This window comes from Streptomyces sp. SBT349, from assembly GCF_001083795.1.
In the GTDB taxonomy this organism is placed as follows: Bacteria; Actinomycetota; Actinomycetes; order Streptomycetales; family Streptomycetaceae; genus Streptomyces.
In genome coordinates this window covers 1-50,481 of sequence record NZ_LAVK01000010.1, presented here as the reverse complement: position 1 = coordinate 50,481, position 50,481 = coordinate 1, and the positions used below count along the sequence as shown (strand labels likewise).

General features: G+C 71.9%; 46 protein-coding genes. 26 read left to right on the top strand and 20 right to left on the bottom strand.

Annotation, left to right across the window (positions count from 1 at the left end):
• Positions 1-79: 79 nt before the first annotated feature.
• Together ADY01_RS02630 and ADY01_RS02625 are read left to right on the top strand one after the other, a co-directional pair.
• Positions 80-976, top strand: coding sequence for a dihydrodipicolinate synthase family protein (locus ADY01_RS02630; RefSeq protein ID WP_049564806.1), 897 nt, complete (start codon positions 80-82; stop codon positions 974-976).
• 125 nt (positions 977-1,101) lie between these two features.
• Positions 1,102-1,956: an alpha/beta fold hydrolase gene (locus ADY01_RS02625; RefSeq protein WP_049564803.1), complete on the top strand. Its 855-nt coding sequence runs from the start codon at positions 1,102-1,104 to the stop codon at positions 1,954-1,956.
• A gap of 54 nt (positions 1,957-2,010) precedes the next feature.
• Here the strand turns inward: ADY01_RS02625 and ADY01_RS02620 are convergent, their stop codons facing one another.
• Positions 2,011-2,382, bottom strand: coding sequence for a RidA family protein (locus tag ADY01_RS02620; RefSeq protein ID WP_049564801.1), 372 nt, complete (start codon positions 2,380-2,382; stop codon positions 2,011-2,013).
• A gap of 687 nt (positions 2,383-3,069) precedes the next feature.
• Between ADY01_RS02620 and ADY01_RS02615 the strand changes: the two genes are divergently transcribed.
• The 3 genes from ADY01_RS02615 to ADY01_RS02605 are packed head-to-tail and all read left to right on the top strand — an operon-like array spanning position 3,070 to position 7,258.
• Positions 3,070-4,119 (top strand): LacI family DNA-binding transcriptional regulator, encoded by a 1,050-nt coding sequence (locus tag ADY01_RS02615; protein ID WP_049564799.1) that lies wholly within the window; start codon positions 3,070-3,072, stop codon positions 4,117-4,119.
• Positions 4,116-6,299 carry a glycosyl hydrolase family 28-related protein gene (locus ADY01_RS02610; RefSeq protein ID WP_049564796.1) on the top strand — a complete coding sequence of 728 codons (2,184 nt, stop codon included), beginning with the start codon at positions 4,116-4,118 and terminating at the stop codon, positions 6,297-6,299. Before ADY01_RS02615 ends, ADY01_RS02610 begins: the two co-directional genes overlap by 4 nt.
• A gap of 14 nt (positions 6,300-6,313) precedes the next feature.
• On the top strand, positions 6,314-7,258 hold the full coding sequence (locus ADY01_RS02605) for a glycoside hydrolase family 26 protein (RefSeq protein WP_049564793.1): 945 nt from the start codon (positions 6,314-6,316) through the stop codon (positions 7,256-7,258).
• 60 nt (positions 7,259-7,318) lie between these two features.
• Here the strand turns inward: ADY01_RS02605 and ADY01_RS02600 are convergent, their stop codons facing one another.
• The 5 genes from ADY01_RS02600 to ADY01_RS02580 all read right to left on the bottom strand — a co-directional run bounded on the left by ADY01_RS02600 (position 7,319) and on the right by ADY01_RS02580 (position 14,287).
• Positions 7,319-8,605 (bottom strand): TRAP transporter large permease subunit, encoded by a 1,287-nt coding sequence (locus ADY01_RS02600; RefSeq protein WP_049564791.1) that lies wholly within the window; start codon positions 8,603-8,605, stop codon positions 7,319-7,321.
• 8 nt (positions 8,606-8,613) lie between these two features.
• On the bottom strand, positions 8,614-9,357 hold the full coding sequence (locus ADY01_RS02595) for a hypothetical protein (RefSeq protein ID WP_234320027.1): 744 nt from the start codon (positions 9,355-9,357) through the stop codon (positions 8,614-8,616).
• Entirely contained in the window at positions 9,354-11,501 is a 2,148-nt protein-coding gene (locus ADY01_RS02590) for a hydantoinase/oxoprolinase family protein (RefSeq protein WP_049564789.1), read from the bottom strand. The genes ADY01_RS02595 and ADY01_RS02590 overlap by 4 nt, the downstream gene beginning before the upstream one ends.
• A gap of 62 nt (positions 11,502-11,563) precedes the next feature.
• On the bottom strand, positions 11,564-13,213 hold the full coding sequence (locus tag ADY01_RS02585; protein WP_049564834.1) for an FAD-dependent oxidoreductase: 1,650 nt from the start codon (positions 13,211-13,213) through the stop codon (positions 11,564-11,566).
• 60 nt (positions 13,214-13,273) lie between these two features.
• Positions 13,274-14,287, bottom strand: coding sequence for a LacI family DNA-binding transcriptional regulator (locus tag ADY01_RS02580; protein ID WP_049564831.1), 1,014 nt, complete (start codon positions 14,285-14,287; stop codon positions 13,274-13,276).
• A 374-nt stretch (positions 14,288-14,661) separates the two neighbouring features.
• On the opposite strand from ADY01_RS02580, the gene ADY01_RS02575 reads away from it, so the two are divergent.
• The gene (locus ADY01_RS02575; protein WP_063784090.1) at positions 14,662-15,099 is read left to right on the top strand and encodes a DUF5980 family protein; all 438 of its coding nucleotides are present in this window, start codon (positions 14,662-14,664) and stop codon (positions 15,097-15,099) included.
• Positions 15,100-15,109: 10 nt separating this feature from the next.
• On the opposite strand, the gene ssuE is transcribed toward ADY01_RS02575, so the two are convergent.
• From ssuE to ADY01_RS02530, 9 genes are all read right to left on the bottom strand, one after another.
• Positions 15,110-15,676, bottom strand: coding sequence for an NADPH-dependent FMN reductase (gene ssuE / locus ADY01_RS02570; RefSeq protein WP_049564785.1), 567 nt, complete (start codon positions 15,674-15,676; stop codon positions 15,110-15,112).
• Positions 15,677-15,991: 315 nt separating this feature from the next.
• On the bottom strand, positions 15,992-16,780 hold the full coding sequence (locus tag ADY01_RS02565) for an IclR family transcriptional regulator (protein ID WP_049564782.1): 789 nt from the start codon (positions 16,778-16,780) through the stop codon (positions 15,992-15,994).
• 93 nt (positions 16,781-16,873) lie between these two features.
• A complete protein-coding gene (locus ADY01_RS02560) occupies positions 16,874-18,235 on the bottom strand; it encodes a helix-turn-helix domain-containing protein (protein WP_078899931.1) in 1,362 nt (453 codons plus the stop codon).
• A 97-nt stretch (positions 18,236-18,332) separates the two neighbouring features.
• On the bottom strand, positions 18,333-18,974 hold the full coding sequence (phzG, locus tag ADY01_RS02555; protein ID WP_049564778.1) for a phenazine biosynthesis FMN-dependent oxidase PhzG: 642 nt from the start codon (positions 18,972-18,974) through the stop codon (positions 18,333-18,335).
• Positions 18,975-19,040: 66 nt separating this feature from the next.
• Complete coding sequence (locus tag ADY01_RS02550) at positions 19,041-19,763, bottom strand: maleylpyruvate isomerase family mycothiol-dependent enzyme (RefSeq protein WP_049564776.1); 723 nt, start codon at positions 19,761-19,763, stop codon at positions 19,041-19,043.
• Between the two features lie 4 nt (positions 19,764-19,767).
• Complete coding sequence (locus ADY01_RS02545; protein ID WP_234320025.1) at positions 19,768-21,996, bottom strand: FAD/NAD(P)-binding protein; 2,229 nt, start codon at positions 21,994-21,996, stop codon at positions 19,768-19,770.
• A gap of 48 nt (positions 21,997-22,044) precedes the next feature.
• Positions 22,045-24,060: an aminotransferase class V-fold PLP-dependent enzyme gene (locus ADY01_RS36490; RefSeq protein WP_107081613.1), complete on the bottom strand. Its 2,016-nt coding sequence runs from the start codon at positions 24,058-24,060 to the stop codon at positions 22,045-22,047.
• Positions 24,057-24,707: a thymidylate kinase gene (locus ADY01_RS02535; RefSeq protein ID WP_049564771.1), complete on the bottom strand. Its 651-nt coding sequence runs from the start codon at positions 24,705-24,707 to the stop codon at positions 24,057-24,059. The genes ADY01_RS36490 and ADY01_RS02535 overlap by 4 nt, the downstream gene beginning before the upstream one ends.
• Positions 24,708-24,759: 52 nt before the next feature.
• Positions 24,760-25,620 (bottom strand): isocitrate lyase/phosphoenolpyruvate mutase family protein, encoded by an 861-nt coding sequence (locus ADY01_RS02530; RefSeq protein ID WP_049564768.1) that lies wholly within the window; start codon positions 25,618-25,620, stop codon positions 24,760-24,762.
• Positions 25,621-25,780: 160 nt separating this feature from the next.
• Between ADY01_RS02530 and ADY01_RS02525 the strand changes: the two genes are divergently transcribed.
• Genes ADY01_RS02525 through pgk form a run of 4 tightly spaced genes read left to right on the top strand, consistent with a single transcriptional unit; the run spans position 25,781 to position 31,311 of the window.
• Positions 25,781-26,731, top strand: coding sequence for a hydroxyacid dehydrogenase (locus ADY01_RS02525; RefSeq protein ID WP_049564766.1), 951 nt, complete (start codon positions 25,781-25,783; stop codon positions 26,729-26,731).
• Positions 26,732-26,733: 2 nt separating this feature from the next.
• Positions 26,734-27,816, top strand: coding sequence for a zinc-dependent alcohol dehydrogenase (locus tag ADY01_RS02520; protein WP_049564826.1), 1,083 nt, complete (start codon positions 26,734-26,736; stop codon positions 27,814-27,816).
• Entirely contained in the window at positions 27,813-28,910 is a 1,098-nt protein-coding gene (gene argC, locus ADY01_RS02515; protein WP_049564764.1) for an N-acetyl-gamma-glutamyl-phosphate reductase, read from the top strand. The genes ADY01_RS02520 and argC overlap by 4 nt, the downstream gene beginning before the upstream one ends.
• A 1-nt stretch (position 28,911) precedes the next feature.
• A complete protein-coding gene (pgk, locus tag ADY01_RS36485) occupies positions 28,912-31,311 on the top strand; it encodes a phosphoglycerate kinase (RefSeq protein WP_078899929.1) in 2,400 nt (799 codons plus the stop codon).
• 26 nt (positions 31,312-31,337) lie between these two features.
• Here the strand turns inward: pgk and ADY01_RS02505 are convergent, their stop codons facing one another.
• Positions 31,338-31,946: a DUF402 domain-containing protein gene (locus ADY01_RS02505; RefSeq protein ID WP_049564762.1), complete on the bottom strand. Its 609-nt coding sequence runs from the start codon at positions 31,944-31,946 to the stop codon at positions 31,338-31,340.
• A gap of 178 nt (positions 31,947-32,124) precedes the next feature.
• Here ADY01_RS02505 and ADY01_RS02500 point away from each other — a divergent pair, with 178 nt between their 5' ends.
• Both ADY01_RS02500 and ADY01_RS02495 read left to right on the top strand, forming a co-directional pair.
• Positions 32,125-32,910, top strand: a complete 786-nt coding sequence (locus tag ADY01_RS02500; RefSeq protein ID WP_159000906.1) for a hypothetical protein — start codon at positions 32,125-32,127, stop codon at positions 32,908-32,910.
• Between the two features lie 48 nt (positions 32,911-32,958).
• The gene (locus ADY01_RS02495; RefSeq protein WP_107081612.1) at positions 32,959-33,876 is read left to right on the top strand and encodes an ArsR/SmtB family transcription factor; all 918 of its coding nucleotides are present in this window, start codon (positions 32,959-32,961) and stop codon (positions 33,874-33,876) included.
• Positions 33,877-33,911: 35 nt separating this feature from the next.
• On the opposite strand, the gene ADY01_RS02490 is transcribed toward ADY01_RS02495, so the two are convergent.
• Together ADY01_RS02490 and ADY01_RS02485 are read right to left on the bottom strand one after the other, a co-directional pair.
• Positions 33,912-35,147, bottom strand: coding sequence for an MFS transporter (locus ADY01_RS02490; RefSeq protein WP_267888408.1), 1,236 nt, complete (start codon positions 35,145-35,147; stop codon positions 33,912-33,914).
• Positions 35,140-36,117 (bottom strand): diiron oxygenase, encoded by a 978-nt coding sequence (locus tag ADY01_RS02485; RefSeq protein ID WP_049564755.1) that lies wholly within the window; start codon positions 36,115-36,117, stop codon positions 35,140-35,142. Before ADY01_RS02485 ends, ADY01_RS02490 begins: the two co-directional genes overlap by 8 nt.
• Before the next feature lie 277 nt (positions 36,118-36,394).
• On the opposite strand from ADY01_RS02485, the gene ADY01_RS02480 reads away from it, so the two are divergent.
• Genes ADY01_RS02480 through ADY01_RS02460 form a run of 5 tightly spaced genes read left to right on the top strand, consistent with a single transcriptional unit; the run spans position 36,395 to position 40,332 of the window.
• Positions 36,395-36,856: an NUDIX hydrolase gene (locus ADY01_RS02480; protein WP_049564753.1), complete on the top strand. Its 462-nt coding sequence runs from the start codon at positions 36,395-36,397 to the stop codon at positions 36,854-36,856.
• 18 nt (positions 36,857-36,874) lie between these two features.
• On the top strand, positions 36,875-37,672 hold the full coding sequence (locus tag ADY01_RS02475; protein ID WP_159000904.1) for an inositol monophosphatase family protein: 798 nt from the start codon (positions 36,875-36,877) through the stop codon (positions 37,670-37,672).
• Positions 37,673-37,692: 20 nt separating this feature from the next.
• On the top strand, positions 37,693-38,766 hold the full coding sequence (locus ADY01_RS02470; RefSeq protein ID WP_234320019.1) for a DegT/DnrJ/EryC1/StrS family aminotransferase: 1,074 nt from the start codon (positions 37,693-37,695) through the stop codon (positions 38,764-38,766).
• Entirely contained in the window at positions 38,763-39,785 is a 1,023-nt protein-coding gene (locus ADY01_RS02465) for a Gfo/Idh/MocA family protein (protein ID WP_049564747.1), read from the top strand. The genes ADY01_RS02470 and ADY01_RS02465 overlap by 4 nt, the downstream gene beginning before the upstream one ends.
• Positions 39,786-39,789: 4 nt before the next feature.
• Positions 39,790-40,332 carry a DOMON-like domain-containing protein gene (locus tag ADY01_RS02460; protein ID WP_078899928.1) on the top strand — a complete coding sequence of 181 codons (543 nt, stop codon included), beginning with the start codon at positions 39,790-39,792 and terminating at the stop codon, positions 40,330-40,332.
• A gap of 46 nt (positions 40,333-40,378) precedes the next feature.
• Here ADY01_RS02460 and ADY01_RS02455 read toward each other — a convergent pair whose 3' ends face one another.
• Complete coding sequence (locus tag ADY01_RS02455) at positions 40,379-41,653, bottom strand: MDR family MFS transporter (protein WP_078899927.1); 1,275 nt, start codon at positions 41,651-41,653, stop codon at positions 40,379-40,381.
• Positions 41,635-41,862 (bottom strand): S-adenosylmethionine:tRNA ribosyltransferase-isomerase, encoded by a 228-nt coding sequence (locus ADY01_RS37865; protein ID WP_107081611.1) that lies wholly within the window; start codon positions 41,860-41,862, stop codon positions 41,635-41,637. Before ADY01_RS37865 ends, ADY01_RS02455 begins: the two co-directional genes overlap by 19 nt.
• Positions 41,863-42,207: 345 nt before the next feature.
• On the opposite strand from ADY01_RS37865, the gene ADY01_RS02450 reads away from it, so the two are divergent.
• From ADY01_RS02450 to ADY01_RS02410, 9 genes are all read left to right on the top strand, one after another.
• Entirely contained in the window at positions 42,208-42,684 is a 477-nt protein-coding gene (locus ADY01_RS02450) for a hypothetical protein (protein WP_049564745.1), read from the top strand.
• Positions 42,681-43,154 carry a GNAT family N-acetyltransferase gene (locus ADY01_RS02445; RefSeq protein WP_049564816.1) on the top strand — a complete coding sequence of 158 codons (474 nt, stop codon included), beginning with the start codon at positions 42,681-42,683 and terminating at the stop codon, positions 43,152-43,154. Before ADY01_RS02450 ends, ADY01_RS02445 begins: the two co-directional genes overlap by 4 nt.
• Positions 43,155-43,171: 17 nt before the next feature.
• Complete coding sequence (locus tag ADY01_RS02440; protein ID WP_049564743.1) at positions 43,172-44,815, top strand: amino acid adenylation domain-containing protein; 1,644 nt, start codon at positions 43,172-43,174, stop codon at positions 44,813-44,815.
• Positions 44,808-45,719 (top strand): alpha/beta hydrolase fold domain-containing protein, encoded by a 912-nt coding sequence (locus tag ADY01_RS02435; protein WP_234320016.1) that lies wholly within the window; start codon positions 44,808-44,810, stop codon positions 45,717-45,719. The genes ADY01_RS02440 and ADY01_RS02435 overlap by 8 nt, the downstream gene beginning before the upstream one ends.
• A 2-nt stretch (positions 45,720-45,721) precedes the next feature.
• Entirely contained in the window at positions 45,722-47,368 is a 1,647-nt protein-coding gene (locus tag ADY01_RS02430) for an AMP-binding protein (protein ID WP_049564742.1), read from the top strand.
• A complete protein-coding gene (locus ADY01_RS02425) occupies positions 47,359-48,087 on the top strand; it encodes a rhodanese-like domain-containing protein (protein ID WP_107081610.1) in 729 nt (242 codons plus the stop codon). Before ADY01_RS02430 ends, ADY01_RS02425 begins: the two co-directional genes overlap by 10 nt.
• Positions 48,088-48,163: 76 nt before the next feature.
• Complete coding sequence (locus tag ADY01_RS02420; protein WP_078899925.1) at positions 48,164-49,417, top strand: NAD(P)/FAD-dependent oxidoreductase; 1,254 nt, start codon at positions 48,164-48,166, stop codon at positions 49,415-49,417.
• A 63-nt stretch (positions 49,418-49,480) separates the two neighbouring features.
• Positions 49,481-50,035 carry a DUF3291 domain-containing protein gene (locus tag ADY01_RS02415; RefSeq protein ID WP_049564740.1) on the top strand — a complete coding sequence of 185 codons (555 nt, stop codon included), beginning with the start codon at positions 49,481-49,483 and terminating at the stop codon, positions 50,033-50,035.
• A gap of 45 nt (positions 50,036-50,080) precedes the next feature.
• The coding region (locus tag ADY01_RS02410; protein WP_049564738.1) for a cupin domain-containing protein at positions 50,081-50,481 on the top strand (401 nt) is incomplete at its 3' end.

Sequence of the window (50,481 nt, the reverse complement as noted above, 5' to 3'; positions counted from 1 at the left end):
CTCCCCGGCCGCCCCGGCCTCGGCATCGACGTCGACGAGCAGGTCGTCCGCGACCTCGCCGGAAAGGACTGATTCCCCCATGCCCCTCGTCCACGGCCTCGCGCCGATCCTGGCGACCCCCTTCACCTCGGACGGATCCCTCGACCTCCCCTCGTTGCGCCGCGTGGTGGAGTTCAACCTCATCAGCGGCGTCGACGGGCTGGCGGTCTCCGGCATGGCGAGCGAGACCTTCGCACTCACCGCCGAGGAGCGCGCACGCGTGCTGCGCGAGGTCGTCGACGTCGCGGCGGGCGCGGTCCCGGTGGTGGCCGGGGTCAACGCGACCTCTACGGTCACCGCCGTGGAACAGGCCCGCGCCGCGGCGGCGGACGGCGCCGCCGCGCTCATGGTGCTGCCGCCGTACATGGTCAAGCCCACCCCCGCGCAGATCCACGACTTCTACGCGGACGTCGCGGCCGCCACGGACTGCGAGGTGATGGTCCAGGACGCCCCCGGAGTCACCGGCGTGACCATGACCCCCGCGACGCTGGCCGGGCTCGGCGAGCTGCCGGGCGTCACCTCGGTCAAGGTCGAGGCGCCGCCGACACCGGCCAAGGTGACCGCCGTGGTCGGCACGTCCACCGGCGAGGACTTCGCGGTCCTGGGCGGCCTGAACGCCCAGTTCTGCCTCGACGAGTACGCCCGCGGCGCCATCGGCACCATGCCCGCCTGCGAGTTCCCCGACCTGCTGCGCCCGGTGCTCGACGACTGGGCCGCCGGACGTCGCGCGCGGGCCCGGGAGGGTTTCGCCCGGCTGCTGCCCCTGGTACTGCACGGACTCCAGCAGGGCTGGGCCTGGGCGATACACAAGGAGGTGCTCCTCGCCCGGAAGCTCATCGCCGACGCCACCGTCCGCTCCCCCGCACGCCCGCTCGACGCCCCCACCCGAGCCGCCCTGCACGAGGTGCTCGCGCCCCTGGGGATCACGGCCGGTTGACAGCCGTCCGCGGCATGCCAAAAGAGTGGATATCCCCTAAAATCGACACCGGAATGTCAGCTCCTCGCGTGCGGCCGGGATCAGCCCGAAAGCAGCAATGCGCCCAGCGGAAGATCGGCGAAACCGTGAGCACCAGGAAACACGACAGCATTGCGACAGACGACGGAGTCGACATTCATTACGTGGAGGCGGGAGAGGGAGAAATCATTGTTCTCGTGCCGGGGTTCTCCCAGTCCGCCGCCCAATTCAAGAAGCAGGTCGACGGGCTGAGCACCTCTTATCGCGTGCTGGCAGTGGACCATCGCGGGCACGGCGAGTCCGGAAAGCCGGATCACGGCTATCGCATCTCACGGCTCGCCGCCGACCTACGGGCTCTCCTGCTCGCGCTCGACATCGGCGACGTCACGCTGCTGGGCCACTCACTCGGCTGCACGGTGATCTGGAGCTACTGGGATCTGTACGGGAGTGACCGGATCAAGCGGCTGATCCTGGCCGATCAGGGCCCGATCGGCGTCAAGGAGCTGGCGCCGAACGCGCGGGCGGAGCAACGAGGGGCGATGTTCACCTTCGAGGAGGCTCTGGGCATCGCGGCCGGGCTCAGGAGTGATCAGGCGTTGGAGACCTCGCGCGCCGTGGTCGACATGCTGCACACCCCGGAACTGAGCGACGAGGACGCGGAATGGATTCTTCATCAGAATCTGTTGCTGCCGCGCGAGCACGCCGCCACCCTGCATCTCGATTACTGCGGCAACGACTGGCGGGACGTGCTGCCCCGGATCACCGTGCCCACACTGGTCATCGGTGGGGCGGCCAGCGTGATCTCCCCCGATGTCGCGGAAGGCATTGCCGAGCAGATACCGGACTCCGTGGTGCGCATCTTCTCAGCAGCCGAGAAGGGCAGCCACTTGATGTTCTGGGAGAATGCCGAGCTGTTCAATTCAGTGGTTTCCAGCTTCATCGAGACCGGACGCGTCACGTGAGATCCACCGGCTGCGGCGGTCCTTTCTCCTCCGCGCGCTCGGGGGACAGGGCGCCTACCGTGCGGCGACGGCCTCGATCTCCAGCAGCCACGCCTCGTCGTAGATGCCCGTGATGATGACCGTCAGAGCCGGAGCGTGGTCGCCGAGTACCTCGCGCCGAATGGCGGAGTTCTCCTCCCGGTACGCCCGGTCCGACAGGAAGGTGGTCACCTTGACCAGATCGGACAGCCCCATGCCGTGGTGGGCCAGGGCCGCGGCCAGGTTGGCCCACACCTGACGGCACTGGGCGGCGAACCCCTCGGGGAGGCTGCCGTCCGGGGCCACCGGGATCTGCCCGGAGACGTGGACCACGCGTGCGGGAGAGGCGATCTCCCACGAGTGTCGGTAACCGCCGCCATCGGCGACTGTCGGGCCAGGAGTCATCATGCGCGGATCGTTGCAGCGCCGCGGATCCACAGCAAGCGGGATAGGCCCTGGTCGCCCCTCGCCCTGGTCGACCGACCGCGAGGGCCTTGCGCTTCCACGCCGACTCCGGGCTGCTTCCTCCCCAGGTGGCGCGGGCGACCGCGCCGCGTCGGCTCCGTGAGATCGCCATGTCCCTCACCGCCGTCGCGAGGGTCCTCGGGGACGCGGCGGCGGTGCGGAGGAGGGCCGCTTCGATCACGTCCTCGCTCACGGAGGTGCCGGGTCCGCCGATTGCCGCGCCGACGGGGCCGGTTCCGGCGGACGCGATCGAGCAGGTCCGCACCGCGACCGCGAGGGAACCGGGTATGCCCGTGCTCGGCGCCCTGCGCGACGAGGCGACGCCGGAGGCGGTCACGCTGACCGCGGCGAACCGTTATCGCCACGCGACCCGGACCGTGGTTCCGGCCGAGGCGACGGCCGCGCCCCGGGCTGCCGCGGTCGACGGTGACGAGCCGCGGGCCGCGGGCCGCGGGCCGCGGTCGCTGACGTCCGCCGCGGCACCCTGGTGCGGGTCGAGGCGACGCCGCACGGATTCCGGCCGCCGCGCACGGCCGCGAGAAAGTCCGTGCAGCACGATTGACACCCGCGGTCGCGCCGGTGAGCATTTTTCCCACCAGCCTAGTTATGCGCATAACCTCCGGAGCCGTGATGCCCCCAGCACGCGTCACCCAGGCCGACGTCGCGCGTATGGCGGGGGTCAGTCAGGCGACCGTCTCGCTCGTGCTCAACGCCGAGCCCGACCGTGTCGGGCCCGCCACCCGGCAGCGCGTCCTCGAAGCCATCGGCGAGAGCGGCTACGCGGCCAACCCGGTCGCGCAGAGCCTGGCCCGGGGCCGCAACTCGATGATCGGCGTCTTCACGTACGAGCCCGTCTTCCCGCACGGTGGCGGAGACTTCTACCGCCCCTTCCTCATCGGCATCGAGGCCGAGGCCGAGCGGCAGGGCAGTGACCTGCTGCTCTTCACCAGCGCGGAGGTGGTGGACGGCAAGCGGCGCCTGTCCGGCAGGTCGCGGGCCAGGCTGGTCATCACCGACGGCTGCCTGCTGCTCGGACGCACGGAGGACAAGGGCGAACTGGCTCATCTCCTGGAGGACGGGCCGCCGTTCGTGTTCGTCGGTCGCCGTCGGCTGCCGGGCGGCGACCTGCCGTACGTCGGCGCCGACTACATCCGCGCGACGGGTGACGTCGTCCGGCTCTTCCTCGAACACGGACACGAACGGATCGGCTTCCTCGGGGAAATGGACGCGCGGGAGTCGCTGCGCGACCGGCTCGATGGCTACCGCGTCGCGATGCGCGCCGCCGAGATGCCGACCTCGGAGTTCGATGCCGCCGGGCGCACCCCGGACGAGATCGTCGAACTCGTCGTCGGCAACCGGCTGACCGGGCTGCTGCTCGCCGAGAGCCACCGCGCGGAGGAGATCCGGAGCGCCGCCGCCGCGCGCGGGCTCGACGTGCCGCGCGATCTGTCCATGGCGGTGCTCGGCCAGCCGGAGATCCCGCTCGACACCCCTCTGGCCTGGACCGGCTTCCGCATCCCGCGCGAGGAGATGGGCGCGCAGGCGCTCGCTCTGCTGGTCGAGCTCATCGAGACACGCACGAAGCAGACCGAGCGGCACCGTCTGCTCCCCTGCCTCATCGAGGCAGGCGAGACCGTCACCGCGCCGCCCGCCCGTTCCGCACCCGGAGGAGACACGTGAGCCCGTACAAGAGCACGCGGCGCCGCTTCGTCGCGCTCGCGGCCGGAGTGACCGGGATACCCCTGCTGCCGGGGGCCGCGTCGGCGGCCGGTGGCCGGGACCCGGTCGACTACCGGTCCGTCCACACGTCGCGTCCGCCGGACCCACGGGCGGTGCTGCTCGGCGGCGCCGGCTTCGAGACGCACGCCGACGGTGTCGGCGACGACACGGCGGCCCTGCGGGCGGCGATCGACGAGGCCTCGCGGCGCGGCATCGCGAACAAGCTCGGCGACATCCTGGGCGGCGCCCGCGACTTCCCGCACGGCGACGGCGGTGGTGTGGTGCTGGTGCCCATGGGGACGTACCGCCTGACGGGTCCGGTCGACGTGCACGACTCGGTGCGCGTGATCGGATTCGGGGCGCGCCGGCCGCGGTTCGTGCTGGGCGAGGACACCGCCGGTTACGGGGCCGGAACGCCGCGGGACGTCTTCTCCTTCCGACGCCGCCCGGTAGGCGGCCCCCTCTCCTACGCGAACAACGACACCTTCGGCTCCGCGCTGGTGAACCTCGACATCGAGATCGGGCCCGGCAACCCGGACGCGATCGCGGTCCGGTTCGGCGGGGCGCAGCTGTGCCTGGTGCAGGACGTGGACATCGCGGTGGGAGACGGGCTCGCGGGCATCGACCACAACGCCAACCTCATCCAGCGGGTGCGGGTGACCGGCGGTCAGGTGGGCCTCCAGGCGTACGCCGCCTCGGCCGGGTGGCAGACGACGCTGCTCGACTGCCGGTTCGAGGGGCAGCGCAGGTCGGCCGTGGCGATGGCCAACGACGCGAAGCTGGTCGTCGTGCGGGCCGTCGTCGCGCGCACACCGCGGGCCTTCGAGTCGGCGCCGGACACCTACCAGCATCTGTACGTGCAGGACTCGCACTTCCACGAGGTGCGCGACGCGGCGGTCGTCCTCAACGACAGCGCGTCCGTGCCGGGTGCCGACCGGGAGCTGATCCGGCTGAGCAACCAGCTCACCCTGCTGAACTGCACCGCCTCCGCCACCCGGGACCTGCTCCTGCTCGCGCAGAGCGGAGCGCGCACCGCGGCCCCGGCGGCGTCCACCCGCGTGCGCGAGGTGACGTACGGGCTGCGCGTCGAGAACGCGCTCGGCCGGGGCGAGTCGCGGCGCGAGGGCGTCCACGCCGACCTGGTCGCGGGGCTCTCCACCGAGTTCGTACGCTCCATGCTGCGCACCGACGCGCCGGCGCCGGCGCCGGTGCGCGAGTGGGTCAGCGTCGCCGACGTGGCCGCCGCGATGGGCCGCAGCATCGGCGAGGGCGACGACGACCTGCCGGTCTTCCAGGCGGCGGTGGACCGTTACGACACGGTGTTCGTGCCGATCGGCCGGTACCTCCTGACCGGCTCCCTCACGCTGGGCCGGGACTCGAACCTGATCGGCCTGCACCCACGGCAGACCTGCGTGGTCGCCGCCGACGGGCACCCGCACTTCTGCGACCCCGACGCGCCGCGCGCCCTGGTCGAGACCCCGCGCGGCGGCCGGAACACCGTCACCGGGCTCGGCCTGGACACCGCCCGGCAGACGCCGGGCGCGGTGAACCTCCTGTGGCGATCCGGCCCCCGCTCGTATCTGGCGGATGTCACCACGCAGTTCGTGAAGTGGCACCCGGCGGGCGTCCCCACGGGCGACCCGGGCTACACCTACCGGGGCGCGCACAAGTACGGCGTCTGGGTACGCGGGGGCGGCGGCACCTTCGCCAACATCTGGTCCATGAACGGCTGGGCGGAGAACGGCTTGCTGGTGGAGGACACCGACGTGCCCGCCCGGCTGTACGAGGTGTCCGTCGAGCACCACGAGACCCGCGAGGTGGTCCTGCGCCGGGTCAGCGGCTGGGACTTCCTCGGCCTTCAGACGGAGGACCACATCCATGGCTGGCGCTCGCAGGCGGTGGAGATCGAGCGCGGCGACGACCTGCTCTTCGCCAACTCCGTCTTCTTCCGGGTCGCCACGGTCGAGGGGCCGCACCCCTACGCGGTCAGCGTGCGCGACAGCGGGCGGGTGACGCTGCGCGGCAACCGCGGCTACCGCGACAAGACGCCGGAGTTCACGCAGTGGGGCACGGCGGTCGTGGACCACGGCAGCGGGCGCACGGTGCCCGAGGTCGAGTTCACCCTGATCGAGGTCCGGTGAGTGGGGTGCGTCGAGTGAGCATCAGCAGGCGCGGCCTGGGGCTCGGCGCTGTGGCGGGTGCCGTGAGCGCGGCGCTCCCGCGACCGGCGCACGCCGCCCCCGCCGCCCCCGCCTCCCTGGTCCCGGCCACCGGGGCGCACCTCGGCGCCTACGCGTGGGCGGGCGGCGCCAAAGGGGTCTCGGAGCCCGAAGCGCTGGAGTCCGCGATCGGCCACCGGCTCGCCATCAACCACTGCTTCCAGCCGCTGGACGTCGCGTTCCCCCTCGCCCGTGTCACCCGGGACGTGGCCGAGGGCCGCATCCCCATGCTCTCCTGGGCCGCCGGGAATCAGGCGCGGCTGTGGGAGATCCGTGCGGGCCTCCACGACGGCTGGATCGACGGCCAGGCGGAGAAGCTGGCCGGCGTGGGCGCGCCGGTGCTCCTCCGGCTGAGCTGGGAGTTCGATCTCCGGTACAACAACCCGGGGCTCTTCGTGGACGTGTGGCGGCGGGTGCACGGGAGGTTCGCGCGGGCACCGCTGGTGGAGTTCGTGTGGTGCCCGACCTGGCGGGCCTTCCGGGAGACGGCGAAGGCCGTGCCGTTCTACCCCGGGGACACGTACGTGGACTGGGTGGGGGCCGACGGCTACGCCCGGCCGAAGGAGGACCCCGCCTACGACTACCGCGCCTTCGACCTCATGTTCGACGAGGCGCACGTCTTCGCGGCGGAGCGCGGAAAGCCGTTCATCGTGGGCGAGACCGGCGTGCACCGGGCGGACACCGACCCCGTTCAGGCCGAGTGGCTGGAACGGACGCGGTCGGTGGCCACGAGCACGTATCCGAGCCTGAAGGCGTTCGTCTACTTCCACCGCGACGGTGGCGGCCCCGACAACAACTGGCGCGTCACCGAGCCGCCCGGTGGCCCGGCACAGCGGGCGTTCGCCGCCTACGCCTCCGACCCGTACTTCAACCCGGCCTGAGCGACGGCGCGGCCCTCGCGACGGACACCGTCGCGAGGGCCGTCCCGTGGCGGCGTCCTCTCAGAGGTACTGCGCGGCGGTGACGCACAGCCCGCCGAGGCACACGCACCACACGTACGGCATCGTGCGGAGCATCACCTGCTGCGGGCTGACGCCGGAGTACTGCGCGGCCCACACGGTCTGCGTGCTGGTCGGGTCCGAGACGCCGAAGACCTGGTTGTACGAGGTGGTCATGCCGAGCACCGCCACGGCGGGGTAGATCCCGGCGGCGATGAGCACGCCGGCGATGCCCGCGCCCAGGCCGTAGACGTTCAGCGGACCGCGGTAGAGGCACAGCGGGGCGAGCAGGGTGAAGACCAGGACGAAGACGACCGGGTGGTGCGGGGTGACCTCCTTCACCAGGGGTTCCAGGGCGCCGACGGAGTCGGGCAGCTTGACCGCGGCGAGCAGGATGCCGATCGCCATGAAGAGCACGATGGGCGGGGCGGCGACCTCGAAGCTCGCGTACAGGGTGCGCAGCATGCGCTTGTTCATCTCGCGCGGCTTCGTCGTGGTGACCAGTGCGTAGAGGACGCCGGCGAGCAGCGAGGGGATGATCGCCAGCTCGAAGCCGAGGGCGAGGACCAGCGGCACGGCGGGGGCGAACAGCGCGTACCACGGGGCGTCGCCGAGGCGTTCCGCCCGTCGCGGCTTGCGCTTCGGCTCGGCGGCGGAGGCGAGGGACCAGGCGTGCTCGACGCCCTTGCGCCGGGTCTCGACGAGCACGTAGAGCACGGCCGCGGCCAGCGCGAAGGGGAACAGCTTCAGCATGAAGCTCCGCACCGTGTCGATCGGCAGATCGAGAGCGGTGGAGAAGAACTGCCAGGACGGCAGCTCGAACGGCACGCCCACCGCGATGCCCATGAGGATCGTCCCGGCCGCGGTCACCTTGGGCACGCCGACGGCGATCATCGCGGGGATGCCGATGATGCCCGCGAGCATCGCGGCCGGGGCCGAGCCGGTGACGGTGCCCACGAGTGCGGAGACGGCGAGCACGCCGAGCGCCACGATCGTCGGGCGGTCGCCGCCGTACTCCACGATCTTGCGGACCAGGGTCCCGGCGATGCCGGTCTCCTCCATCAGCTTGCCGAGCCAGGAGCCCATCAGCACGGCGAGCATGGTGGCCGCGAGCATCACCGAGCCTTCCTGGAGGACGGTGTCGACGACGCTGTCCGCGCCGGTCAACGGCGCGCCGGTGACCACGGCGACGGCGACGGCGATCAGGACCAGCGCGAAGGCCGTGGGCAGCTTGCGGGCGAGGATGAGCCCGACCCCGGCCAGCATGAGCAGGAGGATGACGAATCCCATGGCGGGCCTCAGTTCTCTCTCAGGGTCTCGGCACCGCGGGCGAGCGCGGCGGTGAGCAGCAGGGGCGTGCGGGGCAGGCCGAGAGCGGCCTGGGAGGCGGCGTGGGCGACCACCTCGTCGGCGCCGGCGATGTGGGCGTACAGCAGCCCGCCCAGCAGCCGGTGCCCGAGGCGCTTCCTCAACGCGGCGCGCAGCGCCTTGTCGTGGTGCAGCAGGTCGTGCGCCTCCTCGTGCACCAGGGCCGCCGCACGGGCCGTTCGGCGGGGGAACCACGCCTGCCAGCCGAGCAGTTCGACGAGCTCCTCGGCGAGGTCGAGGGTGTCGGTGAACAGCTCGACGGTGGGGGCCGGGCGGGAGAGGTAGCGGGCGAGGAGCAGGCGATCGGGACGCAGACCGCCGTCGCGTTCGACCACGCGCACCGCCGACGCGCCGCCGACGCCGACGCCGCCGACGCCGACGCCGCCGACGCCGACGCCGCCCTCGCCGCGCGCCGGCCCGAGGCCGTGGGCCGCGGCCAGCTCCGCCCCGAACTCCGAGGCGGTCGCGGCCCAGCGCCGCAGCACCTCGCGGTCCCGGGCTTCCTGCGTCGGCGTGTTGGCCAGCACCCGCACGCCGAACTCCACGTCGTCCAGCAGCGTCAGCCGCGCGCACTCCGCCCGCAGCGCGGCGAGCCGCTCCGGCGGCAGGCCCGTCAGGAGCCGGCGCCGGCGCCTGGCCGGGGCCGCGGCGGCGCCGGCCGTGTCGGCACTCATGCGCGTACCTCCACGACGGCCACGACGGGCTCGTCCGCGGCGCGCGAGCGCAACTCGCTGCGTGCCAGCGCGAGCAGCGGCTCCGCCTCCAGCACCCCCGACAGGTCCGCGATCCGCGAGCCCAGCAGCAGCCGCAGCGCGGGAGCCCGTACGCCGCCGTCCCCGTAGGCGGTGGCCTGCCGCACCAGCTCCGACAGCACCTCGGGCGCCTGCCCCACCGTCGTCGTGGCCACCCGCGCGTCCGCCGCGTGCAACCGCACCACGCCGTCCGCGTCGAGGACCCGGACCGGCCGCAGTGACCTCCGGAAGCGGCGGCGCCGCTCCGCGCCGTACACCGTGTGCGCGGGCGTCGCCGCCAGCACCTCCACCGCCGACTCCGGCGACTTCAGGCTCGCGGCGGCGGCCGTCAGGCGTTCCGCCTCGTCCGCCCGGTGGGTCCGGTCCTGGGTGCGCAGTTCGGTCGCGCCCGTGGCGATGGCGCGCACGGTGTTGGTCTGCGGATCGACGGTGACCTCGACCTCGACCTCGCCCGGCACCGCGCCCTGGGCGACGACGGCCGCCTCGGCGTCGTTGCGTACGCCGAGGATCTGCTCCTGCGTGGCGCCCGGGATGATCCGTTCGATCTGCTCGCGGACCAGCGCGAGCGCGACGCCGATCGGGCTGATCACCTCGGCGTTCGCGGCGATGCGGCCGGTGTGGCCGGACGCCGCGGCCACATGCGGGGTGACCGCCGCCGCGCCGCCACCGCCTCCGACGAGTACCACCGCGTCCTCGTCCAGCCGGTAGTCGCGGATCAGCGCGTCCACGGTGGCGCGCACCTCGCGCACCCCCGCGTCGAGCACCCGCGTCGCGGCGCCCGCCACGTCCGTGCCCAGCGCCTCGGCGAGCGGGCTCAGCGCGAGCCGGGCCGCCTCGGGGTCGCAGGCGGCGAAGTCGTCCTCCGGTATCCGGCCCAGGGCGTTCGCCGCGCAGGTCATCGTCACCGCGTAGCGGCCACCCGCGGCGTCGAGGACCACGTAGTCGTCCGGGTCGCCGTCCCGCGGGCTGACCGTGGCCAGCTTCGCGTCCGCGAGCTCCGCCGGCGTGGCGAAACAGGCGTACGGCAGCCCGGCGATGTGCGCGCTGCGCGGCCCCACCGCGTGCACCGTGCGCCCGGCGCCGCTCGCGACCCGGACCATGGAGCCGCCGCCGACGCCCACCGTGCGCACGTCGAGCGCGGACATGTACGACGCCTTGCCCAGGATCGTCGCGTGGCGCACGGCGACCTTGCCCCGCCGGATCACGCTGATGTCGGTCGAGGTGCCGCCGGTCTCCAGGAACACGCCCTCGCTGACCCGCTCCTGCATCAGCGCCCCGGCCACCCCGGCCGCCGGTCCGGAGAGCACGGTGAGCAACGGGCGCCGGCGCATCTCGTCCAGTGCCATCACGCCGCCGTCGCAGCGCATCACCATCAGCGGTGCGGTCACCCCGGCCGCCGCGATGCTGGCGTCCACGAGGTCCGCGGTGGCGAGCATCCTCGGCAGGATGGCGGCGTTCACGACCGCGGTGCGGGTGCGCTTGCGCAGCCCGTACAGCGAGGTGATCTCGTGCGCGGCGGTCATCGGCAGCCCGTACGCGGAGGCCGTCCGGAGCACCGCCTCCTCCCCCTCGGGCGCGTCGACGCTGAACGGCTCGCTGGCGACGAGCACGTCGGCGCCCTTGCCGCGGACGTCCTCGACCGCCGCGCGCACGGCCGCCGGGTCGTCCGGGTCGGCGATGTGCGCGTAGTGCAGCGGGAGCCGCTTGCCCGGGGTGAGTTCGAGGCGCGCGAGCCCCGCGAGGCGGCGGGTGGGGACGGCGCCGGGGCCGGTGCCGATGCCGAGCAGACCGACGGGGGCCACATCCCCCTCCAGCAGGGCGTTGGTGGCCTGGGTGGTGCCGTGCGCGAGGAAGGCGACGTCCTCGGCCGCGCGGCCGGTCTCTTCGAGCAGCCGGTCGAGTGCCTCGACGATGCCGTGCGCGACGCCGTCCTCGTGGTGGTGGCTGGTGGGCACCTTGGTCCGGCCGACGATCTCCAGGGTCGCCGAGTCGATGGCGACGGCGTCGGTGAAGGTTCCGCCGACGTCGATGCCGACGCGGATGCGGTGCGCTGCTGGTGCGGTCATGCGGTGACACCTCCTCGTGTCGTAGGGGGTGAGCGGGTCATTGATGGGGGGGTGCGAGCGGGTCAGTAGCCGCGCAGGTCGGGCCAGTGGCGCTGGACGCCCGATCGGTCCAGCCGGCGGGTGAACGCGTCGAGCCGCTCGTCCTGCGCCTGCACCTGGTGCGGCTCCACGCCCTCGTCCAGGCAGTGCGCGGCGAGCGCGCCGGCGACCTCCCCGGCGTTCCACTCCACGGGGTGGAGGCGGAAGCAGCCGTTGGTGATGTGGGTGGTGCCGAGGTTCTTCCCGGCGGGGAGGAGGTTGCGGACGCGCCGCGGGATGAGCGCGCCGAGCGGGATCTCGAAGGGGACGGAGCCGACGTCGATGTAGGTGTCACCGCCGGTGGAGGGGTGCAGGTCGATGCGGTACGCGCCGACGCCGACCGAGTCGCGGTGCCGGGTGCCGCCGTGGGGACCGAGAAGGTCGATGGCGACGTCGTGCTCGGTGACGGTGGTGACGGCCTTGATGCGCCGGGATTCGCGCACGTACGGCGCCTTGGCGAGGCCGTCGGCGGTGCCGGTGATGTCGGGGCGGGGCTTCAGACCGGGGAAGCCGGTCCCGCCGTCCGGGCGCGGGGCCTCGGTCTGCAGCCAGTACAGGACGGACAACGACAGCTGCCTGGCCTCGGCGACGGCCCGCGTGGCGGTCTCCTCGCCCGCGCCGATCAGCGGCTTGAGCCAGTAGTCGTTGAGCGGCCAGTTCACCAGGGTGATGTCGGAGCCGAAGGCGCCGGGCCGGTGGAGCCCGCGGGCGAGGATGCGGCGGAAGCCCCACAGTTCCTTGTCGCCGGCGTCGGCGCTCTGGTCGGCGTGCACATCGAGGGGGTCGTCGTCCGGGTTCGGTTCGAGGGTGCGCGGCACGGCTTCGAGCGTGCGCGGGTCGGGGGCGAGGAAGCCGAGCAGCGGGCCGGGCCAGAACGCGGGCCGGTAGGAGCGCCAGAAGTCGTAGTCCGCCGGCCGGTCGATGGTGTGCTCCTCGCCCTCGTGGTGGGAGAGGGCGAAGCACACGGTGATGCCCTGCTGGTTGAGGGGATCGGCCACCTCGGGCGCGTGCGGCTCGTCGTACTCGCCGCGGGCCTCGGCGCCCAGCGCGTGCTCCACGCCGGCGAGGTGAAGCAACGCGCCGGTCTCGGTGGCGTCGATCACGTATCCGGCGGCGACGGTGTGCCGTTCCCCGTCGCGAACGTCCTCCACGGTCACGGCGCGCACGACGTCCCCGTCCGGCTCGGCGGCGACCGGCCGGTGCCCGGTGAGGACCGTCAGCCGGCCCGCCGCCCGGTGCGGGGCGAGCATCGCCTCCAGTACGGCGAGCGCGACGCGCGGCTCGTGGCACAGCTTGCTGACCCGGCCGGCGCCCGGGTTGAGCTCCGGCAGGTTCAGGGCGTCGGCGCGCAGCGGGTACCACTGGCGGTAGTACGCGCGTATGCCTTCGCGCAGCGCGCGGTAGCCGGCCGTGGTGCCGAACCGCTCCACCCACGGGTGCTCGTCCGGTGGCACCGCCTGCGAGGTGAGTTGGCCGCCGATCCAGTCGGTCTCCTCGGTGAGCACGGCCGTGCGACCGGCCCGGCAGACGGCGAGGGCGGCGGCCACGCCGCCCAGCCCTCCCCCGACGATGAGGACATCGGTCTCGGACGGAAAAGACGGGATGGACGGAATGGACGGAATGGCGGGGTCCATGGGCATGCGGAGGACGACTCCTTGCGGTGGAGCGGGGGATGCGGTGCGGGCCGCGGGTCTTCAGGAGGTGGCGGGCGGCGGACCGGCCGTCTCGCCCGGCCGGAAGGCACAGGCCACCAGGGGCTCCGCGCCGTCGCGCTCGGTGAGCAGGGCGATGAGCAGGCGGACCGCGGCGGCGCCGAGTTCCGCGCGCGGGACCGTGAAACCGGTCGGCCGCTGAAGGCCGTCCCCGCACAGGTCGGCGGGCGGCGAGCCGAGCAGACCGAGCGACAGGTCCTGGGGCGCCCTCAGCCCGGCCGCCGCGACGGCGCCGTGCAGCGCCCGCCACGCGGCGCCCGTATCGGTCTCCTCGGCGACGAAGGCGGTGACCCCTTCGGCACGCCGTGCCCGCACCCAGGCGGCGGTGATGTCGGCGGCGGGCGTGGCGGTACGGACGACCGTTCCGCGCAGGCCCGCCCCGGCCACCGCGGCCCTGAAGCCCTGTTCGCGGTCCGTGGAAGGGGGCGCGTCGTCGTCCTCGCGCACGAGCACGAGGTGACGGTGGCCGAACTCCGCGAGATGACGGACGACTTCGGCGGAGGCCGCCACGTAGTCGGCGCCCGCCCAGGCCAGTTCGGCGAGCTCGTCACGGCGGCCGATGTGCACGGCCGGATACCCGTACTCGACCAGCTTGCGCAGTTCCTCCGCCGGGATGTGACGGCCGAGGAAGAGGCACCCGTCGGCGAGCCGGACCCGGTCGAGGGCGCCGGGGGCAGCCGCCCGGTCGCCGGAGCTGGAACCGGTGAAGAGCACCAGGTCGTAGCCCTGGACCGTGGCCTCCTGCTCGACGCCGACGAGGATCGGGTAGTAGGAGTGCTCGACGGCGGTGGGAAAGGTCGCGGTGAAGCTGTAGACCCCGAGCAGGTTGTTGCGGGCGGCTGCCAGCCGGCGGGCGGCCGGGTCCGGGACATAGCCGAGTTCGCGCGCGGCCCGCAGGACTCGGCGCTGGGTGTCCTCGTGGATGGCTATGCCCTGCTTGTTGCCGCCGAGCACGAGTGACACCGTCGTCTGTGACACTCCGGCGAGCCGGGCCACCTCGGCCTGGCGGGGGCGCCCGCGGCGGGCACGCACCGGTTGGTTATCAGCCACGATCCATCCCTTCGCTAATACGCATTAGCCAGAGGGGCGGCTCATATCACCCAGGACTAATGCGGATTAGCGACCACTATGAAACGCACGCCACCCCCCGTCAAGACACCGTCATCGGCTAATACCTGACTAATTCCCAGGAGATCAGGCGGGTGGCCGGACGACCGGCCACCGATGATTCCCCGGCAGGCCGATTAATGTTCAACTACCCCTTGTCCGACGGCTGTTGCTCGGGTCACACTCGTTGATGGCCTCCCGGCCAGAGGAGTTGGCCAAGAGACATCGGCGCATCCTCACGCGTGCCCATCGAGGAGGTAGAGATGACATCGACTCGTCGTGTGGCCGGAATATCCTCCGGCCTGGTCGCCACCTGCGCGCTGGTCCTGGCCGGCGCGACACCGGCCTCGGCGGCGACCTGGACGCTGGAGCACACCCCGGGCCACCCGCAGCGCATATGCCTCGACCCGGGGGAAGGGTGGCCCAGCACCTACTTCCTCGTCCCGCTGCACGGAACCTGGTCGACCACGATCAACGCCGGGATCTCGGACCTGCCCCCCGGCTCGTACAGCAATGGCGGCACGATATATCCCTCGGACGTGGACGAAGGCGACGGGCAATACATCGGATTCGTCCACGTGTCGATCGCGCCGGCCCCGGTCGGCGATCACGTCGCCACACTCTGGGCCTCCGACGGCACGGAAACCCAGACCGTTCCGGTCATGATCTCCTTCGGCCAGGATTGCTACCCGTGGGACTGACCACCTGAGGTCAGGGGCGAGGACCGGCGCCGGGTGTCCCGCGTCCCGCGGCCATGATCAGCGCCTCGCGGAACTGTTCGAGGACGCTGTCCAGCAGGTCGGTGCTCTCCGGCGACATGCGCAGGCTGCCGTTGCTCCGGCCGAGATGGCGTTCGAGCAGGAAGTAGCTCTGCACGGTGTGCCGCGCGCCGAGCGACTGCACGACGGGGCGCAGCGCGTAGTCCACGGCGAGCACGTGCGCGGCGCTGCCGCCGGTGGCCAGCGGGAGCACCACCTTGCCCACGAAGCCGCACTCCGGCAGCAGGTCGAGGAAGACCTTGAGGAGCCCGGAGAAGCTCGCCTTGTAGACCGGGGTGGCCAGCACGATGCCGTCCGCCCCTGACACCTCTTCCATGGCCCGGCCCACGACGGGGTCGGACCCGTCCGCGCCGAGCAGCGCCGCGGGGGGCAGGGCGCGGACCCGAAGATGCTCGACCTGCCACTCGGCTTCGGTCAGCCTGGCCGCCACATGCTCGCCGACGGCCTCCGTCCCCGAGTACGGCGACGGGCCGGCGGACACGACCAGTATGCGGGGCACAGGCGCTCCAGGTGTTCCGAGGGGAATGGATGGGGACCGCCCGCGGGTACGGCCCGCGTTCGGAAGCCCGCGGGAGGCGGCGACACGTTCTGCCTCAGCCGGCGGGGCCCTGTCGACGAGGGCGGCCGCCGCCCTCGCCCACGCGGCCGGCGTGGGCGGGCCACCCGGCGAACTCGCAGGAACCGGCCGTGGTCGACAGCACCGCCCCCGTCTCGGATGCTGAACGGTGTTCTCGATCGCCGAACACGCGGGAGAATGGTAGTCGTTCCGACACAGCCCGTGTCAAGACCGTGAACGAACGGCGACCGGAACCACTCAGAACTCCTCGGAGATCCGCCGTTCCAGCCCGCTCGCACGGGTGGCCCCCATCTCGCGCGACAGGCCGCGCGCGACCTCGCGGACCGCGATGGCGCACTCCTGGTGATGCGCGTCGGCGAGGAGCCGCTCCACGGGCCCGACGACGCCGATCGCCCCGACCACCTCCCCCGAACGCCCACGGACCGGCGCGGCCACCTCGGCGTCCCCGAGCGTCAGTTCATTGGCCTCGACCGCGTAGCCCTTCTGCCGGACCCGCGCCAACTGGCCCTCCAGCTCGACGGGATCCGTCACGCTGCTCCCGGTCGACGCGCCCAGCTTCCCGCCCAGGAGTGCCTGAAGCCGCTCGGGCGAGGCGAAGGCCACGGCGGCCTTGCCGAGGGCGGTGGCGTTCCACGGGAGCGTCGCTCCGGACTCCAGCAACTGCGCCACCCCGCCGGGCCGGAACGCGTGGTGCAGCACCAGCACCTCGTCCCCGGTCAGGGTGCCCACCCACACCGCCTCGCCGACCCGGGAGGCGAGCAGGTCGGCCCAGGTCACCGAGCGGTTCCGCAACGCGTGGGCGTCCAGGTAGGCATGGCCCAGCGCCACCAGCAGCGGCCCCAGGCGGTACTTCCCGGAGTCCGCGTCCTGGGCCACCGCCCCCTCCGCCTCCAGCGTCCTCAACAGGGCGTGGGCGGTCGGCTTGGCGACGCCGAGCCGGTCGGCGAGTTCCGTGACGCCGAGGCTCGACGTGGCCGCCATCAGCTCCTGAAGGATACGCATCGCGCGCTGAACCGACTGAACCATCGCTCGTCCTCTGTCCCATGGTTCATCATTGCCGAACAGGCTGGGTGCCGGGCGGTGCCGGCGCCGCCATCGACGGGCCGTGAGCGCGCCGCCTCACAGGCCGGTGGCCGACGCCCCGGGCCCGTCGTGCGCACCGGCCGCGGCCGGCTGCGCGAACCTGCCGGACCGGTACAGAAGGCTCTCCGCGACCGTGCGCCACACCTCGGTCGCGAGCTGCGGCATGCCGGCCTGCTCGGCCTCGGCGACCAGCCGCTCCAGGCGTTGACGCGCCTCCTGGTCGCCGGCCCGCAGGTCGAGAACCCCGCGCAGGGCCTTGAAGCGGATCCGGTCACGGTGGAGGAGCAGCTGGGAGCCCGCCTCGACCTGGTCGGCGAGAGCGGCGGCGCGCTCGTCGTCACCCTGGTCGAAGGCGAGCTTGGCCCGGAGGAAGAGCAACTCCTGCCAGTGCCTCAGGGAGCCGGTGACCCGCAGCAAGGGCTCCACCTCGGTCAGGAAGGACTCCGCCTCCGTGAGCCGGGGAGGCATGGCCTGCATGGACAGGGAGGCGGCGGCGAGCCTCAGGCGGATCCACAGCAGCAGGTCGTGCCGGCTGTCGATGGCGCCCATCGCCTCACGCAGGTAGGCGAAGGCGCGGTCGTGGCTGCCCTGGCGCGTGCTGACGGTGGCCGCGGTCCAGAGCACCTCCGCCGCCAGGGCGCCCTCGGCCGAGTCCAGCGTGGCGCGGGCGTCGTCGACCAGGCGGGCCGCCTCGCTCAGGTCCCCGAGCTCGGCTTCCGCCGATGCCAGGACGAGCTTGCCGCGCACCAGGTCGGTGGCGGAGACCCGTACGCCGTACCGCTCGCTGAAGGCCAGCACCTCCCGCACGGCATGGCGGGCCGCCACCGCGTCGCCGAGGTTGCGCGCGCAGCGGGCCAGCCGCAGCCGCGCCCGGACCCGGAGCAGGGGGCGGTCCAGTTCGTCGCTCAGCACCGTGAGGTCGGCCAGCGCCTCGCGCTGGCCGGCGAAGTCGCCCAGGGCCTCGTAGGCGCGGGCGAGCTGGGCGAGGGCGTGCCAGCGCATGACGGGGTCGGTGTCGTCGGCGGCGTCCAGGGCTTCCGCGAGGATGGTGACGCACTCCATGTCCATCTCGCCCTCGGAGCGGGTCGCGACCGCGGCCATCGCCTCGGTCAGGGAGTCCTCGGGCTCCGCCTCGAAGCTCTCCAGCGGAACGCCGAGGCGCTCGGCGAGGTACGCCACCGCACGCTCCGTGGGGGGTCGCTGTCCGGATTCCAGCCGTGACAAATAGGCGGCGGACATTCTCTCACCTGTCAACTCCGCCTGCGACTTTCCCTGCTGTTTCCTCAGCTTCCGCAGACGCTGACCAAACTCTGGCTGTGTGAACAACTCCACCTCTTCGTGAGGTTCGTGCGCAGACTCCCCGGTCAGAGCGCTGGGCGGGCCCCGGAAGCCGGACATGCGAGGGGTGCCCGACGGCCTTTCATCGTACAGGCACCGCGGCAAGCCTTGACCGGGCGAAGGCAAGCACCTCCGGAAGCCCGGCCTGCCGTGGCTGTCAGGGCTGGAGCCTCCGGTGGGTCCAGGCAGCGGCGTCCGAGCCCCGGTCGTAGCGCAGGCGCCGGTGCAGCCGGTCCGGGCTGCCGTACCAGAACTCGACGACCTGCGGAACCAGCCGGTAGCCGGTCCACTCCTCGGGGCGGGACACCGGGCCGCCGGACTCGGCCAGGGAGGCCGCGCGGGCCTTGAGGCCGTCCTCGTCATCGAGGGTGCGGCTCTGCCGGGAGACCGCCGTGGTCGCCTGGGCGGCGAGCGGCCGCCGGGCGAACAGGTCGTCCGACTCCTCGGCGGCCAGGGTCTCCACCGGCCCCTGCACGGTGAGCTGCTGGAGCGTCTCGCGCCAGTAGAAGGTCAGCGACGCCCAGGGCTCGACGGCGAGGTCCTGCCCCTTGCGGCTTCCCCGGGAGCTGGTGAACACCAGGCCCCGCTCGTCGGCCTCCTTGACCAGGAGCACGCGGCTCGACACCCGGCCCGAACCGTCCGAGGTGGCCAGCACGGCGGCGTGCGGCTCCCGGATGCCGCGCTCCACGGCCGACTCCAGCCAGGACGTCAGCAGCGGGTACGGGTCCTGGGGAGGCGTGTCGAACTCGGGCAGCACCAGGCTGGTGTCACCGCTGAGCGTCTGTGCCTGTGCGGGCATGCCGGTCGTCTCCTTGTCGGGGCGTGTCGGGGCGTGTCGGGTGAGGGTGGTGGCGGAGCGGTCCGGTCAGGGCCAGGGGCCGAGCTCCGGTGGCGCGGTGCCGGGTTCGCGCGCCTCCGGCTGCCGGGTGGCCCGGCGCCCGGCGAGCCAGGCGGCCAGGGCGTTCTGGGTGCCCTGAACGGTGACCGGCGCGCCCGTGCCGTGCTCCCAGCGGCGGCCGGTATCGGCGGCGAGCAGGACGGTGGTGCGGTCCGCGGGCAGCCGGGGCAGGAGGTGGCCGATGACATGCCGGCCGAGGGGATCGCTCCAGTCCTCCGGGCGGTAGCCGATGCCGAGGTCGGCGTAATGGATGTGCACCTCGCGCCACCAGCACAGCTGGGTCGCCAGCAGGTCGGAGTCCCGGTAGGCGCAGGGCAGGCTCCAGTCCGCCTCCGTGAGCTCGGCCCAGGCCCGCTCCAGCTGGGTGAGCCCGTCCTCCAGGGCCTCCCGGAGCGCCGCCGCGGGCCGCGGCGCGCCCCGCTCGATGGCGGCGTCCCGGCCAGGACGGCCGCCGTCGTAGACCTCGACGCGGCGGCCCTCGGGGGCGCGTCGGGCCTGCCGGGCGAAGGCGCGGGCCAGGTCGCCGAGGTGGGTCAGGACGTGCCCCCGGGTCCAGCCCGGCAGCCCGGTGGCCTCGCGTGCCGCCGCGTCGTCGATCGCGGCGGCGTCCGCGAGCAGCCGGGCGTGGGTGTCCGTGATCTCGCCGATCCGCGCGCGCAGTTCACCCGATGTGGTGGCCGTGCTCGACAAACCCTCACGCTCCCCTGCCGACGGGCGTGCCGACGGCCCCGCCGGCCATCGCCTCCTGCGCCCAGAACTCCCGTATCCAGCGGAGAATATCCTGCATGACGTGATGGTTCTGCTGGGGGCGCAGGGCGCCCAGCTGGAAGAACATCACGCCCTCGCTGGGCGGACCGAGCAGCGTGAGCCGCTGGTCCACCTCCCCGTCGGCACGCACCGGATGGAAGTCCTCGGTGAGATCGAGGCCGCCCGGCGCCAGGTCCGGCCCGTCGGCCGCGGGGTTGCGCCATTTCCGGACGAGGCCACGTCGCAGCAGGTTGGGGTAGAGCGGCAGGATGTCGTTCTCGGCGTCGAAGGGGTGGACCCGGGAGTCCACCAGGATGTCGACCGGCAGCACGGCACCGGTGGCGGGGCCGCGCACCAGGAAGCGCCCGCTCCGCTCGTCCGGCGTGACGTCCGCGCCGGGACCGGCCGAGACGTCGACGAGCCCGCACCGGATCAAGGCGCGGATCTTCTCCATGACTTCGAGTGCGGCGCCGTTGCAGAGCCTGTTGTGGTGGCGCATGAAGACGTCGAGGAAGTCGCGGTGCGACGCGGCGTGCAGCCCGCCGAAGTCGACCGCGGCGGCGAGGACGCCGCGCAGGTCCCGCCAGACTCCGTCGGCGGCCGCCTTCGCCGGGTTCGTCAGGTTGTCCTGGGCGGCCCAGCGGTGGTCGAGGTCGAGGAAGTCGAGCATCGCCTCCCGGTACTCCTCGGGTGCGGCGAACGCGCCGCGGTCGATCGGGCGGATCGACCGTTCCCAGGAGAAGCGCTGGGCGGCGACGGTCTTCGGGTGCCGCCAGGGGGACTCCTCGGCCGCCACGGCGTCGGCCAGCCCCGCGGGGTCGTCGAGCCGCGTGGCGATGGCGGCGGCCCGCTCCGTGCCGAAGACCACCTCCAGGAAGCGGCGCACCAGCGATTCGGCGTCGCCGTCGCGCTCCTTGGCCGCGGCGAGGTCCGACTCCCCGGAGAGGAGGGGGTCGACCGTCTCCGCGGCCTGGTCGACGAGGGCCTCCAGCGGGGCGAGCAGGCGGCGCACGGAGGCGTCGGACGGGGCGCCGCGGCCGCCGTCGGCGAGGAACGCCTCGTACGCGGGCCGGGCGGCGGCCTCCAGGCGCCGGCCGAAGACACCGCCCAGCAGGGTGGCGTAGTAGAGGTACGCCATCTCCAGCACGATCACGGGGAAGACGTGGTCGCGGAAGTCCAGCTGCCGCTGCTCGAAGCCGCCGATCGTGACGGGAGCGCCCGCGGACCGGCGCAGCCGGCGCACCGCCTCCTCGGTGAGGAAGACGCCCCGGTGCTCCAGCTCCCGGGGGTTGCGTTCCTTGGCGTTGTAGGGGCGGGCGAAGGTGAAGAGCCCGGCGCGGCTGAACATGACGATCGAGTCGGGTTCGCGGCCGGAGGGCCGGTAGGCGAGGGTGCCGTCGGGCCGCTCCTCGAAGACCCCGCCGCGGCCCTCGGACAGGTGCAGGATGACGTCGATCCCCGTGAGCCCCATGCCGATGCAGCCCACGGTGCTGCCGGGGCCGGCCTGGCCGGGCTCCAGCGACTCCTCCAGCGGGTAGGCGGAGGGGATGAAGACCGCCGGATGGTTCCCGGCGAAGCGGGCCCACGCGGTCTGCCTCGGGTAGCGGGCCGGGTCGTTGGAGGAGTGCCCGGTCAGCAGGAGGACCTGGTCGGCGTCGAGGACGCGCTGCCCGTCGCCGTCGACGACGCCGAGGCGGCCGTCCGGCAGATCCTCCAGGTCGGCGACCTCCGCGTGGTGCAGGTGGACCTCCACGCCGGGGACGCCCCTCAGCATGCGGACGTACCGCTGGAACTGGTCGGCGAGCGCCAGGCCGTGGACGTAACGCTTCGGCCAGTCCTCGGCGGCCAGGTCGAAGACCGGGTTCCCGGTCCTCTCGTACTCGGCCCGGCACCATTCGAGCAGGGTGGGCCGGTCCCGCTCCGGCAGCAGCGGGCCGGCGCCGACCACGGTCTCGTCGGCGGCGAACGCCACCTGGCCGACGATACGGTTGAGGTAGCTGGTGACCGGCTGGCCGGTGCTGTGCACCTGCCCGGCGCCGAACTGCCCGGAGCGGTCGAAGACATGGATGCCGAGCGGCACCGGCCGGGCCGCCGCCGTCACCGTCGCGGCGAGCCGTTCCAGGACGTAGGTGCAGCTGGGACCGGCACCGACGACAGCGAGTCGGTGGGAACGCATGGGCTGAGCCTCCTTGCTCGGTGGTGAGGACATTCCGGTCCGTCCCGGTCAGGCGCCCCGGCCCGCGTACTTGGCGACCACGCGGTCGTACGCGGCGAGGAAGCCCGCGATGTCGTCGCTGTCGAGACACCCCATGTTGGCGACCCGGAAGACGTGCCTCAGCTGTTCCTGGGTGGAGTAGATGACGTATCCCTCGGCCTTCAGGCCGTCGTGCAGGTCCTCGTACGTCATGCCGTCGGGCACGTACACGTTCGTCACGGAGTTCGCGCGATGCGCGGCGGGCAGCAGGAAGCGGGCGCCCCGCTCCGCGAGGCCGTCGCGGAGCTGCCCGGCGAGCGCGGCGTAGCGGGCGCCGCGTCCCTCGGCGCCTTCGTCGAGCGCGCGGTCCAGGGCCTTGTCCAGCGCGTTCATGACCTGGAGGGCGGGCGTGAAGAGGGGGGCGTTCAGGCGGTCCTGGGAGCGGAAGTGGCCGCCGAGGTCGAGGTAGAAGGTGTGGGCGGGGACGTTCTCCAGCGCCTCCAGCCGGTGCCGCGGAGCGGTCACGAAGCTGACGCCGGGCAGTCCCTCCAGGCACTTGTTGGCGGTGCCGACGCACCAGTCGATGTGATCCGACCGGAGATCGAGCCGTTCCGAACCGAGGCTGCTGATGGCGTCGACGGCGAACTGCCGGCCGTGCTCGGCGACCACGGCCCCGATCTCCCGCAGCGGGTTGAGCATGCCGGTGCTGGTCTCGTGGTGGACGAGACCGACGTGGGTGATGCCCGGATCCTCGGCGAGAACGCGGCCGACGGCGGCCGGGTCGATCGGGTTGCACCAGCCGAACTCCATCCGGCGGCGCGGTATGCCGTGCACCTCGACGATGCGCCACAGCCGTTCGCCGTAGTTGCCGTTGTCGAGGATCAGGATGCGGCCGTCGGCGGGGACGACGGAGGAGAAGGCGGCTTCCAGGGCGGCGGTTCCCGACCCGGCGAACAGGACGGAGGTGAAGGTGGCGTCGCCGCCGCTGACGCGGGTGGCCTTCTCCCGCACCCGGGTCATCAGCTCCGCGGCCTCGGGCTCGCGGTGGCACTGGTCGGGCGTGGTCAGGGCGGCCCGCACGTCCTCGTGGACATTGACCGGGCCCGGGTTGAGCAGCACCAAGCGGCCGGCGGCGGGCGGGGGCGTCGTGGCGGACACTCCGGAGACCTCCTCAGAGGCGGGTCGACGGGGGGACGGGAAGGAACGGCCGGGAGGCGTCCTGGAGATCAGGGTGTGCGGCACCTCCGCGGGCCAGCTGCTCATCGGCGCGAACAGGTGGCGCAGCGAGGTGGCGTCGCGGTCGCCGCGAGTGATCACGCACTCGGCTCCGCGCCGGGCGTGCGCCGTCATCGCGTCGACCTTGCCGCGCATGGCGCCGCTGGTGTCCCAGGGAGCGCTCTCCCACACCAGGGCGTGCGCGGCCGCCGGGTCGTCGGGGCTCACGTGGGGCAGCACGGGGCTGTCCGGGGCGGAGCCGGTCAGGATGCCGGGGACATCGGTCAGGGTCACGATCCGTACGGGGGCCAGGTCCTCGTCGAGGATCATGCCCGGCACGTGGTCGCTGCCGTAGATCCGCAGCCTTGGACCGGCGCTCAGAATGCAGTCGCCGGACAGCACCGGCAGCACGTCCTCGGCCAGGAGTCCCCGCAGGACGCCCAGGTCCGCGGCGGTCCCCTCCGGGCGGTCCCGGCACATGGCCGCGACCTGGAGCGGCATGGCCCGGATGCCGGCCTCGCGGAAGGCCGTCGCCCAGGCCCATTTGACGGCGAACGTCGCGTGGGTGAGCTCCAGGGCGGCGAACCCGTCGGCGGCGTCCAGGTCCCGGACGGCTCCGTGTCCCAGGGCGCCGCCGCCGGCCACGAACACCGTCCGGCCGGGGAAGGTGCGCACCAGGTCGGCGACGAGCGTCGCGTAGTGCCGGACGGCCGCGGTGTCGAGGTGGTCGGCCGTGCGCTTGTCGGAGACCAGGCTGCCGCCGACCTTGACGACGAGGGTGCGGGGCGCACCCGGCCGCGCGGAGGGCGGGGCCGAGGCCGGCGCGCTCACCGCTCCGCCGCCGCTGCCGGCCCGGAGATCTCCGAGACGACCCGGCGCACCACGTCGTCCAGGGGCGCGTCGGCCTCGATGGTCAGCCACCCGAACCGCTCGGCCCAGTCGTCGAGCACCTCCAGGATGCGGCCCTGGTGCGACTCGAAGCTGACCTGCGCGCAGTCGGGGTCCATCCCGCACTCGTAGGGGACGACGTCCTTCCCGGCCTTCCGCTCCCAGGCCCGCTTCGGCTCCAGACGCAGGTAGAGGGCCCGCCCGGACTGGGGGAGGGCGGAGACGACGCCCTCGGCCCAGGAGCGGTCCAGCCCGTAGACGATCTCGCTGGCGGCGTGCTTCATCCAGTAGCCGTCCAGCAGCGTGACGGTGCCCGCCTGCTCCGTCGGCGGGACGCGGCCCATGAGCGCGTGGGAGATGGACCACATCAGGAAGAGGAACCGGGTCGTGCCCGGCATCTCGGCGACGCAGAGCCGGGTGTCGGGGACGTCGGGCTTCATGAAACGGGTCGCCGGGTAGGCCGGGTTGTCCACGATGTCCCAGCGGTCCACCCGTTCGATCCGGACGCCGCCGGCGGACAGCCGCTCGGTGGCGAGGCGGGACACGGTCGACTTGCCGGCCCCGTCGGGCCCCACCAGTGAGACGATCATGCGGCCCTGCTCTCTCAAGTCCGGGTCGGTCGGTTGCACACGTGCGGGAGGCTCACGCGTCGAGCTTCTGCCAGTCGGCCATCCGCTGGAGGTCGAAGATGTCGCGGACCGAGGCGATCTCCGGTTCCAGCGCCGTGGTGTTGCCGGCCTCGTAGATGGCCCGGTAGGTCTTGCGCAGCGCGGACAGCGTGGCGCGCATGCCGTGGTTGGCGTAGATGACCACCGAGACGCCGGCCGCGCACACCTCGTCGATGTGCCAGTCCGGGTAGGTGGTGGGGACGATGACCACCGGTACGCGGTCGTCCCACCGGTCCAGGAAGGTGAGCACCTCGTCCCTGGTCGGCTGCTTGGAGTGGATGAGCACGGCGTCGGCACCGGCGTCGGCGTAGGCCTGGCAGCGGGTGACGGCCTCGTCCATCTCCATGCCCGCGATCAGGGCCTCGGTGCGGGCGATGACGAAGAAGTCCTCGGTCGACTGGACCGCCTTGGCCGTCTGGATCTTGCTCGCGAAGGCCGTCATGGGAAGGAGGGCCTGGCTGCCGTTCGCGAAGCTGTTCAGCTTGGGGAAGAGCTTGTCCTCCATGCACACCGCGGTGATGCCGGCGCCCTCGAACTCGTGGACCATGTGCGCCACGTTGTAGTTGCCGCCGTATCCGGTGTCGCAGTCGACGACGACGGGGATGTCGAGGGCCTTCTGGAGGTTCGCGGCCGCCTCCAGGAACTCCGTCATGGTGAGGATGCTCGCGTCGGGGAGGCAGCGCGCGGCGGAGACCTCGAAGCTCGACGACCACACGGCCTCGAAGCCGGCCTCCTGCGCCAGGACGCCGCTCAGCGCGTGGTGGGCGCCCGCCAGCCGGACCACGTCGTGCCTGCCGAGGACGGTGCGGAATGAGGGGTAACTGCGCTTAAGCATCGACAGCCTTCCTGGGGTGGCAGTGCTTGACCACGCTTGACCCCCCAACCCCGCGGACGAGGTGGGCCGGTCGACTCGAAGCTAGCCGCGTGCTGTCACCGAAGTCAACGCGAGTGACATATGCTTGCCAAGTTTGGCAACTGCCTGCACTATCGCTCGCATGGCTACCCGAGCACGTGTCGTCGTACTGGATCCGGTGTCCCCGGAGGCGCTGGCGGACCTGGAGCACGACCACGAGGTCGTGGTGCGGCTGCGGCCCGGCCACGAGGAGCTCCTCGCCCTGGCCGTCGAGGCCGACGCCCTCGTGGTGCGCAGCGGCGTGCGGATCACCGGCGACGTGATCCGCTCCGGACGACGGCTGCGCGTGGTGGCGAGGGCGGGCTCGGGGACCGACAACATCGACCTGCCGGCCTGCCGCGCGTCCGGCGTCCAGGTGTTCAACCTGCCGGGCGTCTCCGCGCCCGCGGTGGCCGAACTCGCCCTCGGCCTCGTCCTCGCCGTGACCCGCAACATCGCCCTCGCCGACCGGCAGGTCCGCGAGGGACGGTGGAACAAGGCGCAGCTGGCGGGGCCGGAGCTGGAGAACCGGGCCCTGGGCGTCGTCGGCTTCGGCCCGGTCGGCTCGCACATCGCGCGCGTCGGCCGCGCGCTCGGCATGCGGGTCCTCACCGCGGTCGACCGGCCCTCCCCGGAGCGGGACGAGGAGCTGCGTGGCCACGGCGTCGAGCGGCTTCCCCTCGGCGACCTGCTCCGGAGCGCGGACGTGGTCTGCCTGGCGGTCCCCCTGACCGAACGGACCAGGCACCTCATCGGCGCGGCGGAGCTGGCTCTCATGCCCACCGGCTCCTACCTCGTCAACGTCTCCCGGGGCGGCGTGGTGGACGAGGAGGCCCTGCTGCGCGCGCTGACCGACGGCAGGCTCGCCGGCGCCGCCCTGGACGTGCACGCGCGGGAGTCCGGCGTCCCGGCGCTGGCGGACCTGGACAACGTCGTGCTCACCCCGCACATCGGCGCCTCCACGACCGATGCTCAGCGCAGGCTCGGCCGGCTGCTGGCCGCGGAGCTCCGGACCGCCCTGGCCGGAGGCCGGGCGAGGAACAGGGTGTGCTGACCATGCGGGGAACGTCCACGAGGACCATGAACGCGGCCGTCCTGACCGACCGCCGGAGCATCGTCCACCGCAGCACGGACGCCCCCGAGGCGGGTCCGGGCCGGCTGCTCGTGCGCGTGTCCGCGACCGGGATCTGCGGCTCCGACCTGGCCGCCTACCGCGGTGCCCACCCCTACAAGACCGCACCCGCCGTGCTGGGCCACGAGTTCTCCGGGGTCGTCGAGAGCGTCGGCGCCGGCGTGACCGGCTTCGCACCGGGCGACCTGGTGTGCTCGGCCGCCTTCTCGCACTGCGGCGCCTGCTCCGCGTGCGGACGCGGCGCTCCGCATCTGTGCACCGCCAAGCTGAACCTGAGCCACCTGGGCTGGACCGGCTCGTTCGCCGAACTGATCTCGCTGCGCCCCAATATGACGCACCGGCTGCCCAGCGGACTGCATCCCGTCGCCGGTGCGCTCGTGGAGCCGCTCTCCATCGGCCTGCACGCGGTGCGGCTGGCCGGGCCGGGCACGGGCCGCACGGCCCTCGTCCTCGGCTCCGGCACGATAGGGCTGAGCTGCCTCCTCGCCGCCCGGCAGCTCCGCTACGACACGGTGGTCTGCGTGGACGTCGGCCCGGAGAAGGGTGAGCTCGTCCGCGGACTCGGCGCCGACGGCTACGCCGACGCCCGCGACGGCGCACCGGTGCGCGACGCGCTGGAGGCCCTGGGCGGCCCGGCGGACGTCGTGGTGATCGCCGCCGGCTACCCGGACGTCGCCGACCAGGCGCTGCACGCCGTGCGGCCGGGGGGCGACATCGTGGTCGTGAGCTACTTCGAGGACCGGCCCCGGGTCGACCTCAACACCCTCGTCGGACGCGAGGTGACCGTGCGCGGCTCGGCCCTGTCCACCCCCCGGGACTTCGCCGACGTCATCGGCCTCCTCGCGGCCGGGACCCTCGATGTGCTGCCCATGGTCACCCACCACTTCCCGCTCGCGGACGCGGACGCGGCGCTGCGTCTGATGGACCGCCCCGACGTCTCCACCGGCAAGATCATGCTGCATGTGACCAGCGATCCGGACGAGTTCGCGAACGAGGGGAAGAGATGAGCAACGGCATGCGGGCCGCGATCATCGGCGGGACCGGCTACACCGGCGGGGAGTTGTGCCGCCTGCTGCTCGGCCACCCCGCGGTGGCCGAGGTCCTGCCGACCTCCCGCGGCGCGGAGTCCTTCGAGCGGGTGCACCCCAACCTGCTCGGCTCCGGGCTGCGCTTCCACGACGTGGACGAGGTGACGGCGGCCGCAGGCGACCTGGACGTGGCCTTCCTGTGCACCCCGTCGGGCGAGGCCATGCGCCGGGCCCCCGGGCTGCTCGCGGCCGGCGCCCGCGTGATCGACCTCAGCGCCGACTTCCGGTTCGCCGACCCGGCGGCGTACGAACTGGCCTACGGCAGGCCGCACACCGCCCCCGACCTGCTGCCCGAGGCGGTGTACGGGGTCACCGAATTCCACCGGAAGCTGCTGCCCGGGGCCCGGCTGGTCGCCAACCCGGGCTGCTACGTGATCACCGCGCTGCTCGCCCTCGAACCGCTGCTCTCCGCGGGCCTCGCGGACCCCGCCGCGCCGCTGCACATCGCCGCGGTCAACGGGACGACCGGCGCGGGGGTCACGCCGCGCACCGAGATCCTGCACGCGGAGGCGTTCGGCGCGATGCTGCCCTACAGCCTCCAAGGCCACCGGCACGCCCCCGAGCTGGAGGAGCGGCTCTCCGGCTTCGCCGGCAGGCCGGTCACCGTCGATCTCAGCACCGCGCACGGTCCGTTCGCCCGCGGCATCCACCTCCAGGCGAGCGTCTGGATCCGGGAGGAGCTCCGCGCCGGCCTCTCCCGGGAGCGGCTCCTCACCCGCTACACCGACCGCTACGGGGCCGGGGCGGACGGCGAGTTCTTCGTCCGGATCAACACGGAGACCCGGCTCGGCGGCCTCACGGACAAGGACTACCGCAGGTATCCGAACCCGACCAGTGTGACGGGCTCCAACTTCTGCCATATCGGCGTGGATTACGACGCCCGGCGCGGTGTCGCCAAGGTGGTCTCCGTCACCGACAACCTGGTCAAGGGCGCCGCCGGTTCCGCCGTGCAGAACATGAACGTCATGCTCGGCCTCGACGAGACCGCCGGCCTGCGCGGCTACGGCCTCTGACATGGCCCCCGACACGAACTCCGGCGGCGGGCGCGGCGATCCGCTCGCGGGCGTCCCGCTCCTGGACGAACGGGCGGTCACCGCGGGCGAGCGCTGGATCTACTCGGCCGGCTTCAACGTGGATCCCGCCCTGACCAGCACGGGCCGGATCGACAGCGAGCTGGCCGACCTGCGGCGGCTCGCGGATGCGGGGGCCCGGGTGGCCGTCCTCTCCCACCAGGGCAGCCACCGTGACGGCAGCGCGGGCTCGCTGGCCCATGTCGCCGCCCATCTGTCCCGGCGGCTGGGCCGGCGGGTCCCCTACGTCCCCGAGAACGCCTCCGCCGCGGCGGTGCACGCGGCGGAGCAGCTCGGGCCGGGCGACATCGCCCTCTTCGGCAACACCCGCCACCATGCCGGTGAGGAGCGGGGAAGCGACGAGCTGGCGCGTGCCTTCGCGCTGCTCGGCGACCGGGTCGCGGTGGGCGGCTTCTCCAAGGCCCACCGTGCGCACGCGTCCAACACCGGCCTGCTGCGGAGGCTCCCGGGGCACGCCGCCGGAAGCCTGGCGGCGGAGGTGCGGTTCCTCTCGCCCTGGGCCGACCGTGGCGACGGGGCGACCCGGGCGGCGGTGCTCGGCGGCCGCAAGCCGGAGAAGACCCTGGTGGGGCTCGTCCACGCGAGGCGCACCTGCGACCTGGTGGTGCCCGGAGGCGTCGTCCTCAACACGCTGCTGCGCGCGGCCGGTCACCAGGTGGGCGCCTCCGACCTGGGCAGCAGGCCCGCCGCCTGTCTCGACGCCGCACGCGCCGTGCTCGGTGAGCGCGGACCGGGCCGGCTGCACCTTCCCCGGACGGTCTGGGCGGCGCCCCTGGCCGACGGGAAGCTCGCGGGCGAGGCCCGGCCGTTCGCGGTCACCGACGGGGTCCCCGCGGACCACGCCGTCGTGGACTTCGACGTGGAGCCGTGGGCGCTGGAGCTCCTCGCCCGGGTGGACCGGGCCGTGCTGGCCGGCACGCCGTCCCGGTACCTGGACGGGCACACCAGATCCTCCGGGGCGCTGCTGTCCGCGCTGTCCGGCCCGGGCGGGCGGGCCCTGCTGCTCGGCGGCGACACCGTGTCCGAACTCCCCTGGAGCGGGCCGGTGTCGACCGGCGGCGGTTCGGCGCTCGAACTGCTCGCCACCGGCACATGCGCGGTGCTGGACGCGCTCCGGGCCAACGCCGGCACCGCCCCCCGTTCCACTACTCGCCCCGCCACCCGCCGCACCACCCGCCGCACAACCGAGGGAGCTGGACGCATGGAGTTGGACCTGGCCGTGCCCACCCGCGTGGAGTTCGGGCACGGCGCGTTCGACCGGTCGGGGAGCCACGCCCGGACCCTCGGCGGCCACGCCCTGCTGGTGACGGGCCGCAGAGCGGCGAGGGCCCACGGCTATCTGGGCCGCATGGTGGCGTCCCTGGAGTCCGCCGGTGTCCGCGTCACGGTCTACGACCGGGTCTCGGCCAACCCGACCTCCGACGAGGTGGACGAGGCCGGCGCCCTGGCCCGTTCCCAGGGCTGCGACCTCGTGGTGGGCCTCGGCGGCGGCAGCGCGCTGGACGCAGCCAAGGGCGTGTGCGTCACCGCCCCTCTGGACGGCACGGTGCGCGACCTCATCGGGACGACGCTGGAGCCGGGGGCGCCTGCGCTCCCCCTGCTGGCCGTCCCGACCACGGCGGGCAGCGGCTCGGAGGTCACCAAGGGGGCGATCGTGACGGACACCGCGCGGTGCTTCCGCGCCGGCATCCGCGGCGACGTCCTCTTCCCACGGATCGCCGTCGTCGACCCCGACCTGATCGCGTCCCTGCCGCGCGGGCTCCTCGCGGAGAGCGCGTTCGACGCCTTCGCCCACGCGGTCGAGGGCTGCGTGGCCACCCGCGCCGACGCGGCGAGCAGGGCCCGGGCCCATCAGGCCATCGGGCTGATCGCCCGGCATCTGCCCGCGGCGCTCCGCGGCGAGACCTCGCCCGGGACGCGCGCCGCCCTCTCCCGGGCGGCGCTGCTCGGAGGGGTGAACGTCGCCAACGTCAGCACCTGCCTGCCGCACCGTCTCCAGCAGGCCATGGGCTCGGTGCCCCGCGTGGACCTCTCGCACGGCGCGGGGCTGGCGATCCTGTACCCGAGCTGGCTGCGGCACACCGCCCCCCTGGCGCCCGAGGCGTTCGCCGAGGTCGCCGAGTTGCTGGGGGGCGCCACGATCCACGAGGCGGTGGGCCGGCTCCTGGCGTCGGCGGGCCTCCCGGTCCGGCTGCGCGACCGCGGGGTGCGCAAGGAGGACCTGGACCGGTTCGTCGAGGGCGTGACGGGCAACCTCGACAACGACCCGGCGGGGCAGGTCGGCCGGGACCGGCTGTACACCCTCTACGCCGAGTCGTACTGAGCCGCATGCGCCCCACGGCCGCGCGCTCAGCGCATCGTCAGCGGAGGGTCCCGGCGCAGGGCGACCGGCGCGGGAACGTCCCAGCCGGCGGGTGCCCGCCACTCGCGCCACCGCTCCCACCAGCACGCGCCTCGTTCGATCAGATCCACCACCCGGGAGGCCGCCGCCCGCACGCCGCGCTCCTCCGCGGCCGTGAAACCGCCCGCGCGCACGCGCTCCTCGAAGTGGTCGACGTCCTTCCACCGGTACGGGGACCCGTCACCGGGGATGATCAGATCCAGTTCATGGTCGAGCGTGTCGAAGCCGCGGTCCGTGCGGACGAACGGCGCCTGGAAGTTCACGTACCACTCCCGCAGCGCGCCCTCCTCCCACCGGGCCCAGACCGCGTAGCCCTCGCCCGGTCGCTGGAGTTGCAGGACGCCGCTCGAACGCCAGAGGTGCTCGAACGCGATCCAGGGATGAAGTCCCCAGCGGAAGTCGCCGCGCCCGAAGGTGAGAGGGGTGCCGTGCGCCAGGTACACGGCGAGCACCCGCCCGTCGTCCGCCGCGACCCGCACGGGATAGACCAGCCATTCACGGTCGTCCAGGATCTCGCGCCTGACGACGACTTCGCCGGTACGGAAGGGTGACGTCATGGCGCGCCAGCGTACACATGCCGCGTGCGTCCCGGTTTCCTGGCCGCCGCGGGAGGAACGGGCCGGAGAAACAGGAGTATTCGGCCCGGGACGAATCGCTGCATGCCGGCGGAAGGGCGTCGTTACGCTGGCCATGTCCCACAGAGTCCGCATGTTCCCTTTTCCACGGAGGTCGTCGATGAAGATTGATACAGCTCGTGTACGGGAGATCCTCCACGACCGCCAGTTGGTGCCGGACACCTGCCAAGCGGCTTTCGTCGTCGGGTCGTCCGCTCGCGGCTGGGGCAACGAGAAGAGCGATATCGACATCTACCTGGTCAGCGGCGAACCCTGGTCGGGACCGGAAATGATCGACGTCTCGGTACCGCTGCGCCCCGCCACCGTCGGGTGGCACACGTTCTTCGCCGACAACCGCGGCTGCGACCTCGCCTACTGGCTCGACGACCAGGTCGACCAGATGCTGGCCAAGATCTCCTGGGACGCCTTCGACCGGGCCCGTGCCGCTTCCGGGGACGCCCTCACGGTCAGGGAGGAGGTCTTCCTGGAGCGCGTGACGACCTGCCTGCCGCTGATCGGCGAGGACTGGGTGGCCCGCCGCCGCGCCGAGGTCGGCGCCTCCGCGTTCCGGTCCATCCTGGTGACCCGGTCGCTGGGCCAGGCGGACCGGGCGGTGGAGGACTCGCTCGGCCAGCTGGAGGGCGGCGATCCGCACAGTGCGGTGCTCTCGGCCAGGATCGCTCTGCACCACACCGTCGACGCCCTGCTGGAGGAGCAGGGCAACTACGGAAGCGAGCCGCCCAAGTGGCAGGCTCGCCGGTTCCGGGAGACCAGTCCCGCGACGCTGTCCTTCGCCAGGTACTGGGAGCTGGAGACGATGCGGGAATACAACCCGGACGACCCGTCGAGGTGGATCAACGAGGTCCTCACGCTCTGCCAGGACCTGGCCCTGAAGATCGAGGTCTGACGGTCCCATGGGGGATTCGACCTCGCCCGGTGCCGCACCGGTGGCCGCATGATACGGATACATCTCGACGAGTTGACTCTCGGACGGGTACGCATCGCGATCAGCCCTTTGTGGGAGGCGGTTTCCAGCCTGGCACTGACCATGCGGTACCGGAGCGAGGTCCCTTATCCCTACCGGAAATGGGCCGCGGCAGCGCTCCAGCGGGTATCGCCCGCCCTGCGCCAGGAATTGACCACCACCGTGCGCGCGCACTGGGCGACGTCGCCGTCGTCCTCTCTCACTCCGATTCCGGACGAGTCCTCCCCCGCCATCGAGGAGGAATTATCGGCGCTGCGCGCGGACGGCCACGACCGGTTCGCGCACCTCATGGGCGAGTACTGGGACGCCGCGCTCGCGCCGTTCTGGCCCGCCATGCGCGGCGTGCTGGAGGAGGAGATCCTGGTCCGCGGACGCACCCTGGTGACCCGCGGGGCGGACACGATGCTGGAGGATCTGGGCGGCCGGATCTGCTGGGAGCGTCCGGAGCTGAGCGTGCCGCACCGCGCGGATCTCGACTGGCCGATGCGGGACGGCCGTTTGATCATCGTCTCCACGCTGTTCGCGCGCGGCACCCGGGTGTTCGCCACCCGGCACGGCACAGCCGCCTTCTCCTATCAGGCGCGGGGCGCCGCGGTGCTCGGCGGCACCCACGAGGACGGCTCGGGAGAGACGCCCGGCACCCTGCGCCCGCGCGACAGGCTGACCATCCTGCTCGGACGGGGCCGGGCGACGGTCCTGCGCGCGCTGCACTCCCCCGCCACCACGACCGGGCTGGCCGGCTCCGTCGGGCTGGCCCCGAGCACCGTCTCACAGCACCTCTCCGTGCTCTCCTCGGCCGGCCTCGTACGGCGCTACCGAGTGGGCCCCCGGGTGCTCTACGAGCTGGGCGACTCCGGCGCCACCCTGCTGTCGGTCCTGGACGGCTGATCGTGTCCGGTTCCGGCGCCGGGTCGGCGCGCTCCTCACTCCCGGCGCAGGTTCCTGATCGCGGGAACCGCGAGCAGCAGTCCGACCGTGACCAGGACCATCGTCGAGGAGAAGAACAGCACCGGTGCCACCCCCACCCATACGGAGGCCGGGCCGGCCGCCATCTGACCGGCCGGCCGCATGACGACCGAGCCCGCGACGTCGTAGGCGTGCACCCTGCCGAGGACGTCGGGCGGGATCTTCGTCTGGACCGCCGTGTGGAACATGACCAGCCAGAACGCCGCGCCGGCGCCCCACACGACGTAACTGGCGGCGATCACCGGCACCGACAGCTGCAACGCCACCGCGAGCACGCACAGGACGGTGCCGGCCTGCGCGAGGGCGCCTGCCCGCAGCGGATGCGCCGGACGCAGGCGCACGGCGACCAGCCCGCCGATGGCACTTCCGGCGCCGAACATCGCCATCACGAAGCCGAGGGCGCTCTCTCCGTACTCCAGGGTGACGAAGCTCTGGCCGAGCGTCAGGAAGGGCCCGTTCACGGTCGCCTGGAAGAGCATGAAGATCACGATGACGCCCCAGAGCCAGGTGCGCGACGAGAACTCGCGCCACCCCTGGACGAGGTCGCCGCGCACGGTGGACCGCCGCACCGAACGGGACATGCGCAGCCGCATGGCGAGCAGGCAGACGCAACTGATCCCGAACGTCGCGGCGTCCAGGACCAGGACCACCGAGATGGACGAGACGGCGATGAGCACTCCGGCGACGGCGGGCCCCAGCACCCACATGAGCGACTCGGTGACGCGGATCGCCGCGTTGGCCTTCTGCACGTCACGGGCGGTGCGCGGGATGACGCTCACGTAGCCGGGCTGGAAGGCGGCCGTGGCGGTGCCGCCCAGTGCGAGCAGCGTGACGATCAGCCAGAGGTCCGGTGTGCCGACGATGAAGGCGACGGCGAGGCCGCCCTGGATGATCATGCGGGCGATGTCCGCGACGACCATGACCCGGATCGGCGTGAACCGGTCGACGAGGACACCGCCGAGGACGACGAAGAGCGCCAGCGGCGCACCGTGGGCCGCGAGGGCGTACCCCACGCCGGTGACGCCGTGCCCGGCCTGGAGCACGGCCACGGTGATCGCGGTCGGGACGAGCATCTGGTCGCCGAGCACGGAAATCGTCCGGGCCGCGAAAAGAAGGGTGAAGTCCCGGGACCAGAGGCTTTCCTGGGGTTCGACCCTTTCCCGCGTGTGCAACGCGACGGGCGCCTCAGTCACGTTGCGCGAAGTCGTACTCGACGCGGTCCTCGATTCCCAGGTCACGGATCAGGCGGGCCACCGTGGAGAAGTCCGTGAACATCATCTCCGTCCCCGGCAGGCGGCGCGTGTCGGCGATGATGTCGGTGGCGCCGGCGATCCCGACGAAGTCGAGGATGTCGGCCCAGATGTCGTAGTCCTGGGCGCCGAGGGCGATGATCGCGTCCGGAAGCGTGCGGATGAACAGCTCTCGCTGTTCCTTGGTGAGGTGCACGAAGATGTCCTTCATGACTTCCGCGACGATGGGCCCGTGCGCGGCCTCGTCCCTCGCGTGCAGGCGCGCCACCAGCGCGTGCATGGGCTGGATCGTCCGGTCGTGTGCGAGGAGTTCGAGGAAGTTGTTGATGTGCAGCTCGCCGACCACCGTCCACACCAGGAACAGCATGTCCCGTTCCCATTTCTCGCTGCACTCCGCGGTCAGCCGGAACAGGCGGGTGTTCGTGACCGGATGCGAGTAGTCCGGTTCCACGGTGAGCCGGCGGGCCTCCCTGGTGCGCTGCATGGCCGTCATATGCATGTAGGTGTGCCACACCTCGTCGATGTGTGACTGCTGCACCGCTTCCTTGGCCTCGTAGCGTTCCACGCCGGGGAAGACGCCGTGGGTGAGCATCTCGAACGTCGGGTTCGCGACGTACTCCTCGGCCGCGATCACCCGGGCGTTGTATGCCTGCCACGCCAGCGTGTTGACCAGTGCGCGCGACTCCTCGGGCGCGTCGAGGAAACGCGGGTGGTCCGCGAACGGGATGAGCGTGACCGGATAGTCGGTCTTGCCGGAACCATCCAGTTCGGCGCCCATGAAATCGGCCATGTCCGTGCGGATGGTGGCCCGTCGGGGCCACGCCGCGGCGAGGCGCTTGAGTGTGCTCGGACCGACGTGCGGCTCGGCGGCGGATTCCGCGGAACCCGATGCCTGGAGGTGGTCGTCCGTCACAGCGGCACTCCTTTATGGTCCAGGATCCCCGAGGCCGAGCACGGCTCCCAAGGTGCGTTTCGGATTGCGTACCCATGTGATTGCAGCGCCTGACGACTTGTCAAGGCTCCCGGGGCCACGATTTCCGCGGGCGCAGGTCGAAGGACGCGCAGATCCCGTCGGCGCATGAGTCAAAAGGGGTTATTCGGCCCGGGGCGAATCGTTGGGCCGCACCACCCGGCCTCGCTACTCTTGTTCCCTCTAGTCCGACATGATGCAACCAGCCAGAGGACGTGCGGTGAGCTACATCGGAGAATTGCGCGCACTGGTGGGGACGCGCCCACTCATTCTTCCCGGGGCGGCGGTGATCGTCGTGGACTCCCGTGGGCACGTCCTGCTCCTGCAACGGGCGGACACCGGGGGCTGGGGGCTTCCGGGCGGGTTCACGGAACCCGGCGAGACCCTTGAGGAGACGGCGCGTCGCGAGGTCATGGAGGAGACCGGGCTGGAGATCCGCGACCTCTCGCTGATGCACGTCTTCTCCGGGCCCGATCAGTACTTCCGTTATCCGAACGGCGACCAGGTGTTCAACATCACCACCGTGTACACGGCGACCTCGCGGCACTGGGACTACCGGCTGGATCCGCGGGAAGTGGCGGGCGCGGAGCTTTTCCCGGTGGATCGGATTCCCGCCGATCTCATTGCCCCCGAGGTGCCGATCCTGGAGCACTACGCGAAGACGGCCACTCATTCTCTGTGACCCCGGGAGCGCGCCGAAGTGACCTGTCTGACTTTCCTGGAATCCCTTCTCCACGACGCCGGAAAGCGCGTGATGGAATTCCCGCGCGGCCAGCCCTTCCATGTGAAGGAGGACGACGCGAATCAGGTGGTGACGCCGGCGGACCTCGTCATCGGAAACCAGCTGAAGAGCCGCATCCATGAACGGTTCCCGGACGACAGCGTCATCGACGAGGAATCGGGGACGATCTCGGGGACATCACCGGTCACCTGGGTGATCGACCCCATCGACGGAACGTCCAACTTCGCGGTGGGAAGTCCGCTGTTCGGTGTCATGGTGGGCGTTCTGGAGCACGGGAAGCCCGTGGCCGGCGGGGTGGCGCTGCCCGCCCTGTCGGAGACTTACCTCGCCGAGGCGGGGCAGGGGGCCTACCGCAATGGCGAGCGCATACAGCTGGCGCACGATGCCGATCCGGCCGGGCACCTGATCGCCTACGGCATGGACATCCATCCGTCGGAGATCGAACTCGACTGCCGCATCCTGGCCCGTCTCGCCGCCCGTTGCCGGGGCATTCGCATGAGCAACAGCGTCTTCGACTGCATGATGGTGGCCGGCGGCGCGTACGGGGCGTTCATGCACCGCCGCAACCGGATCTGGGACTGCGTCGCGCCGCACGCCATCATCGAGGAGGCGGGCGGGGTGTTCTCCGGCATGGACGGCCGGCCTCTCGATTACACGGACCCGAGGGCGAGGACGTCGGAGGTGTTCTCCATCCTGGCCTGCGACTCCGGATCTCATGAAACGCTCACGCACACGATTTCAGGGGGCTTCCATTGATACCGCTCGTTTCTGTCGATGTGCGGGACGCGGAGCCGCTGGTGATGGAGGTCCTGCGGTCGGGGCACCTCACCCAGGGACCGATGGTGGAGCGGCTGGAAGCGGCCATGGCCGGGATCGCCGGCACCGAGCACGCCGTCGCGGTGAACAGCGGGACGGCCGCTCTGTCCCTCAGCCTGGAGGCCCTGGCCCTGCGTCCGGGGGACGAGGTCATCACATCACCGTTCACGTTCGCCGCCACGTTGAACGCCGTCATCGCCAGTGGCGCCACCGTCCGGTTCGCCGACATCCGGCCCGGTGACTTCAACATCGACCCCGCCCTCGTCGAAGGCCAGGTCAACGAGCGGACGAGGGTGCTGCTGCCGGTGAGCCTGTACGGCCAGATGGCGGACCTGGTGGCGATCGAGAAGCTGGCGGCGGTGCATGGCCTGGCGGTGGTCGAGGACTCCGCCCAGGCCATCGGGGCGACTCTCGACGGCCGGCCGGCGGGCAGCTTCGGGGTCGGCTGTTTCTCGCTGTACGCGACCAAGAACGTGACGGCCGGCGAAGGGGGCGTCGTCACGACCGACGACGGCGAAGTGGCCGACCGCGTGCGCCTGTTCCGGAACCAGGGAATGCGGAGCCGCTACGACTACTCCTGCGTCGGCGGGAATTACCGTCTCTCCGACATCCACGCGGCGGTGGGCCTCTCGCAGATCCGCAGGCTGGAGGAGTTCTCCGCGCGCCGGAACGACAACGCGGCCAGGCTGTCGCAGGGCCTCGCCGGAATTCCCGGGCTGATCACTCCTGAGACCCTCGCGGGGCGCCGTCACGTGTGGCACCAGTACACCGTTCGCCTCACCGACGGCGCGCCGTGCACGCGCGACGAACTCGCGGCCGCGCTGGCCGCCGAGGGAATAGCGACGGGCATCTACTACCCGCGGCTGGTATTCGATTACGACTGCTACCGCGGGCACCCCCAGGTCGTGGCCTCGGATGTCCCGGTGGCGGCACGGATCACCTCGGAGATCCTCTCCCTTCCGGTGCACCCAGGGCTGACCGATCCGGAAGTGGATCGCATCGTCTCCGCCGCGCGGAAGGCGTTGCGCGCATGACCGGGACCCCGCTCCCCCGCGTCCTCCTCGTAGGGGCCGGCACCATGGGCACCCACCACGCACGCGTCATCTCCGAGAGCGAGCGCAGCAGGCTGGTGGCCGTGGTGGATCCCGCCGAGCATGCCGGGCGCAGGCTGGCGCGGCGTTTCGACACCGACTGGATACCGAAGCTCGACGATCTCTCGCGGGTCGACGCCGTGGTCGTCGCCTGCTCGACGGACCAGCACCTGACCATCGCGTCGGACGTGCTGGCAGCGGGTGTTCCGCTGCTCGTGGAGAAGCCGCTGTCCGCGAGCCTGGGTGACAGCAGGGAGATGGTGGACACGGCGCTGCGCCGCGGGGTCCCCCTGATGTGCGGGTTCATCGAGAGATTCAACCCCGCCGTCCGCGAGATCCTGGCGCGCGTGGAATCCCCGATGCGCGTGCGCACCCAGCGGCTCTCCAGTTACTCCCCTCGCATGCGTGCCGGCGTTTCCTGGGATCTCCTGGTGCACGATCTCGACCTCGCGATCGGCCTGTTCGGCGGGGACATCCCGAAGGTCGTGCACGCCGCGGTCGAGCGCCACAGCGGCGAGGGCCGGAAGGGGGAGGACACGGTGGCGGCCGAGCTGCGGTTCCCGGGTGATCGCCACGCGACCCTGGCGGCGAGCCGCGTATCGGACACGAGGACCCGGCGGCTCACCGTCGTCGAGCGCGACAGGACGATCGTCGGGGACCTCCTGAACCCGTGCGTCACCGTGTACGCGCGAGGGCCGGAGGAGTCCCTCGACGGCTCGACCGCCTCTCCCGTCGAGGACGGTGCCACGGACGGTGCCACGGAGCGCGTCGCGTGCGGCGGGCGCCGGGAACCCCTGGCGGCGCAGTGGGACAGGTTCATGGACCTGGCGCAGGGGCGGGCCGACGCCGTCGCGGAGGCCCGCTCGATCCTGCCGAGCCACGAAGCCGTCGCGGCGATCCTGGACTCCGCCGGGACGGACCGGGCGCCGCACCCGTCGCCTCCCCCGGCCGCGAGGGCGTGACGCGGTGACGCCACGGTTTCCGCGCAGCGTCTCCCTGCACCCCTTCGCGCCCCAGGACACCGGCGTCGTGCGCGCGCTCGACGTGCATCTGCGGGAGCCCGTTCCGGGCACGCTCGCCCTGCGGTACGTGCTGGAGGGGGATCTCTCCCGGCTCCGCACCCCGCCCGCACGGGAGCCGCGGCACACGGACGAGCTGTGGAGACACACGTGCTTCGAGATGTTCGCGCGCCGGACGGCGGACGGCCCCGCCTATCTCGAACTGAACGCCTCCCCCTCCACGGAGTGGGCGCTCTACACCTTCGACGACTACCACACGGGCATGGCGCCGGCCCGCCCCGCCCGGCACCCCCGGATCCGGGTCACGCGCACGGCGCACCGGCTGGAGATGGAGGTGCGGGCGGACCTGCGCGACCTGCCGCACGCGGGCCCGATCGCCCTGACCGCGGTGATCGAGGACGACAGGGGCCGGCTCGGCTACTGGGCGCTGAAGCACCCCTCGCCGAGGCCCGACTTCCACCACCCCGACGGTTTCCTCATCGGCCCCTGAGGCGCTGACGCCGGCGCGGCGGGTGCACGGCGGCGACCCAGCGTGTTCACTTCTCCGCGAGTCCTTGCGCGGCAACCGACTCGGGCTCCGACCGGACCGGCACCGCGGCCCCGGCGCGCCGGCCGAGCCGCGTGCCGATGCCCAGCTGCGCCGCTGCCGCCGCCAGGCCGACGATCAGGCAGCCGATCCAGAGCGGCCCCGTGCCGTAGGTGTGGATCACCCCTCCGCTGATCAGCGGCGCCACCACCAGCGATCCCGTCCAGGCGACTTGATAGAGACCCTGGTAGCGACCGCGCAGGTGTTCCGGTGAGATGCGCGCCACGATGGCGAAGCTGGTCGGCGTGTTGCCTATCTCGCCCATGGTCCACACCACGATGGAGAGCGCGTAGATCCAGGCCGAGTCGCCGAGCAGGAGGAGGGAGTAGCCGATTCCGATCAGTGCCGACGAACCGGCGAGCACCCACGACTCGGGGAAGCGCTTGTAGTACCGGGTGAGCGGAAGCTGTACGACGGCGATCACGATCCCGTTGAGCGCGGCCACCTGCCCGAACGTGCTCGGCGAGAACCCGTCCTGGCTCATCGCGATCGGCAGACCGCTCTCGGACTGGTAGAGGATGGTGAGCACCAGGAACTCGGCGGCGACGAACGCCACGAAGGCCCGGTCGCGCAGGACGGCGCCGAATCCCTCGCCGTCCGGGGCGTCCGCCGGCGCTGGGGCCGGGCGGCCCCCGGGGACCTGGATCATGATCAGCAGGGCGCTGATCACGAGGGTGGCGCCGTTGAGCCAGAACAGGGCGGTGTAGCCGGTGACGGCGACGAGGCCGACCGAGAGCATCGCCACGGAGTAACCGATGTTGAGCGCCCAGAAGTTGAGCGAGTAGGCCCTGCCCTGGTCCGGCGGGGGGATCACCTCGGCGATGAGGGCGTTGTGCGCGGGCCGCGTCGCGTTGTTGACCAGACCGACGACGAAGGCTCCGAGCAGCAGGGCCCAGGGCGAACGGGCGTAGGCGAGCGCGATCATGCTCGCCGCGGTAGCGGCCTGCGCGCCGACGAGCGTCGGCTTGTGGCCGAGCCGGTCGGCCAGAATGCCGCCGAGCGGCCCCGCCGCGAGCGATCCGACGCCGATGGCCGCGACGACGGCACCGGCGAAGGGCGCGCTGCGACCCAGTTCGTCGGTGACGTAGAACGCGAGCAGCGGCATCACGAAGCCGCATGCGCGATTGATCAGTTGAGCGGTCCAGAGCCACCAGAAGCCGGTCGGAAGTCCACCGAACGTCGCAGCGAGCGATGATCGCGTCCTCGTCAGTGGCTTGAATCGCATGCGTTCCCCTCCGTCGTAACGCTCGTGAGAATGGCCGGATGTTTACGGAACCGATACCCCGATGCCCTCGGCGCCCGAATGGATATCGACCCGGGAGATCCAGCAAAAGGGGCAAATGCGCCCCGCTCCCTGTCCGCCGGTTCCAGCGCTCGGATCACCGTTGTCCCGACCGCGACGACTCGTCCCCCGCTCGCACCCGCACCGACCAACTGCGCTGTCGCCTAAGGCATATGAAACCATCGGGCGCAAGGGTACCCATGTTCCCCCCGTGACTATGACCTTGGAATTCAGCAAAGCCTTCCACACCCCTGGCGTCAATGATCGTATGGCGCATAATCGTATGGTGCGTCGGTCCTACGAACTGATGTACTTACCGGCGGTGCGGACTGGTCAGATCACTGGAGTGCAGCGATGACGGGGGGCTGTCATGGGGAGCTCGCGGCAGAAGCGTAAGCCGTTCAAGGCGCCTTCCCTACGGACGATCTGAGACAGCTCGAAGGGGAAGACCACGTGACAGAGATGGCCGAAGACCTGCGGGCGGGGAACGCTGTCAGATGAACCCGTTGACTTACTCGCCTCGCCTGGTAAAGGCGCTCCCGCCGGTGGATGTGTCCGGCCGGGTGCTGAAGGCATACACGATGTTCGCGGAGCCGGAGCGCCACTCCGCACCCCCGGAGCCGGAGTGGCTGCGGCGGCACGCGGCCTCGGTGCTGCGCGAGCCCCCGCAGGAGGGGGACCACCCGGTCGGCTTCCTGATCCTGCACCACGGGATGGAAGCCGACTACCTGCTGGTGAGCCAGTGGTACGACGCCGACATGCTCAAGCACTGGGTGCGCGGCTCGGTGGTCGACGCCGAGGGGGACACGACGTTCGCTCCGCTTGCTCAGCGGGACCTGATCGCCTGCGTCTGGGAGCTCCAGATCATCGGGTTCGAGCGCGACGCCTGGGTCAACACCGTGCTGGCGCAAGGCCGGCTCGACCAAGCCTCGCTCGACGCGTACCTGGGCACGACCTTCTCGGGGTGGGTGTGAGCCGCGATATCACGGTGCGGCCGTTCGAGCCGGGCCACCTGGACGCGCTGCTGGAGCTGTGCCGCGAGCACGCGGCCTACGAGAAGGCGGACTTCCGTGAGAACGGCCAGGTCGAGCGCTGGCGTTCGGCGCTGTTCTCGGAACGGCCCGCGCTGCACGGCTGGATGGCGACGGACGGCGGGGAGCCCTGCGGCTACATGACCGTCACCACCGACTTCGCCACCTGGAGCGCCGAACGGTTCGCCTATATGGACTGCCTCTATCTCCGAGAGCCGTACCGCGGGATGGGGATCGGCCGCATGTTCCTCGATCGGCTGCGGGAGTTCTCGGTCGCCCACGGATGCGGCTGGGCCGAGTGGCAGACACCTCCCGACAACGAGCTCGGCGTCGGCTTCTACCGGCGCATGGGCGCCGGAGCCAAGACGAAGGTTCGCTTCCACTACGACGTTGGGGTGCGTGGCGTCTCGTGACGACGAGTTCTGTACCGATGACTTCGCCGATGACCTCGCCGGCCTCGCTGCCGCCGTGGTCGCTCGACCCCGCCGACCAGGCCCGCCCGGCGCCGGCGCTCGGCGACCTCGTCCGGGCGGCGGCGAGCAACTGGCCGGACCGCCCGGCGGTCCACGACGGGCGCAGCGGCCTCACCTTCGGCGAGCTGGAGCGGCAGGCCCGGGTGCTCGCGGCCTGGCTGGCCGGGCAGGGGGTCGGCGCGGGCGATCGGGTGGCGGTCCTGGCCGAGAAGTGCGCCCTCATGCCCGTCCTGGCCATCGGGATCTGGAAGTGCGGCGCCGTCTACGTCCCGCTCGACGCCGCGCAGCCGGACCCGCGCCTGCGCGGCCTGCTCGGCCGGCTGGAGCCGCGCCTCGTGATCACCCTGGACGACCGGGAGCCGGCGGTCGACGAGGTGAGCTGGGTGGGCCGAAGGCGGCTGGACGCGATCGTGACGGGACCGGCCCCGCAGTGGCCGACCGTGGCCCGCCGGCCCGAGGACACGGCCTACATCATCTTCACCTCGGGGTCCACGGGCGAGCCCAAGGGCGTCGAGATCACCGTCGCCAACCTGGTCGCCTACTTCGGGAACCACAACGAGGTGCTCCGGTTCACCCCGGACTCACGGGTGTTCAGCCTGTCCCCGTTCCACTTCGACGTGTCGATCGAGGACACGCTGCTGCCCCTGTCCCTGGGGGCGTTCGTCCACCAGTTCCGCGGCGTCCACGCCGGCGCCATCATGCGCGCGATCATCAAGCGCGAGCGGATCACGCACCTGATCGCGGTGTCCACGCTGCTGACCATGATCACGGAGGGCGGGCGTCAGGTCACCCGGGAGAACTTCCCGTGCCTGGAGATGGTCATGACGGGCGCGGAGGTCTGCGACCCCGGTGTCATCAACGTCTGGAAGAGCAGCCTCCCCGAGCTGCGCGTCCTCAACGTCTACGGGCCGACCGAGGCGACGATCGTCTGCGTCGCCCATGAGATAGAGCGGGCCGACCCGGAGCGGATGAGCTCGTACCCGATCGGCCGGCCCCTGCGCGGCGTGGCGGCACGGATCGTGGACGACGGGAACGAGGTCCACGAGCCCGGCCGGATCGGCGAGTTGTGGATCGGCGGCGAGCAGGTGATGCGCGGCTACTTCGACCAGCCGGAGGAGACCGCCCGCCGCGTGGCCGAGGTGGACGGTGTCCGCTACTACCGCACGGGCGACATGTGCAGCTACGACGAGGACGGCGACATCGTGTTCCGCGGCCGGAACGACGACGAGGTGAAGCTGGCCGGCCGCCGGATCCACCTGGGCGAGATCCGGCAGACGGTGCTGAGCTGCCCGGGCGTCGAGCGGGCGGCCGTCGCGCTGGTCCCGCGCCACGGCCACGACGTGATCGCCCTCGTGGTGCTGGCACCGGAACGGGCGGTGGTGGCGGACGTGGAGAAGCTGCTCGCGGACCTGCTGCCCGAGTACATGCGCCCCGCGGTCGTGGCCTGGTCGCCCGTGCTCGCGGTGTCCTCGACGGGCAAGACGGACGAGAGCCGGCTGATGCGACGGCTCGCGGAGGCGGCCCGGGAGTCGAGCGCGACCCACTACGCGCTCTCGCCCGGTGGGGACTTCCGGCCCGTCGACGGGGTCGGCCGTGACTGACGTGGCGGGGCGGACCCTGAACGTCGAGTTCGGCCGCCTGGCCGCCGCCCGGAAGATCATGGCGGCCAGGACGTCCACCGGCTCGCTCGTGGAGGACCGGGCCAACGCCGAGCGGTGGATCTCCCGCTTCGGAGGCGCGGCCGAGCCGGACGACGGCGCGTCGGTCGACGCGGGTGAGCACTCGCTGATCATCCGGCCGGCACGGGAGGCCGCGGAGAGCCCCTGGGTCGTCTACATCCACGGCGGCGGGATGGTCTACTACTCGACGGCCGTCTTCCGGCCCTTCCTGCGCACGCTGGCGGGCGCCTTGGAGGCGCCCGTGGAGGCGCTCGCGTATCCGAAGGCGCCGGAACACACCGTCGAGCAGGCCGTGGAGCAGCTGACGGGCCACCTCGCGGCGCGATTACGCACCCTGGCGGACCGGCCGCTCGTCCTCGCCGGCGACAGCGTCGGCGGGCTGCTCGCGCTCTACCTCAGCCTGCGCGTCCTGCCCGAGGTCTTCTCCCGCATCGTGCTGATCTACCCGGTCCTCGACCTGCGGACGGAACGCGAGTCCTACCGGACGTTCGGCGAGGGCTACTTCCTCGACCGCGCCAGCATGCGGCTCTTCCGGTCGGTACTGCACCCCTTCTTCTCGGAGCGCGACTTCGATCCGATGGCCCTGCCGGAGAGCGATCTGGCCCGGCTGCCTGCCTGCTCGGTCGTGACGGCCGGCTGCGACGTGCTCCGTGACGAAGGACTCGCCTGGGTGGAGCGCCTGGCCGGCAGGCCGGCCGGCCTGCGGCATCAGCACTTCCCTGATCTCCCGCACGACTTCTGCCTGTACGCCGGAAAGCTGGCTTCGGCCGGGAGCGCCGTGGCCGAGATCGCCAGGACCGCATTTCCTCTGAAAGGACAGGGCTGAGCGTGGCAGTCAGAGCGCGGACGGTAGCACTACCCCCCTGGTCGACCGACCCCGCCGACGGGGCCGAGGCGCCACCTGCCCTCGGTGATCTGCTGGTGGCTCCGGCCCTCAGGTGGCCGGACCGCACCGCGATCGACGACGGGGAGGTCGGCTACACGTTCGCCCAGCTCGAACAGGGCGCGCGGGCGGTCGCGGCCTGGCTGGCCGAGCAGGGGGTCGGTGCGGGTGATCGCGTAGCGGTCCTGGCGGAGAAGCGCGCCATCATGCCCATGCTCGCCATCGCCATCTGGAAGTGCGGCGCCGTCTACGTCCCCCTCGACGCCGCGGAGCCCGAGGCCCGGCTGCGGGGACTGCTGACGCGCCTGCGGCCGGTGGTGGTGATCACGCTGGGCGACCCGGCCCCGGTGGCTCCCGACATCCGCCGGCTGGACAGGGAGCGACTGGCCGAGATCCTGCTCGGGTCGGCGCCCGACCATGCCACCGTGGCCCATCGGCCGGAGGAGGCCGCGTACATCGTCTTCGCCTCCGGTGCGACGGGTGAGCCGCAGGGGGCCGAGATCAGCGTCGCCGGCCTCCTCGCCTATTTCGGCAACCACAACGAGGTGCTCCGTTTCACGCCGGATTCCCGCGTGCTGAGCCTGTCCCCGTTCCACTTCGACGTGTCGATCGAGGACACGCTGCTCCCCCTGTCGCTGGGCGCCTACGTCCACCAGTTCCGCGGTCTCCCGGCCGGCGCCGTCATGCGCTCCGTGATCGCCCGGGAGGGAATCACGCATCTGATCGCGGTCACGATGCTCCTGGCCATGATCACCGGCGACGGGCGGCAGATCACCCGGGCCAAGCTGCCCGCCCTGGAACTGGTGATGACGGGCGCCCAGGTCTGCGACCCCGCCGTCCTGCGCATCTGGACGAAGCAGCTGCCGCAGACCCGTGTCGTCCACGCCTTCGGCCCGCCCGAGGCCACGATCTTCAGCTTCACCTACGCGGTCGAGCCGCAGGACGCGGAACGCGCGACCGCCCCTCCCGTCGGCCGGCCGCTGCGCGGCATGCGGGCGAAGATCATGCGGGACGGGGTCGAACTCCATGAGCCCGGCGCGCAGGGTGAGCTCTTGGTCGGCGGCGCGCAGGTCATGCGCGGCTACTTCGACCAGCCGGAGGAGACCGCCCGGCTGGTCGTCGAGCTGGACGGGACGCGCTACTTCAGGACCGGGGACATCTGCAGCCACGACGCGGACGGCAACATCGTGCTGCACCGGCACGGCGACGCGCAGATCACCTGGCTGGCGGGCCGCCGTACCCACCTGGCCGAGATCCGCCGGGCCGCCCTGAGGTGTCCCGGCGTCGACCGGGCGGTCGTGGTCGTGGTCCAGCGCCATCAGCGCGACGTGGTCGCCCTCGTCGTGGTGTCGGAGGAAGGACGCGTGGTCGCCGCGGTGACGGAGCACCTGCGCGGCCTGCTGCCCGCCTCCATGCGCCCGACCCTGATGATCTGGTCGCCCGCGGCATCAGCCCCATCGACCGCGGAGCCCGAGGAACGGCGCCTGGTCCAACAGCTCACGACAGCGGCTCAGCAGTCGAACTCCCACTATTTCGTACTGACGGCCGATGGCGCCGTCGAGGCTATTGATGAGGTGGAGCTATGTCTGTAGCGGTGTACGACACGGTGAAGGACAAGGTCGCCGCATACCTGGAAGCGGCACTGGGCAAGCCGGTGGATCTCTCCCCGCTCCCCGACGACACGCCGCTCAACACCCTGGGTCTGGACTCCCTCCTGACCATCAGCGTCCTGGTCACGCTCCTGGAGGACTGCGGCGTCGACCTGGGCGAGCACGCGGACTCGCTGGTCACTCCGAGCACCCTCGGCGACCTGTACGCGATCGCCGACCGGTTCATGGGGGAGGCCGACCGGTCCACGGCGGAGGAGGACACGCCCGCGCCTTCGAGCGGGAGCGGCGAGTCCCGGGAGCGGCGCGACCAGCTGGACTACTACCAGGCGAAGCTCGCCTACGAGATCGACTCCGCGGACCTGAAGGGCGCCCTGGAAGACGGCCAGGACCTGGTCGTCGTCGACGGCCGCAGCAGCGAGGCATACGAGAGGGAGCACATCCCCGGCGCGGTCAGCATCCCGCACCGCTCGATCTCCCAGGATTCGCTGGCCGGTCTCTCCAAGGCGCCGCTGTACGTCGCCTACTGCGACGGCATCGGCTGCAACGCCTCCACCAAGACGGCCATCAAGCTGGCGACCGCCGGCTTCCGGGTCAAGGAGCTGATCGGCGGCCTGGACTGGTGGAAGCGGGAGAGCTACGCCACCGAAGGGTCGGCCTCCCAGCACGCCGCCCACCACGTCGACTGCGGGTGCGCCGGCTAGCCGGCGTCAGCGGAGAGGTCCGGAGCACGGGAGTCATGGAGAGAGTCAGCCCGAGCAGAGAGATGGTAGTCGTCCTGTGAGCACTCAGAAGTTCGACGACTCGTCGGTGGACGTCGCGGTGGTGGGCGGGAGCATCGCCGGCTGCGCCATCGCGATCCGCTTCAGCCAGATGGGTTACCGGGTCGCGGTCTTCGAGAAGAAGGCGATGACCGAGCAGTCCTACAAGCAGCTCTGCACCCACTTCGTCCAGCCGCACACGGTGCCGCTCTTGGCCGAGTTCGGGCTGGACCACCTCCGCGAACCCGCCTGGTCGGTGACCACCAAGGCCGTCTTCGTCACGCCCGGGGGCGTGGTCGAGACGCCCGGCGGCTACGACCCCGAGCAGCCGGATTCCTACGCGCTCAATCTCGAACGGCGGGTGCTCGACCCCGCGATACGGGAAGCCGCGCGGCAGCAGGGCGTCCGGTACCTCGACGCCACCAGCGTGGAGAGCCTCGAAGAGGACGAGTCCGGCTGGACCCTCGACACCCGCGACAGGACCGGCACCCAGCGTTTCCGGGCCCGGCTGGTGGTGGCCGCGGACGGGAACCGCTCGCGGCTGGCAGGGCTGCTCGGCAACCCGGCCGAGAGCCGTCCGAACGAACGCGCCGCCCTCTTCGGCTACTTCACGGGGATCGAGGCCCCCGCGGGGAACCGCTCGGTCTTCATCATGAACGATCGAGATCTGGCGTGCAGCTATCCGCTCGTCGACGGCAGGACCGAGCTCGTCCTCTTCGCGGAGAAGTCACGGGTCGAGGGCTGGCGCGGACCGGACGGCCGGCTCCAGGAGTTCCTGAAGTACTTCGACGGCCTGGCCGAGGCGCCGTCGGTGACCCACGCGGTCCCCGAGTCACCCCTGCTGGGCTACAGCGACTATCCGAGCCAGATCCGCCAACCGGTACACGGCTCCGTCCCGTTCGTCGGCGACGCGGCCCTCTCGCTGGATCCCATGAGCGGCGTCGGGTGCGGATTCGCGTTGCTGTCGGCCGATCTGCTGGCCCGCTCGTTCGCCGACCGGTCCCTGGCCGGAAGCGATCTCCGGGAGGGACTGGACGAGTACCGGCAGCGATTCGAGAAAACCGTCCTTCCGCATGCCGAAGGAATCTGCGGGGACTCCCTCGTCGACAAGGACGCGGCGACCCGGCAGAGGATGTTCGAAACCATCTGCGGAAGTCGGGAACTGAGCCAGAAGTATCTCGCTCTGACCGGCCGCATGCTGCTGCCGGGCGAATTCCAGCGGGCCTTCATGCGAGGGCTGATGACCCGGGGTTCGGGTGCCGCGCGGAAATAGCGCCCACCAGGTCCGGGAGCCGGCATATCCGGCAGTGCACGCACAAGGGGAGGACAGAGACCGATGTCGCGCGTCGCGTTCACAACTTTCGCGATCCTGAAGAAGCCGTACGGGAATCCTGAAGTCCAGGAGTTCGACGACCTGACGCCGCCCACGTTCGAGGAAGCGGAGCGCAGCCCGGGATTCATCGCCCGGGCGAAGGAGGACCCCGGCCAGAGTCATCTCACCAACTTCCAGCGGGACTGGGGAGAGTGGGGCAGGTTCGACGTTCCGCGCTTCTACACGGGCGGCCGGACCAACGAGACCGACAGCCGGGCCTCCACCCTGTCTCTGTGGACCGATCTGGACTCCGTCTTCTCCTTCGTCTACGCCGGCCTGCACCGCTCCACGCTGAGCAGGCGGCACGAGTGGTTCCTGAAGCCCGAGTGGCCCTCCTACGCGACGTGGTGGGTCTCCGACGACACCATCCCCACCTGGTCGGACGCCTGTAGCCGGCTGGAGCACCTGCACGACCACGGTCCGACCCCGGTCTCGTTCACGTTGCGCCGGCCCTTCACCGCCGACGGCACCGCGACGCGGCTGCGCGGCGCGGCCGAGAGGCGAGGGGCCGGCGCCTGACGCCGAACCACCTCATCCAATCCACACCCTCTGGGGGGACTCCCTGTGATCACGCGTGCCTTCGACCGGTCGGCGATGAGCTGGTCCTACGAGATGCACCTTCAACCCATGCTGTCCGCGACCGACATCGACGGGCTGCCGTTCGGCTCCGTCTTCGGCAGCGTCCCCGCGCGCACCGTCTCGAAGCGACACGCCCACCAGGACGGCGAGATGTTCATCGTCCTGGCCGGCAGGGCCGTCGTCGTGCTCGGGGACGAGGAGCGTGAGCTGGGACCGGGCGAGGTCGTCTACCTGTCGCCCTTCGGCTACCACGAGATCCGCAACGACTTCGACGAGGCGTTCGACATCGTCTCGATCTACTGGGAGCACATACCGAGCGCCGTCGCCGTCCTGGAGCAAGCCCCCCCGCGCGACCGGCTCGCCGAGCGGACGCTGGTGTTCTGCCC

Excerpts from the sequence above, each read along its gene's own strand:
- ADY01_RS02630 (WP_049564806.1), top strand. The coding sequence starts at position 80 with ATGCCCCTCGTCCACGGCCTCGCGCCGATCCTGGCGACCCCCTTCACC.
- ADY01_RS02620 (WP_049564801.1), bottom strand. The coding sequence starts at position 2,382 with ATGATGACTCCTGGCCCGACAGTCGCCGATGGCGGCGGTTACCGACAC.
- ADY01_RS02615 (WP_049564799.1), top strand. The coding sequence starts at position 3,070 with ATGCCCCCAGCACGCGTCACCCAGGCCGACGTCGCGCGTATGGCGGGG.
- ADY01_RS02600 (WP_049564791.1), bottom strand. The coding sequence starts at position 8,605 with ATGGGATTCGTCATCCTCCTGCTCATGCTGGCCGGGGTCGGGCTCATC.
- ADY01_RS02595 (WP_234320027.1), bottom strand. The coding sequence starts at position 9,357 with ATGAGTGCCGACACGGCCGGCGCCGCCGCGGCCCCGGCCAGGCGCCGG.
- ADY01_RS02590 (WP_049564789.1), bottom strand. The coding sequence starts at position 11,501 with ATGACCGCACCAGCAGCGCACCGCATCCGCGTCGGCATCGACGTCGGC.
- ADY01_RS02585 (WP_049564834.1), bottom strand. The coding sequence starts at position 13,213 with ATGGACCCCGCCATTCCGTCCATTCCGTCCATCCCGTCTTTTCCGTCC.
- ADY01_RS02575 (WP_063784090.1), top strand. The coding sequence starts at position 14,662 with ATGACATCGACTCGTCGTGTGGCCGGAATATCCTCCGGCCTGGTCGCC.
- ADY01_RS02565 (WP_049564782.1), bottom strand. The coding sequence starts at position 16,780 with ATGGTTCAGTCGGTTCAGCGCGCGATGCGTATCCTTCAGGAGCTGATG.
- ADY01_RS02560 (WP_078899931.1), bottom strand. The coding sequence starts at position 18,235 with ATGTCCGGCTTCCGGGGCCCGCCCAGCGCTCTGACCGGGGAGTCTGCG.
- phzG (WP_049564778.1), bottom strand. The coding sequence starts at position 18,974 with ATGCCCGCACAGGCACAGACGCTCAGCGGTGACACCAGCCTGGTGCTG.
- ADY01_RS02545 (WP_234320025.1), bottom strand. The coding sequence starts at position 21,996 with ATGCGTTCCCACCGACTCGCTGTCGTCGGTGCCGGTCCCAGCTGCACC.
- ADY01_RS02535 (WP_049564771.1), bottom strand. The coding sequence starts at position 24,707 with ATGATCGTCTCACTGGTGGGGCCCGACGGGGCCGGCAAGTCGACCGTG.
- ADY01_RS02530 (WP_049564768.1), bottom strand. The coding sequence starts at position 25,620 with ATGCTTAAGCGCAGTTACCCCTCATTCCGCACCGTCCTCGGCAGGCAC.
- ADY01_RS02525 (WP_049564766.1), top strand. The coding sequence starts at position 25,781 with ATGGCTACCCGAGCACGTGTCGTCGTACTGGATCCGGTGTCCCCGGAG.
- ADY01_RS02520 (WP_049564826.1), top strand. The coding sequence starts at position 26,734 with ATGCGGGGAACGTCCACGAGGACCATGAACGCGGCCGTCCTGACCGAC.
- argC (WP_049564764.1), top strand. The coding sequence starts at position 27,813 with ATGAGCAACGGCATGCGGGCCGCGATCATCGGCGGGACCGGCTACACC.
- pgk (WP_078899929.1), top strand. The coding sequence starts at position 28,912 with ATGGCCCCCGACACGAACTCCGGCGGCGGGCGCGGCGATCCGCTCGCG.
- ADY01_RS02505 (WP_049564762.1), bottom strand. The coding sequence starts at position 31,946 with ATGACGTCACCCTTCCGTACCGGCGAAGTCGTCGTCAGGCGCGAGATC.
- ADY01_RS02500 (WP_159000906.1), top strand. The coding sequence starts at position 32,125 with ATGAAGATTGATACAGCTCGTGTACGGGAGATCCTCCACGACCGCCAG.
- ADY01_RS02495 (WP_107081612.1), top strand. The coding sequence starts at position 32,959 with ATGATACGGATACATCTCGACGAGTTGACTCTCGGACGGGTACGCATC.
- ADY01_RS02465 (WP_049564747.1), top strand. The coding sequence starts at position 38,763 with ATGACCGGGACCCCGCTCCCCCGCGTCCTCCTCGTAGGGGCCGGCACC.
- ADY01_RS02455 (WP_078899927.1), bottom strand. The coding sequence starts at position 41,653 with ATGCGATTCAAGCCACTGACGAGGACGCGATCATCGCTCGCTGCGACG.
- ADY01_RS02450 (WP_049564745.1), top strand. The coding sequence starts at position 42,208 with ATGAACCCGTTGACTTACTCGCCTCGCCTGGTAAAGGCGCTCCCGCCG.
- ADY01_RS02440 (WP_049564743.1), top strand. The coding sequence starts at position 43,172 with ATGACTTCGCCGATGACCTCGCCGGCCTCGCTGCCGCCGTGGTCGCTC.
- ADY01_RS02425 (WP_107081610.1), top strand. The coding sequence starts at position 47,359 with ATGTCTGTAGCGGTGTACGACACGGTGAAGGACAAGGTCGCCGCATAC.
- ADY01_RS02415 (WP_049564740.1), top strand. The coding sequence starts at position 49,481 with ATGTCGCGCGTCGCGTTCACAACTTTCGCGATCCTGAAGAAGCCGTAC.